This window comes from Streptomyces sp. NPDC001514, assembly GCF_053597075.1.
Map to the genome: position 1 here is coordinate 113400 of NZ_JBSFHO010000009.1, position 56338 is coordinate 169737.

General features: G+C 71.0%; 51 protein-coding genes and 3 pseudogenes (2 of these 54 only partly in view). 30 read left to right on the forward strand and 24 right to left on the reverse strand.

Going from position 1 to position 56338, the window contains the following annotated elements; translation table 11 throughout:
- Positions 1 to 58, reverse strand: the start of a protein-coding gene (locus ACWCXB_RS12650) for a hypothetical protein (protein ID WP_450721920.1). 758 nt of this gene lie to the left of the window's left edge; the window shows 58 of its 816 coding nt (coding positions 1-58); it begins with the start codon at positions 56 to 58; its stop codon lies off the left edge, out of view.
- A gap of 108 nt (positions 59 to 166) precedes the next feature.
- Between ACWCXB_RS12650 and ACWCXB_RS12655 the strand changes: the two are divergent.
- A pseudogene (locus ACWCXB_RS12655) lies at positions 167 to 480 on the forward strand (YciI family protein); the annotation flags it as partial.
- A gap of 104 nt (positions 481 to 584) precedes the next feature.
- Here ACWCXB_RS12655 and ACWCXB_RS12660 read toward each other — a convergent pair.
- Positions 585 to 824 (reverse strand): hypothetical protein, encoded by a 240-nt coding sequence (locus ACWCXB_RS12660; protein WP_450721922.1) that lies wholly within the window; start codon positions 822 to 824, stop codon positions 585 to 587.
- Positions 821 to 1162, reverse strand: coding sequence for a DUF6233 domain-containing protein (locus tag ACWCXB_RS12665; RefSeq protein WP_450721924.1), 342 nt, complete (start codon positions 1160 to 1162; stop codon positions 821 to 823). Before ACWCXB_RS12665 ends, ACWCXB_RS12660 begins: the two co-directional genes overlap by 4 nt.
- A 269-nt stretch (positions 1163 to 1431) precedes the next feature.
- Here ACWCXB_RS12665 and rlmN point away from each other — a divergent pair, with 269 nt between their 5' ends.
- From rlmN to ACWCXB_RS12685, 4 genes are all read left to right on the forward strand, one after another.
- On the forward strand, positions 1432 to 2538 hold the full coding sequence (gene rlmN, locus ACWCXB_RS12670) for a 23S rRNA (adenine(2503)-C(2))-methyltransferase RlmN (protein WP_450721926.1): 1107 nt from the start codon (positions 1432 to 1434) through the stop codon (positions 2536 to 2538).
- Positions 2539 to 2770: 232 nt separating this feature from the next.
- Entirely contained in the window at positions 2771 to 3871 is a 1101-nt protein-coding gene (locus tag ACWCXB_RS12675; RefSeq protein ID WP_450721928.1) for a thiamine ABC transporter substrate-binding protein, read from the forward strand.
- 74 nt (positions 3872 to 3945) lie between these two features.
- Positions 3946 to 5583 carry an ABC transporter permease gene (locus tag ACWCXB_RS12680; protein ID WP_450721930.1) on the forward strand — a complete coding sequence of 546 codons (1638 nt, stop codon included), beginning with the start codon at positions 3946 to 3948 and terminating at the stop codon, positions 5581 to 5583.
- Positions 5583 to 6656 (forward strand): ABC transporter ATP-binding protein, encoded by a 1074-nt coding sequence (locus tag ACWCXB_RS12685; protein ID WP_450721932.1) that lies wholly within the window; start codon positions 5583 to 5585, stop codon positions 6654 to 6656. The genes ACWCXB_RS12680 and ACWCXB_RS12685 overlap by 1 nt, the downstream gene beginning before the upstream one ends.
- Here the strand turns inward: ACWCXB_RS12685 and ACWCXB_RS12690 are convergent.
- From ACWCXB_RS12690 to ACWCXB_RS12715, 6 genes and pseudogenes are all read right to left on the reverse strand, one after another.
- A pseudogene (locus ACWCXB_RS12690) lies at positions 6643 to 7533 on the reverse strand (hypothetical protein); the annotation flags it as partial. The gene ACWCXB_RS12685 and the pseudogene ACWCXB_RS12690 overlap by 14 nt on opposite strands.
- 93 nt (positions 7534 to 7626) lie before the next feature.
- Positions 7627 to 8754, reverse strand: a complete 1128-nt coding sequence (locus ACWCXB_RS12695) for an LOG family protein (RefSeq protein ID WP_450721934.1) — start codon at positions 8752 to 8754, stop codon at positions 7627 to 7629.
- Positions 8755 to 8796: 42 nt separating this feature from the next.
- Positions 8797 to 9960, reverse strand: coding sequence for a hypothetical protein (locus ACWCXB_RS12700; RefSeq protein ID WP_450721936.1), 1164 nt, complete (start codon positions 9958 to 9960; stop codon positions 8797 to 8799).
- Positions 9942 to 10586: pseudogene (locus ACWCXB_RS12705) on the reverse strand (ABC transporter ATP-binding protein); the annotation flags it as partial. The pseudogene ACWCXB_RS12705 and the gene ACWCXB_RS12700, both read right to left, overlap by 19 nt.
- A 284-nt stretch (positions 10587 to 10870) precedes the next feature.
- A complete protein-coding gene (locus ACWCXB_RS12710) occupies positions 10871 to 12250 on the reverse strand; it encodes an aspartate aminotransferase family protein (protein ID WP_450721938.1) in 1380 nt (459 codons plus the stop codon).
- Positions 12235 to 12726 (reverse strand): Lrp/AsnC family transcriptional regulator, encoded by a 492-nt coding sequence (locus ACWCXB_RS12715; protein WP_385412296.1) that lies wholly within the window; start codon positions 12724 to 12726, stop codon positions 12235 to 12237. Before ACWCXB_RS12715 ends, ACWCXB_RS12710 begins: the two co-directional genes overlap by 16 nt.
- Positions 12727 to 12916: 190 nt before the next feature.
- On the opposite strand from ACWCXB_RS12715, the gene ACWCXB_RS12720 reads away from it, so the two are divergent.
- A complete protein-coding gene (locus ACWCXB_RS12720; protein ID WP_450721940.1) occupies positions 12917 to 14356 on the forward strand; it encodes a gamma-aminobutyraldehyde dehydrogenase in 1440 nt (479 codons plus the stop codon).
- A gap of 104 nt (positions 14357 to 14460) precedes the next feature.
- Here ACWCXB_RS12720 and ACWCXB_RS12725 read toward each other — a convergent pair whose 3' ends face one another.
- Both ACWCXB_RS12725 and ACWCXB_RS12730 read right to left on the reverse strand, forming a co-directional pair.
- Entirely contained in the window at positions 14461 to 15027 is a 567-nt protein-coding gene (locus ACWCXB_RS12725) for a TetR/AcrR family transcriptional regulator (protein ID WP_450721942.1), read from the reverse strand.
- Positions 15024 to 15386, reverse strand: a complete 363-nt coding sequence (locus ACWCXB_RS12730; RefSeq protein ID WP_450721944.1) for a DUF1304 domain-containing protein — start codon at positions 15384 to 15386, stop codon at positions 15024 to 15026. Before ACWCXB_RS12730 ends, ACWCXB_RS12725 begins: the two co-directional genes overlap by 4 nt.
- A gap of 131 nt (positions 15387 to 15517) precedes the next feature.
- Here ACWCXB_RS12730 and ACWCXB_RS12735 point away from each other — a divergent pair, with 131 nt between their 5' ends.
- Together ACWCXB_RS12735 and ACWCXB_RS12740 are read left to right on the forward strand one after the other, a co-directional pair.
- Positions 15518 to 16054: an HXXEE domain-containing protein gene (locus ACWCXB_RS12735; protein ID WP_450721946.1), complete on the forward strand. Its 537-nt coding sequence runs from the start codon at positions 15518 to 15520 to the stop codon at positions 16052 to 16054.
- 30 nt (positions 16055 to 16084) lie between these two features.
- The gene (locus ACWCXB_RS12740; RefSeq protein ID WP_450721948.1) at positions 16085 to 16666 is read left to right on the forward strand and encodes a hypothetical protein; all 582 of its coding nucleotides are present in this window, start codon (positions 16085 to 16087) and stop codon (positions 16664 to 16666) included.
- On the opposite strand, the gene ACWCXB_RS12745 is transcribed toward ACWCXB_RS12740, so the two are convergent.
- The 6 genes from ACWCXB_RS12745 to ACWCXB_RS12770 all read right to left on the reverse strand — a co-directional run bounded on the left by ACWCXB_RS12745 (position 16663) and on the right by ACWCXB_RS12770 (position 22361).
- Positions 16663 to 17847 (reverse strand): serine hydrolase domain-containing protein, encoded by a 1185-nt coding sequence (locus tag ACWCXB_RS12745; protein ID WP_450721950.1) that lies wholly within the window; start codon positions 17845 to 17847, stop codon positions 16663 to 16665. The two genes, ACWCXB_RS12740 and ACWCXB_RS12745, sit on opposite strands and share 4 nt — an antisense overlap.
- A 94-nt stretch (positions 17848 to 17941) precedes the next feature.
- Entirely contained in the window at positions 17942 to 18652 is a 711-nt protein-coding gene (locus tag ACWCXB_RS12750) for a response regulator (RefSeq protein ID WP_450721952.1), read from the reverse strand.
- On the reverse strand, positions 18649 to 19833 hold the full coding sequence (locus ACWCXB_RS12755) for a sensor histidine kinase (protein ID WP_450721954.1): 1185 nt from the start codon (positions 19831 to 19833) through the stop codon (positions 18649 to 18651). The genes ACWCXB_RS12750 and ACWCXB_RS12755 overlap by 4 nt, the downstream gene beginning before the upstream one ends.
- Positions 19833 to 20621, reverse strand: a complete 789-nt coding sequence (locus ACWCXB_RS12760) for an SAM-dependent methyltransferase (RefSeq protein ID WP_450721956.1) — start codon at positions 20619 to 20621, stop codon at positions 19833 to 19835. Before ACWCXB_RS12760 ends, ACWCXB_RS12755 begins: the two co-directional genes overlap by 1 nt.
- Entirely contained in the window at positions 20618 to 21325 is a 708-nt protein-coding gene (locus tag ACWCXB_RS12765; RefSeq protein ID WP_450721958.1) for a glycerophosphodiester phosphodiesterase, read from the reverse strand. The genes ACWCXB_RS12760 and ACWCXB_RS12765 overlap by 4 nt, the downstream gene beginning before the upstream one ends.
- A 10-nt stretch (positions 21326 to 21335) precedes the next feature.
- Positions 21336 to 22361, reverse strand: a complete 1026-nt coding sequence (locus ACWCXB_RS12770) for an adenosine deaminase (protein ID WP_450721960.1) — start codon at positions 22359 to 22361, stop codon at positions 21336 to 21338.
- A 108-nt stretch (positions 22362 to 22469) separates the two neighbouring features.
- On the opposite strand from ACWCXB_RS12770, the gene ACWCXB_RS12775 reads away from it, so the two are divergent.
- Entirely contained in the window at positions 22470 to 23222 is a 753-nt protein-coding gene (locus ACWCXB_RS12775; RefSeq protein ID WP_450721962.1) for a DUF4190 domain-containing protein, read from the forward strand.
- A gap of 66 nt (positions 23223 to 23288) precedes the next feature.
- Here ACWCXB_RS12775 and ACWCXB_RS12780 read toward each other — a convergent pair whose 3' ends face one another.
- Complete coding sequence (locus ACWCXB_RS12780; RefSeq protein WP_450721964.1) at positions 23289 to 23861, reverse strand: NADAR family protein; 573 nt, start codon at positions 23859 to 23861, stop codon at positions 23289 to 23291.
- A gap of 175 nt (positions 23862 to 24036) precedes the next feature.
- Between ACWCXB_RS12780 and ACWCXB_RS12785 the strand changes: the two genes are divergently transcribed.
- The 7 genes from ACWCXB_RS12785 to ACWCXB_RS12815 all read left to right on the forward strand — a co-directional run bounded on the left by ACWCXB_RS12785 (position 24037) and on the right by ACWCXB_RS12815 (position 33231).
- Complete coding sequence (locus ACWCXB_RS12785; protein ID WP_450721966.1) at positions 24037 to 25554, forward strand: gamma-aminobutyraldehyde dehydrogenase; 1518 nt, start codon at positions 24037 to 24039, stop codon at positions 25552 to 25554.
- Between the two features lie 70 nt (positions 25555 to 25624).
- The gene (locus ACWCXB_RS12790; protein WP_450721968.1) at positions 25625 to 26872 is read left to right on the forward strand and encodes a polyamine ABC transporter substrate-binding protein; all 1248 of its coding nucleotides are present in this window, start codon (positions 25625 to 25627) and stop codon (positions 26870 to 26872) included.
- 38 nt (positions 26873 to 26910) lie between these two features.
- Entirely contained in the window at positions 26911 to 28074 is a 1164-nt protein-coding gene (locus tag ACWCXB_RS12795; protein ID WP_450721970.1) for an ABC transporter ATP-binding protein, read from the forward strand.
- A complete protein-coding gene (locus ACWCXB_RS12800) occupies positions 28071 to 29000 on the forward strand; it encodes an ABC transporter permease (protein WP_450721972.1) in 930 nt (309 codons plus the stop codon). The genes ACWCXB_RS12795 and ACWCXB_RS12800 overlap by 4 nt, the downstream gene beginning before the upstream one ends.
- Entirely contained in the window at positions 29000 to 29797 is a 798-nt protein-coding gene (locus ACWCXB_RS12805; protein ID WP_450721974.1) for an ABC transporter permease, read from the forward strand. Before ACWCXB_RS12800 ends, ACWCXB_RS12805 begins: the two co-directional genes overlap by 1 nt.
- Before the next feature lie 20 nt (positions 29798 to 29817).
- Positions 29818 to 31233, forward strand: a complete 1416-nt coding sequence (locus ACWCXB_RS12810; protein ID WP_450721976.1) for an NAD(P)/FAD-dependent oxidoreductase — start codon at positions 29818 to 29820, stop codon at positions 31231 to 31233.
- Between the two features lie 201 nt (positions 31234 to 31434).
- A complete protein-coding gene (locus tag ACWCXB_RS12815) occupies positions 31435 to 33231 on the forward strand; it encodes a chitinase (protein WP_450721978.1) in 1797 nt (598 codons plus the stop codon).
- On the opposite strand, the gene ACWCXB_RS12820 is transcribed toward ACWCXB_RS12815, so the two are convergent.
- The 3 genes from ACWCXB_RS12820 to ACWCXB_RS12830 form a co-directional block, all read right to left on the reverse strand.
- Entirely contained in the window at positions 33170 to 33997 is an 828-nt protein-coding gene (locus tag ACWCXB_RS12820) for a phosphatase PAP2 family protein (RefSeq protein WP_450721980.1), read from the reverse strand. The genes ACWCXB_RS12815 and ACWCXB_RS12820 overlap by 62 nt on opposite strands.
- 124 nt (positions 33998 to 34121) lie before the next feature.
- The gene (gene gabT, locus ACWCXB_RS12825; RefSeq protein WP_450721982.1) at positions 34122 to 35456 is read right to left on the reverse strand and encodes a 4-aminobutyrate--2-oxoglutarate transaminase; all 1335 of its coding nucleotides are present in this window, start codon (positions 35454 to 35456) and stop codon (positions 34122 to 34124) included.
- A gap of 181 nt (positions 35457 to 35637) precedes the next feature.
- Positions 35638 to 35820, reverse strand: coding sequence for a hypothetical protein (locus ACWCXB_RS12830; RefSeq protein WP_450721984.1), 183 nt, complete (start codon positions 35818 to 35820; stop codon positions 35638 to 35640).
- A 51-nt stretch (positions 35821 to 35871) separates the two neighbouring features.
- On the opposite strand from ACWCXB_RS12830, the gene ACWCXB_RS12835 reads away from it, so the two are divergent.
- The 12 genes from ACWCXB_RS12835 to ACWCXB_RS12890 all read left to right on the forward strand — a co-directional run bounded on the left by ACWCXB_RS12835 (position 35872) and on the right by ACWCXB_RS12890 (position 52939).
- On the forward strand, positions 35872 to 37986 hold the full coding sequence (locus ACWCXB_RS12835; RefSeq protein ID WP_450721986.1) for an ATP-binding protein: 2115 nt from the start codon (positions 35872 to 35874) through the stop codon (positions 37984 to 37986).
- Positions 37987 to 38142: 156 nt separating this feature from the next.
- The gene (locus tag ACWCXB_RS12840) at positions 38143 to 39702 is read left to right on the forward strand and encodes a PucR family transcriptional regulator (protein WP_450721988.1); all 1560 of its coding nucleotides are present in this window, start codon (positions 38143 to 38145) and stop codon (positions 39700 to 39702) included.
- A 292-nt stretch (positions 39703 to 39994) separates the two neighbouring features.
- Complete coding sequence (locus ACWCXB_RS12845; RefSeq protein ID WP_450721990.1) at positions 39995 to 40987, forward strand: EamA family transporter; 993 nt, start codon at positions 39995 to 39997, stop codon at positions 40985 to 40987.
- Between the two features lie 130 nt (positions 40988 to 41117).
- Positions 41118 to 42563 (forward strand): aldehyde dehydrogenase family protein, encoded by a 1446-nt coding sequence (locus ACWCXB_RS12850; protein ID WP_450721992.1) that lies wholly within the window; start codon positions 41118 to 41120, stop codon positions 42561 to 42563.
- Between the two features lie 191 nt (positions 42564 to 42754).
- The gene (locus ACWCXB_RS12855; protein ID WP_450721994.1) at positions 42755 to 44701 is read left to right on the forward strand and encodes an acyl-CoA dehydrogenase family protein; all 1947 of its coding nucleotides are present in this window, start codon (positions 42755 to 42757) and stop codon (positions 44699 to 44701) included.
- A gap of 120 nt (positions 44702 to 44821) precedes the next feature.
- Positions 44822 to 45583, forward strand: coding sequence for a hypothetical protein (locus ACWCXB_RS12860; RefSeq protein WP_450721996.1), 762 nt, complete (start codon positions 44822 to 44824; stop codon positions 45581 to 45583).
- Between the two features lie 104 nt (positions 45584 to 45687).
- A complete protein-coding gene (gene dxr / locus ACWCXB_RS12865) occupies positions 45688 to 46947 on the forward strand; it encodes a 1-deoxy-D-xylulose-5-phosphate reductoisomerase (protein WP_450721998.1) in 1260 nt (419 codons plus the stop codon).
- Positions 46944 to 48245: a M50 family metallopeptidase gene (locus ACWCXB_RS12870; RefSeq protein WP_450722000.1), complete on the forward strand. Its 1302-nt coding sequence runs from the start codon at positions 46944 to 46946 to the stop codon at positions 48243 to 48245. The genes dxr and ACWCXB_RS12870 overlap by 4 nt, the downstream gene beginning before the upstream one ends.
- Positions 48246 to 48408: 163 nt before the next feature.
- Positions 48409 to 49563 (forward strand): flavodoxin-dependent (E)-4-hydroxy-3-methylbut-2-enyl-diphosphate synthase, encoded by a 1155-nt coding sequence (ispG, locus tag ACWCXB_RS12875; protein WP_450722002.1) that lies wholly within the window; start codon positions 48409 to 48411, stop codon positions 49561 to 49563.
- Between the two features lie 146 nt (positions 49564 to 49709).
- On the forward strand, positions 49710 to 50555 hold the full coding sequence (locus tag ACWCXB_RS12880; protein WP_450722004.1) for a GNAT family N-acetyltransferase: 846 nt from the start codon (positions 49710 to 49712) through the stop codon (positions 50553 to 50555).
- Between the two features lie 29 nt (positions 50556 to 50584).
- A complete protein-coding gene (locus ACWCXB_RS12885) occupies positions 50585 to 51175 on the forward strand; it encodes a GNAT family N-acetyltransferase (RefSeq protein WP_450722006.1) in 591 nt (196 codons plus the stop codon).
- 69 nt (positions 51176 to 51244) lie between these two features.
- A complete protein-coding gene (locus ACWCXB_RS12890; protein WP_450722008.1) occupies positions 51245 to 52939 on the forward strand; it encodes a proline--tRNA ligase in 1695 nt (564 codons plus the stop codon).
- Between the two features lie 364 nt (positions 52940 to 53303).
- On the opposite strand, the gene ACWCXB_RS12895 is transcribed toward ACWCXB_RS12890, so the two are convergent.
- From ACWCXB_RS12895 to ACWCXB_RS12905, 3 genes are read right to left on the reverse strand one after another with little or no spacing between them, the layout of a single operon-like run.
- A complete protein-coding gene (locus tag ACWCXB_RS12895) occupies positions 53304 to 54176 on the reverse strand; it encodes an aminoglycoside phosphotransferase family protein (RefSeq protein ID WP_450722010.1) in 873 nt (290 codons plus the stop codon).
- 17 nt (positions 54177 to 54193) lie between these two features.
- On the reverse strand, positions 54194 to 54619 hold the full coding sequence (locus tag ACWCXB_RS12900) for a ferritin-like domain-containing protein (RefSeq protein WP_450722012.1): 426 nt from the start codon (positions 54617 to 54619) through the stop codon (positions 54194 to 54196).
- Positions 54616 to 55173 (reverse strand): hypothetical protein, encoded by a 558-nt coding sequence (locus tag ACWCXB_RS12905; protein ID WP_450722014.1) that lies wholly within the window; start codon positions 55171 to 55173, stop codon positions 54616 to 54618. The genes ACWCXB_RS12900 and ACWCXB_RS12905 overlap by 4 nt, the downstream gene beginning before the upstream one ends.
- Positions 55174 to 55337: 164 nt before the next feature.
- Here ACWCXB_RS12905 and rimP point away from each other — a divergent pair, with 164 nt between their 5' ends.
- Both rimP and nusA read left to right on the forward strand, forming a co-directional pair.
- Positions 55338 to 55835 (forward strand): ribosome maturation factor RimP, encoded by a 498-nt coding sequence (gene rimP / locus ACWCXB_RS12910; protein WP_450722016.1) that lies wholly within the window; start codon positions 55338 to 55340, stop codon positions 55833 to 55835.
- 2 nt (positions 55836 to 55837) lie between these two features.
- On the forward strand, positions 55838 to 56338 hold the start of the coding sequence (gene nusA, locus ACWCXB_RS12915; protein ID WP_450722018.1) for a transcription termination factor NusA. 522 nt of this gene lie beyond the right edge of the window; 501 of the gene's 1023 nt are visible here — the first part of the coding sequence; its start codon is at positions 55838 to 55840; its stop codon lies beyond the right edge, outside the window.

Here is a 56338-nt window from a genome sequence, read left to right on the forward strand (position 1 = left end):
GACTCTCGAGCGCGCCGGCCAGGTATCTGCCCCCTGCGGAGTCTGCCACGGCGTTCATACGAGAGCCTCCCGGATCACGCACTACCGCTTTCCAGCCTGACGTCCTTCCAGCCTGACCTCCGGGGCCGGTGGGCGCGACGTGAGGGAGGCGCAGCCCGCGGCGCGTGTGCCGCGTTGCCTGACGATGATCCGCATCGACGGGAATGCCCCCTTCGACGACCCCGGCCCCGAGTTCGAGCAGCGCATGGGAGCGCTGCTCGAGGAGATCACCAAGGCCGGGGTCATGCTCGAGACGGCCGGGCTCGCCCCGACCTCCGAGGGCACCCGGGTCAACTGGTCCGGCGGCAAGCTCAGGTTCACGGACGGGCCCTTCACCGAGAGCAAGGAAGTCATCGGCGTCGGCGGTTACGCCCTCCTCCAGCCGAGGCCGAGGCAGTGGAGTGGACCAAGCGCTTCCTGCAGGTCCATCCGGACCACTGGCCTCCATCCACGCACAAGAGTGGCGTGCGACGAGGCGGACGACTCGCGCGTCCGCCGAAGGCCGTCTTCGCAACAGGCGGCTGGAAGCGCGCTCCGCGGCAGGGTCAGTCCGTGCCGTAGTCGTGGGGTCGCCCGCCCTGCCACGCCACCCAGTGCGGGTCGTCCAGCAGCTCCGCGTCCGGCAGGCCGGCGCGGCGCAGGAACTCGATCAGGTCGGCGTCGCTGTGGGCCAGGCCGGTGGGCTGGGTGCGGATCGTGACCCGGCGGCCGTTGGTTCCCGTGGCGCGGTGGACGACGATCGGAGCAGTGGCCGCGTCGTCAGGCTGCGGCGGTGTGTGGTTCACAGCACGCCGAGGTCGGTGTCGGGGCGGCAGTACGGGCACGCTGGGATGCCGTCCTCGGTGATGGCGCGGAGGGCCTGCTCGCGCGCGAGCGGCTTCGTGTGCTGTCCGGCCATGCCACAGTCGCCGGCGTGGACGGCGTCAGGCGTGGACTTACCGCCTGCTCGCCGCATCGCGAGTTTCCACCCAGGTTGAGGAGGGGCCGCCGTGCGCGCGGCACGTGCAGCCGCTACCTCCTGACGCTCCAGATCCGCGATGGTCTCGTCGGTGCGGCGCAGCTGCCAGGCCAGCCACTCGCGGACGCTGCGCAGGCGCTCCAGACGCGGCACTTTTTCGGACACGAGTTCGATTCTAGTGCCGACTGTGGCCCTGGTGACAGCGCCCTGCCTGCACAGGGAAGGGCGCTGCCTCCCAGTGGGGCCGCGAGGCGCGGCAGCGGATCGCGCCCGGATCGCTCGGTCGGCCCGCTGGCCAGCCACAACGCCCACCGCGCCGGGACGTCCTGGGCCGTCCGAGATCGCCCTGCAGTGACCGACAACGTCGAGTGACGACTGCCGCCGTCACCGACGGACGCAGGCCACCGGATTCCGTCTGCGACACTTGATGAACCATGCCCAAGCCCGGAGAACTCACTTTCGTCGCCCCCCGCGGAGCCAAGAAGCCCCCGCGGCACCTCGCCGACCTCACGCCCGCCGAGCGCAAGGAGGCCGTCGCCGCGATCGGCGAGAAGCCGTTCCGCGCCAAGCAGCTGTCGCAGCACTACTTCGCGCGGTACGCGCACGACCCCGCGCAGTGGACCGATATCCCGGCGGCCGCGCGCGAGCGGCTCGCCTCGGAGCTGCTGCCCGATCTGATGTCCGTCGTGCGGCACATCTCCTGCGACGAGGACACGACGCGCAAGACGCTGTGGCGACTGCACGACGGGACGCTCGTCGAGTCGGTCCTGATGCGCTACCCGGACCGGGTGACGATGTGCATCTCCTCGCAGGCCGGCTGCGGTATGAACTGTCCGTTCTGCGCCACGGGCCAGGCCGGACTCGACCGCAATCTGTCGACCGCCGAGATCGTGCACCAGATCGTGGACGGCATGCGGGCCCTGCGTGACGGAGAGGTCCCCGGCGGGCCCGCCCGGCTGAGCAACATCGTCTTCATGGGCATGGGGGAGCCGCTCGCCAACTACAAGCGGGTCGTCGGCGCCATTCGCCGGCTCACCGACTCCGAGCCGGACGGCCTCGGTATCTCGCAGCGCGGGATCACCGTCTCGACCGTGGGCCTGGTCCCGGCGATGCTGCGGTTCGCCGACGAGGGCTTCAAGTGCCGCCTCGCCGTCTCCCTGCACGCCCCGGACGACGAGCTGCGCGACACCCTCGTGCCGGTGAACACGCGCTGGAAGGTGCGGGAGGTGCTGGACGCCGCCTGGGAGTACGCGGAGAAGTCCGGTCGGCGGATCTCCATCGAGTACGCCCTGATCCGCGACATCAACGACCAGGCGTGGCGTGGTGACCTGCTCGGCCGACTGCTCAAGGGCAAGCGGGTGCACGTCAACCTCATCCCGCTCAACCCGACGCCGGGATCGAAGTGGACGGCCTCCCGCCCCGAGGACGAGAAGGCGTTCATCGAGGCGATCGCCGCCCACGGAGTGCCCGTGACCGTTCGGGACACACGCGGTCAGGAGATCGACGGAGCATGCGGACAGCTTGCGGCTTCCGAGCGATGACCCCCGTGTGACCCCGTGTAATCTGAGCTCGAACATTTGCATATTCCGACAGGGGAGCGCCACAGCGCTGAGAGTGCGGTGACCGTCAGACCGCAGACCCTCTGAACCTCGCCCCGGTCATTCGGGGTAGGAAGTTCGGACGTTACTCAAGCTGTTGCGCCCTGCCCGGATTCCGTACGCGGGATCCGGGCAGGGCCGCGTCTCTTCCTGGTCACACCCAGGAGGAATGTCAGTGAGCAACACCAAGAAGATCACGGTCGCGGCCGTGGCCGCCGCGCTCGGCGTCAGCACGCTCGCGGCCTGCGGCGGGGAGTCGACGGACGCATCGTCCGGCTCGGACTCCGGCAAGGCGTCGAAGACCGTGACGCTCGTCAGCCACGACTCCTTCAGCGCCACCCCGGCGGTGCTCGAGGAGTTCACCCGGCAGACCGGATACACGGTCAAGGTGCTGAAGAGCGGTGACGCCGTCGAGGCCCTCAACAAGGAGATACTCACCAAGGGCTCCCCGCAGGGCGACGTGTTCTTCGGCGTCGACAACACCACCCTCTCCCGGGCCCTCGACAACGACCTCTTCACGCCGTACCAGGCCAAGGGCCTGGACCGGGTCCCCGCTGCCGTCCAGCTCGACAAGGACAAGCACCGGGTCACGCCGATCGACACCGGCGACATCTGCGTCAACTACGACAAGGCGTACTTCGCCGACAAGAAGCTCGCCCCGCCGCAGACCCTCGACGACCTGACCAAGCCGGCCTACAAGAACCTCTTGGTGGTCGAGAACGCCGAGCGCTCGTCACCCGGTCTCGGCTTCCTCCTCGGCACGGCCGCCGCGTACGGCGACGGGGGCTGGCAGGACTACTGGAAGAAGCTGAAGGCGAACGGCGTCAAGGTCGTCGACAGTTGGGAACTCGCCTACAGCCAGGAGTTCTCGGGCTCCGCGGGCGGCAAGGAGGCCAAGGGCGACCGGCCGCTCGTCGTCTCGTACGCCTCCAGCCCGCCGGTCGAGGTGCTCTACGCGAAGCCGCAGCCCAAGGAAGCGCCGACCGGTGTCGCCACCGGCACCTGCTTCCGCCAGACCGAGGCCGCCGGCCTGCTGAAGGGTGCGAAGAACGAGGCGGGCGGCAAGGCTCTGCTGGACTTCCTGATCAGCAAGAAGTTCCAGGAGGACATGCCGCTCAACATGTTCGTGAACCCGGTGGTGAACGACGCCGAGGTGCCCGCGCTCTTCACCGAGTTCGGTGCCGCGGTCGACAAGCCGCAGACCATGGAGCCGGAGAAGATCGCCGACAACCGTGACCAGTGGATCCAGTCGTGGTCCTCGCTCGTCCTGAAGTAACCAGGCGTTCCGACTCGGACAGGCGTGCCGGAGCACGCAGGACACTCCGCGGGAACGCGGCGCGGCTCGCCCTGATGGGCGTGCCCGTCGCGTTCTTCGCGGTCTTCTTCGCCTATCCCGTGACCGCGATCGTCGGCCGCGGGCTCAAGGCGGAGGGGGGCGAGGGCGCCTGGCAGTTCGGCCGCATCGGCGAAGTGCTCGCGCGGCCGGACATTCTGGACGTCGTCTGGTTCACGGCGTGGCAGGCGCTCGCCTCCACCGGGCTCACGCTGGTGCTGGCGCTCCCCGGCGCTTATGTCTTCGCCCGCTTCGACTTCCCCGGGAAGCAGCTGCTGCGCGCGGTCGTCACCGTGCCGTTCGTGCTGCCGACCGTGGTTGTCGGCACCGCCTTCCTCGCGCTGCTCGGGCGCGGCGGACTGCTCGACGAGCTGTGGGGCGTACGCCTCGACACGACCGTCTGGGCGATCCTTCTCGCCCATGTCTTCTTCAACTACGCGGTCGTCGTACGGACCGTGGGAGGCCTGTGGTCGCAGCTCGACCCGCGCCAGGAGGAGGCGGCACGGGTCCTCGGCGCCGGAAGGTTCGCCGCCTGGCGGCGCGTCACCCTCCCCGCGCTGACCCCGGCCGTGGCCGCTGCCGCGCTGATGGTGTTCCTCTTCACCTTCACCTCCTTCGGCGTCGTGCAGATCCTGGGCGGACCCGCGTACTCCACCGTCGAAGTGGAGATCTACCGGCAGACCGCCGTCCGGCTCGACCTGTCGACGGCTGCCGTGCTGACGCTGGTTCAGTTCGCGGCGGTCATCGCGATCCTCGCCGTGCACGCGTGGACCGTACGCCGCCGCGAGACCGCCCTGAAGCTCGTCGATCCGGCGCTGACCGCGCACCGGCCGCGCGGGACGGCCCAGTGGGTGCTGCTCGCGGCCGTACTCGCCACCGTCGTCCTGCTGATCCTCGCGCCGCTCGCGGTACTGGTCGAGCGCTCGTTCGCCGGGGCTGCCGGGCCGCCCGGCGGTTACGGCTTCGCCTTCTACGAGGCCCTGCAGTCCGCGGAGGCGAGCGGCGGCACCTTCCTCGTACCGCCACTGGAGGCGGTGTGGAACTCCCTCCAGTACGCGCTCGCCGCCACCGCCATCGCCCTGCTGATCGGCGGACTCGCGGCCGCGGCCCTCACCCGCAAGGCGGGCCGGCTGGTGCGTGGTTTCGACGCGCTGCTGATGCTGCCGCTCGGCGTCTCCGCCGTCACCGTCGGCTTCGGCTTCCTCATCACGCTCGACGAGCCGCCGCTCGACCTGCGCACATCGTGGATCCTGGTGCCGCTTGCACAGGCCCTGGTCGGGGTGCCGTTCGTGGTGCGGACCATGCTGCCCGTCCTCCGGGCGGTCGACACGCGGCTGCGTGAGGCGGCGGCCGTGCTGGGCGCTTCGCCGCTGCGCGCGTGGCGCGAGGTCGATCTGCCGCTCGTACGTCGGGCGCTGCTCGTCGCCGCGGGCTTCGCCTTCGCCGTCTCGCTCGGCGAGTTCGGGGCGACCGTCTTCATCGCCCGGCCCGACAACCCCACCCTGCCGGTGGCCGTGGCGCGGCTGCTGGGCCGTCCAGGGGCGCTCAACTACGGGCAGGCGATGGCCCTTTCGGCCATCCTCATGCTGGTCTGCGCGGCGGCCCTGCTGCTGCTCGAACGTATCCGGCCCGACCGTTCCGCAGGGGAGTTCTGATGCTGACGCTGGACGACGCGACCGTACGGTTCGGGCGGCGGGCGGCGCTCGACGCCGTGGACCTGGAGGTCGCCGACCACGAGATCGTCTGCGTGCTGGGGCCCAGCGGCAGCGGCAAGTCGACGCTGCTGCGGGCCGTGGCCGGACTCCAGCCGCTGGCCGCCGGGCGGGTCCTGCTCGGCGGCGCCGACCAGGCAGGTGTCCCGGTGCACCGGCGCGGGGTGGGCCTGATGTTCCAGGACCATCAGCTCTTCCCGCAGCGCGACGTCGGCGGCAATGTCGCCTTCGGCCTGCGCATGCACGGCGTACCCAAGGCGGAACAGCGGCACAGGGTCGAGGAGTTGCTCGAACTCGTCGGACTGCCCGGCGCCGGAAAGCGGTCCGTCGCGGCGCTCTCCGGCGGCGAGCAGCAGCGCGTCGCCCTCGCCCGCGCGCTCGCGCCCCGTCCCCGGCTGCTGATGCTCGACGAGCCGCTGGGCCAGCTCGACCGGACGCTCAGGGAACGGCTCGTCGTCGAACTGCGCGGGCTCTTCCGGCAGCTGGGCACGACGGTGCTCGCCGTCACCCACGACCAGGGCGAGGCCTTCGCGCTCGCCGACCATGTCGTCGTCATGCGCGACGGCCGGATCGCCCAGAGCGGCACCCCGCGCGAGGTGTGGCAACGGCCCGCCTCCGAGTTCGTCGCCCGCTTCCTCGGTTTCGACAACGTGGTGCCCGCGACGGTGACCGGGGAGGCCGCCGACACTCCCTGGGGCAAGATCCCCGTCCCGCCCGGCTCCCCGCAGGGTGCGTGCCGGCTGTTGGTCCGTCCTGCGGCGGTACGGCTCGGGGCGGCGGGCGCCGGGCTGCGCTGCACGGTCGAGTCGCTCACCTTCCGCGGCCATCACGTGGCCGTACGGCTGCGCCCCTCGGGGGCCCCGGCGTTGGAGGCGGAGTGCGGGCTCAAGGACGCGCCCGATGTGGGGGCCGAGGTCGGTGCCGGTTTCGCCGCGGAGGATGTGGTGGTCCTGCGGCCGGACGGCGATGCCGCGAGTGATCCGGTATGTCCGCCGTCGAACGCCGGACGGGCTTGACCGTTGCGGCCGGGGCGGACTCCGCGGACCCGAACCAGGCCACCGCCACCGCACCCGACACCGCAAGCACGAACCCGGCGACCGCCGCCCAAGCGAACCCGGGCCGTGAGGCGTCGCCCAGCCACAGCACACCGATCGTGCCCGGCAGTACGGTCTCACCGACCACCAGCGCCGCCGTCGCGCCATTGACCGAGCCGAGCTGCAGGGCGACCGTGTGCAGGTACATTCCGCCGACACCGGCCACCACGATGGCGTAGAGCGCCGGGTCGGAGAGCAGGGCGCCCGCATCGAACGGGTCGAGGCCGTTCAGTACGCGCACGCCGACCCCGAGCGCCCCGAATCCGAGCCCGGACAGCAGACCGGCCAGGATCGCGGCGCCCGCCCCCAGGAGCCGTACGAGGACGGTGCCGCCCGCCATCAGCAGCAGCGAAACGGCCAGCAGCCACCAGTGCGTGGCGATCGGGGTGTCCCCGCTCCCTTCCGGGCCCGCGGCGGTCGCCAGCAGCACCAGGGCGGAACAGACCACGGCGATCGACGTCCACTCCGCGCGGTTCAGCCGGATCCCCAGCAGCTTGACGCTCAGGACCGCCGTGATCACGAGATTGGCGCTGATCACGGTCTGCGACAGGAACAGCGGCAGCAGCCGCGCGGCCAGCGCACCCAGCCCGAAACCCACGAAGTCCAGAATCGTGCCGACCACGAACTCCCAGGTCATCGCCGCCTTCGCGGTCGATGACAGGCTGGGCCCGCCGTGCTGGGTCAGGCCCGAAGAGGGCACCGCCCCGCGGGCGGCCCTCCGGGACCCCACGGCTTGCAGGACGGATCCCGTGCCGTAGCAGATCGATGCCGCGACGGCGGTCAGCAGGCCTATGAGCACCGAGGGGCTCCGTTCACATCCGGCGGGTCTTTCCGTACCACTGCCAGACGGGGGATCGGGGCCCGGAGTTGCCTCCCCCGGGAAGTTCTCGGATCAGGTCAGCGCTGCCAGCGCCTCCGGGACCTCGTCCACCGAATCGACCAGGGCGATACGGGACTCCATGGAGCGGCTCGCGGCCAGGGACCGGAGGAGGGGCCACGCCGGGAGCTTCTCGGTCCAGTGGGCGCGGTTCACCAGCACCATGGGGGTGGGTTCGCCGCGGGACTCGTAGTAGTTCGGGGTCGCGTTGTCGAAGATTTCCTGGACCGTGCCTGCCGCGCCCGGGAGGAAGACCACCCCGGCGTTGCAGCGGGCGAGGAGGCCGTCCTCGCGGGTGGCGTTGGCGAAGTACTTGGCGATGTGACCCGCGAACGGGTTCGGCGGCTCGTGACCGTAGAACCAGGTGGGGATGCCGATCGAGTCGCCGCCCTGCGGCCAGCGCGAGCGGACCTCGAACGCGGCGGCCGCCCAGTCGGTGATGGACGGGGTGAACGAGGGGGCCTTGGCGAGGAGTTCCAGCGCCTCGTCGAGCATCTCGTCGGCATGCGTCGAGGCGTACGCGCCCAGGTTCGCGGCCTCCATCGCGCCGGGACCGCCGCCCGTCGCCACGATCAGGCCGGTACGGGCCAGGGCCCGGCCGAGCCGAGCGGCGCCGGCGTAGGCGTCCGTGCCGCGGCCCATCGCGTGGCCGCCCATCACGCCCACCACCCGTGCGCCGACGAGGAGTTCGTCGAGGGCGTCCGAGATGGCGTCGTCGTGGATCGACCGCAGCATCGACGCGTAGATGTCGCGGTCGGCCTTGGTCTGCTGGAACCACTCGTACGCGAGGGCGTCGGGCGTGCTCTCGTAGCCGCCGTCGGCAAGACCGTCGAACAGTTCGTCAGGGGAGTACAGGAGCCCGCGATACGGATCGAACGGCAGGTCCGGTATGGGCGGGAAGACGAGCGCGCCATCAGAGCGGACCTTCGTGGCGGCGTCGGGCTCCATGGGGCAGCCGAAGAACATCGCACCGGTGGTGTCGACGGAGAGCAGGGCGAAGGTACGTGCCGTCAGGTCGACCGACTGGACGCGGTGCCCGGCGAGGGTGCCGCGCGCGACCACTTGGTCGAACTCCTCAAGGGTCTCGATCTCGCGGTCGTCGTCGAACGACGACCCCAGCCTGCGCCTGTGTCCGTGCACCATGCGCCCACGATAGGGCCCTGTCTGCCCGCCGCCGTGCCCGGGTCAGCGGCGCAGCGGCAGTGCCGCCAGCTCCGCCACCGCCCAGGTGAGCGGAACGAAGACCGCAAGCAGCACCACCGTCCGCAGCACCACGGACGCCCGAAGGAAGGACACCGGGGTGCCGAGGCCCAGCAGCCCCGCCCGTGTGGTCTCCCGGGCGTGCTTGGCCTCCAGTGCCGATGTGAGCAGGGTCGCCGCCGTACAGGCCAGGACCAGTGTGGCCCCGAGCCCGGTCAGTTCGCCGAAGGGACGCGGTCCTTTCCCGCCGCCGGAGAGCGCCGCGGCCGCGATCAGGGCGGACGCCACCGCGCAGACGACCCCGAGCGGCCGCCCGATACGGGCCGCGTCGTTCATCAGCGCCCGCCCCGCGAGCAGCCTTACCGCTCCCGGTCGTACCGCCTGCACCACGCGCCCGCACAGATGCACGATGCCCGGGCCCGCCATCGCGAGCCCCAGCGCGGTCAGCGTCCAGCCCAGCAGCACCCCGGCAGGGGGGTCCCCCGCGCCGCCGGGGACGCCGCCCGGGGCGCCTTCGCCCGCGTACGCCTCGACCGCGATGCCCGCCGCGGTGAGCGCGACGCCCCACGGGAGCCCGCCGGGCGCGGCTCCGGACCGCTGTCCGTCGCGCTCGTCGTCGAAGTCCTCGCCCGGCTTCGTACGGCGCGGGCGCAGCGCGACCGCCGCCGCCCCCGCCCCGGCCAGCGGTACGAGCGCGAGGAGGGTGAGCGCGGCGCCCAGAGGCAGGGGCCTGCCTGCGGAGAGCTGCTCGGCGGCCGCCCCGTCGATCGGCAGCCCGGTCAGATCGCCCCTCAGATGGAGGAAGACCAGCAGCGCCACCATGCTGCCGAGCGTGCACGACACGGCCGTCGACACCGCGGCGAGCGCGGTGAGCCGTACGGGTCCCAGCCCGATCGCGGAGAGCCCCGGTCGGGGCCGGGTGCTCGGGTCCGTACGCGCCACGGCGACCGCGAGGTGCACCGTCGCGGCGAGCGGCACCAGACACCACAGCAGCCGCAGCAGTGGTTCGGGGGTCGGCTCCGACTGCGCCGCCGCTTCCGCCAGCGTGGACAGCAGCAGGAAGCCGACGCCGGCCGATGCCGCGGCGACCATCAGCCGGCGCAGCAGGACCAGCGGGTCGGCGCCGCGGGTCAGACGGAGAGCGAGCACTCGGCCCGGCCTTCCGCGTCGGAACCGTCGGCGGAGTTGACGCGCCGTCCGTCGACCAGCGACACCGTGCGGTCGGCGAGCGTCGCCACCTCCGCGTCGTGACTGGCGATGATGAGGGTGATGCGGTGCGAGCGCGCCGCGGTGGTGAGCGTACGCAGTACCTGGGCGCGGTCGGCCTGGTGCAGCGCGGCGGTGGGCTCGTCGGCGAAGAGCACCGCGGGCGTGGTGACGAGCGCGCGGGCGAGGGCGATCCGCTGCCGCTGGGACTGGAGGAGCGCGCGGGGCCGTCTGCGTGCGCACGCGCCGATGTCGAGCCGCTCCAGCCACTCCATCGCGGTGGCCCTGGCGGCGCGGTGGGACGAGCCGCGCAGCAGCAGCGGCAGGGCGGCGTTCTCCCACGCGTTCAGCTCGGGGACCAGCTGCGGCTCGTGGCCGATCCAGCCGAAGCGGTCGCGGCGCAGTCGCTCGCGGGCCGCCGCCCTCATGGTGTGGACGGGGCTGCTGTTGAACCACACTTCGCCCTGCTCCGGGACGAGCTGGCCCGACAGGCAGCGCAGCAGCGTGCTCTTGCCACAGCCGCGCGGGCCGTTCACGGCGAGGATCTCGCCTTCGCGCACGCCGAGGGAGACTCCGCAGAGGGCCGGCGAGCCGCCCAGGGAGTGGTGCAGGGAGCGAGCCCAGAGCACATCGTTGTCCGGCGGGGCCACCACCATGGCGTACACCTCGGTTCAGATCCGTTGTTCCGTTCCCCCGTACGGGGGAACGAGGTCGGGGCCGATCGGTCACAGCACCGTAGGGACTCGGAACCGGGTGTGCGGACAGCACGCGGCCCGGATGCTCCCCTCTCACTCGAAGGGGTGCATCCGGGCCGCGAGAAGCCGACAGCCGGACGACTTACAGCCCGGACGACTTACAGCTTGGTCCAGGCCTCCGTGAGGACCGAGCGCAGGATCTGCTCGATCTCGTCGAAGGTCGACTGGTCGGAGATCAGCGGCGGGGCCAGCTGGACGACCGGGTCGCCGCGGTCGTCGGCGCGGCAGTACAGACCGGCGTCGAACAGCGCCTTGGAGAGGAAGCCGTACAGGACGCGCTCGGTCTCCTCCTCGTTGAAGGACTCCTTGGTGTTCTTGTCCTTCACCAGTTCGATGCCGTAGAAGAAGCCGTTGCCGCGGACGTCGCCGACGATCGGCAGGTCGTGCAGCTTCTGCAGCGTCGAGAGGAACGCGCCCTCGTTGTCGAGCACGTGCTGGTTGAGCTTCTCGCGCTCGAACAGGTCGAGGTTGGCGATGCCGACGGCCGCCGAGACCGGGTGGCCACCGAAGGTGTAGCCGTGCAGGAAGGTGTTGTCGCCCTTGTAGAACGGCTCGGCGAGCCGGTCGGAGACGATGCAGGCGCCGATCGGGGAGTAGCCGGAGGTCATGCCCTTGGCGCAGGTGATCATGTCCGGCACGTAGCCGAACTTGTCACAGGCGAACGTCTTGCCGAGGCGGCCGAAGGCACAGATGACCTCGTCCGAGACGAGCAGCACGTCGTACTGGTCGCAGATCTCTCGGACCCGCTGGAAGTACCCGGGCGGCGGCGGGAAGCAGCCACCGGCGTTCTGCACAGGCTCGAGGAAGACCGCGGCGACGGTGTCGGGGCCCTCGAAGAGGATCTGCTGCTCGATCTGGTCGGCGGCCCAGCGGCCGAAGGCCTCCGGGTCGTCGCCGTACAGCGGGGCGCGGTAGATGTTGGTGTTCGGCACCTTGTGCGCACCGGGCACCAGCGGCTCGAACGGGGCCTTCAGGCCCGGCAGGCCGGTGATGGACAGGGCGCCCTGGGGAGTGCCGTGGTAGGCGACCGCACGCGAGATGACCTTGTACTTGGTCGGCTTGCCCACGAGCTTGAAGTACTGCTTGGCGAGCTTCCAGGCGGTCTCGACCGCCTCGCCGCCACCGGTGGTGAAGAAGACCTTGTTCAGGTCGCCCGGGGCTTCGTTGGCGAGCCGCTCGGCCAGCTCCACCGCCTGCGGGTGGGCGTACGACCACACGGGGAAGAAGGCGAGCTCCTGCGCCTGCTTGGCAGCGACCTCGGCGAGCTCCTTGCGGCCGTGGCCGGCCTGGACCACGAACAGGCCTGCGAGGCCATCGAGGTAGCGCTTGCCCTTGTCGTCGTAGATGTAGGTGCCCTCACCACGCACGATGGTGGGGACAGGCGAGTTCTCGTACGACGACATGCGGGTGAAGTGCATCCACAGGTGGTCGTAGGCGGTCTTGGAGAGGTCCTTGCTCACGGCTATCGGGTTCCCCACATATAGGTCTGCTTCTTGAGCTTGAGGTAGACGAAGCTCTCGGTGGAGCGCACACCGGGGAGGGTGCGGATGCGCCGGTTGATCACTTCCAGCAGGTGGTCGTCGTCCTCGCAGACGATCTCCACCATGAGGTCGAACGAGCCCGCCGTCATGACGACGTACTCGCACTCGGGCATGGCAGTCAGTGCGTCGGCCACCGGGTCCAGGTCGCCCTCGACGTTGATCCCGACCATCGCCTGGCGCCGCAGCCCCACGGTGAGCGGGTCGGTGACGGCGACGATCTGCATCACGCCTTGGTCGAGCAGCTTCTGGACGCGCTGCCGGACGGCCGCTTCGGAAAGGCCGACGGCCTTGCCTATGGCGGCGTACGGACGGCGTCCGTCCTCCTGCAACTGCTCGATGATCGCCAGGGAGACGGCATCGATCGTCGGGGACGATCCGCTCCCGGTCCTGGAGTCTGTGCTTCGACTGGCCACGAGCACACTGTGCACCGGACTCGTCGATCTCGCAACCCGCGAGCGATGAAATTCGTTGTTCTCGTGGATAAATCTCACCGATTTCGAAGTCGAGGGGCGTCGGGCCTGTCGAAAGCGTCGCATGGCGGGCTAGCCTGGGCGACGTAGTGTTGGGGTGTCTCACCCATCGGACATCTGAGGAGGGGTGGCTGTGACCACCGAACTGCGTCGTCTGCGCAACTACATCGACGGAGAGTTCCGGGACGCCGCGGACGGGCGGACCATCGAGGTGGTCAACCCGGCCACGGGCGAGGTGTACGCGACCTCACCGCTCTCCGGTCAGGCGGACGTCGACGCCGCCATGGCCGCCGCCGCCGCGGCCTTCCCGGCCTGGCGCGACACCACGCCGTCGGAGCGCCAGCGGGTGCTGTTGAAGATCGCGGACGCCTTCGAGGAGCGGGCCGAGGAGCTGATCGCGGCCGAGTCGGAGAACACCGGCAAGCCGCTGGAGCTCACCCGCACCGAAGAGATCCCGCCCATGATCGACCAGATCCGCTTCTTCGCGGGCGCGGCGCGGATGCTCGAGGGCCGCTCGGCCGGTGAGTACATGGAGGGCATGACCTCCATCGTCCGCCGCGAGCCGGTCGGCGTCTGCGCGCAGGTCGCGCCGTGGAACTACCCGATGATGATGGCGGTGTGGAAGTTCGCGCCGGCCCTCGCCGCGGGCAACACGGTCGTGCTGAAGCCCTCGGACACCACCCCGGCGTCCACCGTCCTGATCGCCGAGATCATCGGCTCCGTCGTGCCCAAGGGCGTCTTCAACGTGCTGTGCGGCGACCGCGACACGGGCCGCATGATGGTCGAGCACTCGGTCCCGGCGATGGCGTCCATCACGGGTTCGGTACGCGCCGGCATGCAGGTCGCCGCGTCCGCGTCGAAGGACGTCAAGCGCGTCCACCTGGAGCTGGGCGGCAAGGCGCCGGTCGTCGTCTTCGAGGACTCCGACATCGCGAAGGCCGTCGAGGACATCTCGGTGGCGGGCTTCTTCAACGCGGGTCAGGACTGCACGGCGGCGACGCGCGTGCTCGTGCACGAGTCGATCCACGACGACTTCGTGGCGGCGCTCGCGAAGGCCGCGAAGGACACGAAGACCGGGCAGCCGGACGACGCGGACGTGCTGTACGGCCCGCTGAACAACGCCAACCAGCTGAAGCAGGTCTCCGGCTTCATCGACCGGCTGCCGGCGCACGCGAAGGTGGAGGCCGGCGGTCACCAGGTCGGTGACAAGGGCTACTTCTACGCTCCGACCGTCGTGTCCGGCCTCAAGCAGGACGACGAGATCATCCAGAACGAGGTCTTCGGCCCGGTCATCACCGTCCAGTCCTTCCGCGACGAGGAGCAGGCGCTCGAGTACGCGAACGGCGTGGAGTTCGCGCTCGCGTCGTCGGTGTGGACGAAGGACCACGCGCGGGCGATGAGGATGTCCAAGGCGCTGGACTTCGGATGTGTGTGGATCAACACGCACATCCCGCTGGTGGCCGAGATGCCGCACGGCGGCTTCAAGAAGTCGGGCTACGGCAAGGACCTGTCGGCGTACGGCTTCGACGACTACACGCGCATCAAGCACGTGATGACGTCCCTGGACGCGTAACGCCTCCGGCGGGAGCGGAAGTCGAAGGGCGGGCCCGGTTCTGGGGCCCGCCCTTCGGCGCGTTTGCGGCGGGGCGCTTGCGCCGGCCGACACTCCCGTCAGGGTTACGGCAACGCCGTCCTGTGCAGCGCGAGCAGGAGGCGCCAGACGAGGGCCGCCATCGCGTCCGGGGGCGCGGGGATGCGGTCGTGGAGCCAGTCCGCCAGGACGCCCGTGAACGTCGCCGCCACCGCCGAGGCGATCAGATCGGGTGCGGGGGCCCCCGCCAGTTCGCGTTCGTGGTGGCTGCGGGCGCGCAGTTCGCGGTGGAGGAGGTCGCCGAGCGGGCCGCCGCCACCTTCGCGGAGCAGGGTGCGATAGAGCGGGGCGTGGGGGGCGATTCCGGTGAAGAACGAGATCAGGGCTGCGGGCGGGGCCGCAGGGTCGGGCACCCCGCGCCATGCGTGCAGCGCCTCCACCGCGTCGCGGACGATCTCGGCGCAGGCGTCCACCGCGAGCGTGTCCAGATCCGGGTAGTGCAGATAGAACGTGGCGCGCCCGAGGCCCGCCCGGCGGACCAGGCCCGCGACGCTGACCTCCGCCAGAGGCCGCTCGGCGCACTCCTCCAGCAGCGCCTGCCGCAGTCGCTTCCGGGTGCGCTCCGCCCGGGGATCGCTCGCTGCCGGGCTCATCCCGCCACCAGCACCGCGGCCAGCGCCAGCGCGCCCGGCAGGGCCTGGGCCACGTAGATGCGCCGGTTCGCGGTGGCGCCGCCGTACAGCCCGGCGATCACCACGCACGCGAGGAAGAACACCCGGACCTGGTGGCCCGTCGGGTCCGCGGCGATCAGCCCCCACACCAGCCCGGCCGCCAGGAACCCGTTGTACAGCCCCTGGTTCGCGGCCAGCGGCGCCGTCGCCCGTGCCAGCTGCGCGTCGAACCCGGACAGCTTCCGCCCCGGCGCCCGCTCCCACAGGAACATCTCCAGCACCAGGATGTAGACGTGCAACGCGGCCACCAGGCCGACCAGGACGTTCGCCGTCGCGTTCATGATCGCCAATCATTTTATGGGCAGGTGTCCATGAAGTATAGACACACGTCCATGATCGGCCAGGGGTCCGACGTCGCCGAACATCGCGAAACGGTGGAACGGCTTCGTGGGCCTGTAGCAGACTCGCGATCATGCAGACCGTGAACCCACTTGTCACCTATGGGCTGTTCGCCGCCTGGGCGCTGCACGACGCCGAGGAGATCGCTTTCGGACCGCGCTGGATACGGGAGAATCTGCCCGCCCTCCGCAAGCGGTTCCCCGACGCTCCCGAGCGTGTGTGGCGTGCCCTTGAAGTCGTCGACGAGCGCGAGTTCGCCGTCGCGGTGGCAGCCATGGCCACGATCGTCGGTGCCGCAGCCGTGGCGGGCCATCGCTCCGGCGGCCGGTCCGGCTTCTATCAGGGTGCGCTCAGTGGATTCGGCCTCCATGGCCTCGTCCATCTCGCCCAGGCCGCCGCCTTCCGCGGCTACACCCCGGGCTCCGTCACCTCACCGCTCGTCGTCGTGCCCTTCACGCTCTGGGCGCGGGGACGGCTTAGCCGCGCGGGCGTGCTGCGCCCCACCCGGCCGCGTGACGTGCTGACGGGGCTGGCGCTGGCGGCAGGCGCCACCGTCGTCTCGCACGCCGTGGCTCGAAAGGTCACCCGGACCCGGACCCCCAGTTTTTGAACGCGTTCATGACGGGCGTACGCTGCGGGCATGAGCGAGCGAAGAGCGCTTCTGCGCCGCATACGCGTGTGGTTGGCCGTCTTCATCGTCTGCCTCGTCCTGAGCGGACTGACGGCCTTCCCCCTCGTCACCGAACTGCACCTCGTCCACGACGCCCTGACCTCCTGGGCCTCCCCGGTCGCCGACACCTTCCCCGCCCTGTCGGCGTGGATCGAGCGGGTGCGGACCGGCGCGGACGTCGCCGACGGGCAGTACCCCTTCCTGCTGTACGGCACCGACTGGCTGGCCTTCGCGCACCTCGTCATCGCCGTCGCCTTCTACGGCCCGTACCGCGACCCCGTACGCAACATCTGGGTGATCGAGTTCGGCATGATCGCCTGCGCCGGGATCATTCCGCTCGCGCTGATCTGCGGCCCGATCCGGGACATCCCCTTCTGGTGGTCGGTCATCGACATGTCGTTCGGGGTCTTCGGGGTGATCCCACTGCTGTACGTACGACGGCTGATCAAGCGGCTGGAGGCGCTGCCCGCGACCGAGCCGGCTGACCCGACCGGGCCGGACGGACCGACCGGGCCCGCCGAAGCCGCCGCCCGGCCCGCACGGTCCGCCTAGCCGAACGCCGCCATGATGACGTTCAGGCCCACCTTGTTGGTGTCCTGGCCCTTCGCGTCCGTGGCGTTGATGCTGTAGACGAGCGTGCGGGACAGATCACGGGTGGCCGCGACGGCGGTGTTGTAGCCCCAGCGGCCACCCGACTTGCCCCACACCTCGCGCCCGCCCAGCCTCTTCATGGACAGCCCGACGGAGTACGCAGCGGGCTCACCGGTCCTGACGTCGAGCACGTCCCTCCCGGGCAGCGTGAACATCTCCTCCAGCAGCGGGCCGCGCACGACCTGGCCCCGGAACAGGGCCTTGGTGAACCGCTCCAGATCTGCGGTCGTGGAGATGATGTCCCCCGCCGCCCAGCCGTCCGTCACGCCCCACACCGTCACATCGCGCAGCCCGGTCGTGCCGTCGTCCAGCCTCATCGTCTGGTAGCCGTGGTTGTGCGGGCCCCGGATGCGCGGGTCGGTGCCGGGGAAGTACGTGCCGCGCAGGCCGAGCGGCTCCAGGATCAGTCGGCCGACCTCGTTCTCGTACCGGGCGCCCGTCACCCGCTCGATCAGCAGTCCCGCGACCGTGTAGCCGATGTTGAGGTAGTGCTGCTTCGTGCCCGGCGCGAACTCCGGCTTCTTGCCGGTCGCGGAGCGCACCATCGCGCGCGGGTCGTGCACGTCGAAGCGGTGCGCGTACCACTCCTCGACGGTCGTGCCGGGCATGTCCGGGGCCGGAATGCCGTGCGTGTGGTTGAGCAACTGCCGGACGGTGACCTTCCCGTACGTCGCCGGGATCAGGTCCGGGAGGTAGGAGCGGGCCGGCCGGTCCAGGTCGACCCTGCCCTCCGCCGCGAGCCGCAGCACCACCGCGGCCGTGAAGACCTTCGTCACCGAACCGGCCCGGAAACGTGCATCCGGGTCCGCCGGGCGGCCGGACTTCAGGTCGTGCACACCGGAACTCCCGTGCCAGCTGCCACCGGTGCCCCCGACCCGTACGAGGGCGGCGGTCGCGTCCGCGGTCGGCAACCCGGCGATCGCGGCCTCGAGAGCGGCCTCGTCCGGCTTTCCGGCGTCGTCCGTGCCGCCGTCCGTGCACACGGGTGCGGGGGAGTGGGCCGCGGCCGGCACCACGGACGGGCCCGCCGCGACACCGAGGACGAGTGCGGCGGCGAGGAGGGTGCGGGTACGGCCGTTCATGGTCAACTCCTGTGATGTGAGCAGTCGTTCTGACGGCTCCATCCTGTTGACCGGGCGCCGGAGCGGATCGCCGGTGGGAGCGGTCCTGGTGGGCTCAGTTTCTCCCCGCCACGGGGGAGGCGGTCGGCGCCGGTCCTCCCCCGGCCGGGGGATCCCCCGCGGCGATCAGCCCGGTCTCGTACGCACAGATGACCGCCTGGACACGGTCGCGCAGCCCCAGCTTCGCGAGGACATGGCCCACATGTGTCTTGACCGTGTGCTCGCTGACGACGAGCGTGGCCGCGATCTCCGCGTTGGACAGGCCGCGTCCCAGCAGGAGCAGCGTCTCGCGCTCCCGGGCCGTGAGCACGTCGAGGCGCGGGTCGGGCCGGGGCGCGCGCGGCGCCGACTGCGTGTACTCCTCGATCAGCCGCCGTGCCACCGAGGGCGCGAGCAGCGAGTCGCCCGCCGCCACCACCCGCACCGCGTGCACCAGATCGTCCCGCCGCACGTCCTTGAGCAGAAAACCGCTCGCGCCCGCGTGCAGCGCCTCGTACACGTACTCGTCGGTGTCGAACGTCGTCAGCATGACGGTCCTGCACGCGGACTCGGCGCTGATCGTGCGGCAGGCCTCGATCCCGTCCATGCCGGGCATCCGGATGTCGAGCAGCGCCACATCGGGGGTGAGCCGGCGGACCGCGTCGACGGCCCGCGCCCCGTCGCCGGCCTCGGCGACGACCTCGATGTCCGGCTGTGCGTCGAGGATCATCGCGAAGCCGCTGCGGACGAGCTCCTGGTCGTCGGCCACCACCACGCGGATCGTCACCGCCCCACCTCCCCGAGCGGCAGCGTGACCGCGACCCGGAAGCCCCGGCCGTCCGGGCCCGGCCCGCACGCCGCCGTCCCGCCGTGCGCGGCGGCCCGCTCATGTACACCCACCAGCCCGTGGCCGCCGATCCCGCCCACCAGCCCGTGGCCGCCGTTCCCGACCGTCGGGCCGCGGCCGTCGTCCGTCACCAGGATCTCCACCTCGTCCTCTTCGTAGGTCAGTTGCACGGTGGCCGTGGCCGCCCGCGCGTGCTTGACCGTGTTCGTCAGCGCCTCCTGGACCACGCGGTACACGCTCGCCCCGAGGGTCGCCGGCAGTGGCCGGGCGGTGCCGGTCACCTCGTACGAGACGTCGAGACCGCTGCCGCGTACGCGCTCCAGCAGACCGGGCAGTTCGGCGGGGCCCGGCTGCGGCTCGCGCGGCGCGTCCGTACCGGGCCCGTCGCGCAGCACACCCAGCATCCGGCGCAGCTGCGTCATCGCGTCCCGACCCGTCTCGGAGATCGCGTCGAACGCTGCTTCGGCCCTCTCCGGGGCCGTACGCACCGCGACGGGGCCCGCTTCCGCCTGCACGATCATCAGGCTCACCGCGTGCGACAGGATGTCGTGCATCTCCCGGGCGATCCGGGCCCGTTCGCGGGCGGCCGCCTGCTCGGCCTCGATACGGTTCGCCCGCTCCAGCTGCGCCGCCCGGTCCTCCATGGCCGCGATGTACCGCCGGCGGGTGTCGGTGAGCCGCCCGAAGACGTACGCCGCGCCGAGCACGAACAGCGAGAACAGCAGCTCCCTGGCCGACCGGGTGTTGAGCCACACGGACGCGGCCACGATCACCGGCAGCAGCGCAAGCACGCCCAGCCGCTTGCGAGGCGGCGACAGGGCCCCGATCGTGTAGACGACCACCAGGCCGGTGTACGGGAGGGGCTGTCCCGGCCCGTCGACCGCGAACGTGTACAGCGCGCTCGTCGTCAGCACGGCCATCAGCACGGCGACCGGCGCGCGACGGCGCCAGAGCAGCGGCAGCACGGTCAGTGTGGTGAGACCGTACGCCTCCCAGGTCGCCGCCGGCAGCTGCGGGTCGCGCGGCACCACGAACGGCATGGTGACCGCCGCCTGCACCAGCAGGGTGAGCCCCACGTCCACCGCCCACGGCCGGGCGGCCCACGCCCCCCGTACGTCCACTACGGCTTGCGGCCCACCGCGCCGAACTGCGCCACCTCCGCGACCGGGTCCCCCTCGGCGCGCCAGCGCGCACAGGAGACGATGCCCGGCTCCAGGACCTCGAGCCCGTCGAGGAAGGCGGCGAACTCGGCACGGCTGCGCGCGGTGATCGGCGGGGTTGCGTTCTCGTTCCAGAAAGCCATCGCCTCGGTGTTGCCCTCGCCGCCCAGCTCCAGTGTCGGGTGCGTGAGCGCCAGATAACTGCCGGACGGTATGGCGCCCATGATGCGGCGCACGATCGACGTGGCCTCGTCCGTGTCGAGGACGAAGTTGAGGATGCCGAGCATTATCACGGCGACCGGCCGCGACAGATCGAGCGTCGGCTCGACGGACCGCAGGATGTCGTCGGGGCGGTGGGCGTCCGCGTCGATGTACTCGGTGCGGCCCTCCGGTGTGCTGGTCAGCAGCGCGCGGGCGTGCGTCAGCACGATCGGGTCGTTGTCGACGTACACGATCCGCGCGTCGGGCGCGATGCGCTGTGCGACCTCGTGGGTGTTGTCGACGGTCGGCAGCCCGGTGCCGATGTCCAGGAACTGCCGCACCCCCGCCTCACGGGCGAGGAAGGTGACGGCCCGGCCGAGGAACGCCCGGTCCGCGCGGGCGACCTGGCCGATGCTCGGGAACATCCCGGTCACCTGGTCACCGACCTGACGGTCGATCTGGTAGTTGTCCTTGCCGCCGAGCCAGTAGTTCCAGACCCGGGCGTTGTGGGCGATGTCGGTGCGGATCCTGGCGGCGTTCTCGGTCACGCGAAGTCTCCTTTTCCGGCACGGGACTTGAGGAGTACGGAGGCGAGAGTATCGACCCGGTTGGTCGTGATCGAGTCGACGCCGCTGCCCACGAGGCGGCGCATCGTACGGCGTGTGTCGGCGGTCCAGGCGGAGAGCAGCAGACCGTCCGCATGCACCCGGTCCGCGAGCTCCCGGCTCACCAGGCCGAAGCGGTAGTTGAGCCAGTGCGGGCGCAGCGCGGCCAGCAGGGCCGGCCGGGGCGGGGCGAGCGTCGTCCAGGTCAGGGCGATCTCCGCATGGGGGTCGGCGGCGCGGACCGCGAGCAGGCCGACCGGGCCGCCCGAGTAGTAGACCCGCTCGCCCGCACCGCATGCGCGGACCGTGTCGACGATGGTGCGCACCGCCGCGTCGTCGGCGCCGGGCAGATCGAGCATCAGCCGGTGGGCGCCCACCGCGACGATCGCCTCGCGCAGGGTCGGCACCCCGCCGGACGTCAGCTCGGTCAGCTGCGCATGGGTGAGCCGGGCGAGCGGACGATCGTGGCCCCAGAGCCGCTCGAGCGTCTCGTCGTGCAGCAGCACGGGCACGCCGTCGCGGGTCACCCGGACGTCGACCTCGACGGCGTCCGCGCCCCGGGCGATGGCGGAGTGCAGCGACGGCAGTGTGTTCTCGCGGGCGACGTAGGGATCGCCCCGGTGCGCTACGAGCGTGACGGTGCGCATGGGGCGGACCTCACTTCGCCAGCCATCGCTCGGTGTACGTGTCGATCTCGGTGGCGATCCGCGCCTTTCCGGCCGCGTCGAGGAACGACGCCTCGACCGCGTTCTTCGCGAGCGCGGCGACGCCGCGCTCGTCCAGCTCGAGCAGCCGGGCGGCGACCGCGTACTCGTTGTTGAGGTCGGTGCCGAACATCGGCGGGTCGTCACTGTTGATGGTCACCAGCACTCCGGCGGCGACCATCTCCTTGACGGGGTGCTCGTCGAGGTTCGCCACGGCCCGGGTGGCGATGTTGGAGGTGGGGCAGACCTCCAGCGGGATGCGGTGCTCGGCCAGGTGGGCCAGCAGCTTCGGGTCCTGCGGGGCGCTGGTGCCGTGGCCGATGCGCTCGGCACGCAGGTCGTTCAGCGCGTCCCAGACGGTCCCGGGCCCGGTGGTCTCACCGGCGTGCGGCACGGACCGCAGCCCGGCGGCGATGGCCCGGTCGAAGTACGGCTTGAACTGCGGCCGGGGTACGCCGATCTCGGGTCCGCCGAGGCCGAACGAGACCAGGCCCTCCGGGCGCAGGTCGACCGCGAGCCGCGCCGTCTCCTCGGCCGCGTCGAGCCCCGCCTCGCCGGGGATGTCGAAGCACCAGCGCAGGATGACGCCGAGCTCGGACTCGGCCGCCTTGCGGGCGTCCTCGATCGCCTCCATGAAGCCCCGCTCGGGGATGCCCCGGCGGGTCGAGCTGAACGGTGTGATGGTCAGCTCCGCGTAACGGATGTTCTGCCGGGCCATGTCGCGGGCGACCTCGAAGGTCAGCAGCCGGACGTCCTCGGGGGTGCGGACGAGATCGACGACCGAGAGGTAGACCTCGATGAAGTGCGCGAAGTCGGTGAAGGTGAAGTAGTCGGCGAGGGCCTCCGGGTCGGTGGGAACCTGGGAGTCCGGGTGCCGGGCGGCCAGTTCGGACACGATGCGCGGCGACGCCGAACCGACATGGTGGACATGCAGCTCGGCCTTGGGCAGCCCCGCGATGAAGGGGTGCAGATCGGTCATCGGGTCCTCCGTGTGCTGAGCCGTCCGGGTCAGGGATCATCGTAGGCGGGGTGGGTGCCGCGGGGCGCGCAGCCCGTAGCATGACAAATTCACGATGGGGGAGGGCCCATGCCAGACCAGAGCGACCAGCCGCCGGTTGGATACGAGCCGAACGACCCGTGGGCCCCGCCGGAGCGCCGGGCGCCCCAGGACAAGCAGGACAGGGTGGACCTCGGCAAGAAGACGCCGGACGCACAGCCGGGCCGCCCCGCCGTCCACGACCAGCCGACGGTGACGTCGATGCCCTCGGCCGGGGTGCCCGGCACGGGGCCGGGGACCGGGGACGCCGGAGCCGTACCCCCGCCGCCGATAGCCCCGGGCGGGCCCGCACAGCCCGCCCCCGGCCCGTACGGCTACCCGGCCGCGCCCGGCACCCCGGCCGGTGGCACCCCGGGCTACGGCTATCCGGCCGCGCCGGGCACACAGACCGGTGCACCCGGCTACGGCTACCCCGGATACCCGGGCTACTCCGGCTCCTGGACGATGGGCACCCAGCCGCAGAACGGCATGGGCACGGCCGCGATGGTGCTCGGCATCCTCGCCGTCTGTCTCTTCTGCATGTACGGCATCCCCAGCCTGATTCTGGGTGTGCTCGCCCTGATCTTCGGCATCCTCGGCCGCAAGCGGTACCAGCGGGGCGAGGCGAACAACAAGGGCCAGGCCCTCGCCGGGATCATCCTCGGCTCCGTCGGCATCGCCCTGGGACTCGCCATCATCGCGTTCTTCGCCTGGATCATCGTGAACGCCGACAAGTGGGAGGAAAGCGGCGTCGACGAGGACCCCTGGGCGACGACGCTGGTCGTCGACGCCGCCCCGCGCTGATGGGTGCCTGACAGGACGGGACCGTCCGGGCGGCCCCCCGCGCCGCCCGGCCGTCCGTCCCCGGGCTCAGGCCTCGGCCTGCGGGGCCCGCAGCCGCTCGCGCGCCTCCATCAGTGCGAAGCCGAGCAGATTGAGCCCCCGCCACCGCGCGGGGTCATGGGCCCGCTCGTCGTCCGCGGCGAGGCCGATTCCCCAGACGCGGTCCAGCGGGCTCGCCTCCACCAGCACCCGGTCCCCGGTCGCGAGCAGGAACTCCCGCAGGTCGGCGTGCTGGGCGAACTTGTGCACGCTGCCTTCGACCACGATCCCGAACCGCTCGCGCTCCCATATCTCGTCGCTGAAGCCACGCACGAGACGGCCCGTCTTCTTCGCCAGCGCCGGACTCGTCGCCGCGACGGCCTTGCGCTCCGCGTCCTCGTCACCGAAGAGGCGCGCCTTACCGGCCATCATCCAGTGCTCGGCGGTCGCGTACTCGATCCCGTCCACGGTGAACGGCGACTGCCACCACTGACTCAGGCAGCTCGCGCCGATGGCACCGTCGCGGCGCGGCGTATGTCCCCAGAAGTGCAGATACTTGATCCGTCTCCCGCCGGCGGCCTGCTCGATCAGAGCCTCTGCGGTGGTGCTGGTGATCCCCATGCAGGCGAGTCTGGCACCCGCCACTGACACTCCGTACGCGGATGACCGCTCTCGCGCGACACATGGTCGACCGATTCCGTCGCGTAACCAAAAGGCAACTACGGAATCACTTGTTGGCGAAGGTTGGCTCTGTCAGGATCGGCACTCACTTAGAGCTGGAACAACGGAGAGCGTCATGGGCAACCGCTTCCAGGCACAGGACCGCTTCAAGGCCGGCGCACAGTACGTCGGCGGGCAGCTGCGCCCGGGCACATCGGGACATAACCACACCGTCGTCGATCCTGCCACCGGAGAGCAGGTCCTCGAGTACGAGCTGGCGGGCACCGCCGACGTGGACGCCGCCGTCGCCGCCGCGCGCGAGGCGTTCCCCGGCTGGGCGGGAGCCACCCCCGGCGAGCGCTCCGACGCCCTCCACCGCTTCGCGTCCGTGCTCGCCGAGCAGGCCGAGGACTTCGCCCAGGCCGAGTCGCTGCAGTGCGGCAAGCCGATCAAGCTGACCCGCGAGTTCGACGTGCCGGGCACCGTGGACAACACCGCGTTCTTCGCCGGTGCCGCGCGTCATCTCCAAGGGCAGTCCGCGGGGGAGTACAGCGGCGACCACACCTCGTACGTACGCCGCGAGCCGATCGGCGTCGTCGGTTCCATCGCGCCCTGGAACTACCCGCTCCAGATGGCCGCCTGGAAGGTCCTCCCGGCCATCGCGGCGGGCAACACGATCGTCCTCAAGCCCGCCGAGCTCACCCCGCTGACCTCCCTGATGTTCGCCCGGGCCGCGGCCGAGGCCGGCATCCCCGACGGTGTCGTCAACGTCGTCACCGGCGCCGGCAAGGAGGCCGGCGAGCGTCTCGTCGGGCACCCGGACGTGGCCATGACGTCCTTCACCGGCTCGACCGCGGTCGGCAAGCGCGTCGCCGAGATCGCCACCGCCACCGTCAAGCGGCTCCACCTGGAGCTCGGCGGCAAGGCCCCCTTCGTGGTCTTCGACGACGCGGACCTGGAGGCCGCCGTGCACGGCGCGGTCGCCGGCTCACTGATCAACAGCGGCCAGGACTGCACCGCCGCGACCCGCGCCTACGTCCAGCGCCCGCTGTACGACGCGTTCGTCGCCGGGGTCGCCGATCTGATGGCGACCGTACGGCTCGGCGACCCCTTCGACCCGTCCACGGATCTCGGTCCGCTCGTCTCGCACACCCAGCGCGACCGGGTCGCGGGCTTCGTCGAGCGGGCCCGTTCGTACGCCACCGTCGTCACCGGCGGGCAGGCGCCCGGCGGGGACCTGGAGAAGGGCGCGTACTACCTGCCGACCCTGATCGCGGGCGCCGCCCAGGACAGCGAGGTCGTCCAGTCCGAGATCTTCGGCCCGGTCCTGGTCGTCCTGCCCTTCGACTCCGACGACGAGGGCATCGCCCTCGCCAACGACACCCCGTACGGTCTGGCCGCCTCCGCCTGGAGTCGTGACGTGTACCGCGCGGGCCGGGCCACCCGCGAGATCAAGGCGGGCTGCGTCTGGGTGAACGACCACATTCCGATCATCAGCGAGATGCCCCACGGCGGATACAAGGCCAGCGGCTTCGGAAAGGACATGTCGGCGTACTCCTTCGAGGAGTACACCCAGGTCAAGCACGTGATGTACGACAACACCGCGGTGATCAGGAAGGACTGGCACCGCACCATCTTCGGGGACCGACCGTAAGGACCTGCGGCTACTGCCGCGTGGCTCGCCGCCCGACCAGCGGCCTCATCCACCCGAAAGGGAACAGCGCATGGAGCACTACCAGTCCGACCGCCTCTCCGCGGCCCAGCTGGCCGCTGTGCAGCGCAGTATGACGAACGGCCGGGGCGCCCTCTCCCGCCGTTCGCTGCTGCGTGCGTCAGGCGTCGGCGCCCTCACCATCGGCGGTGCCGGGATGCTGAGCGCCTGTGGCATCCCGCCCGCCAAGCGGGAGGGCGACGCAGCGGTCTCCGACGACCACTCGGCCAAGGAGAAGCGCATAGCCTTCTCCAACTGGACCGAGTACATGGACATCAGTGAGGACGAGAAGAGCCGTCCCACCCTGGAGGCGTTCACCAAGCGCACCGGGATCACGGTCAAGTACACCGAGGACATCAACGACAACGTCGAGTTCTTCGGCAAGATCAAGCCGCAGCTCGCGGCCGGCCAGGACACCGGCCGAGACCTGATCTGCGTCACCGACTGGCTGGCCGCCCGGATGATCCGGCTCGGCTGGGCGCAGAAGCTCGACCCGTCGAACCTGCCGCACGCCTTCGCCAATCTGTCCTCGCAGTTCCGCAGCCCCGACTGGGACCCGGGCCGGGCCTACTCGTACCCCTGGACCGGTATCTCCACGGTCATCGCGTACAACTCCAAGGCGACCGGCGGCCGCAAGGTGGACTCGGTCACCCAGCTGCTGGACGACCCCACGCTCAAGGGCCGGGTCGGCTTCCTCACCGAGATGCGCGACTCGGTCGGCATGACGCTGATCGACATGGGCAAGGACCCCGGGAAGTTCACCGACGCCGACTACGACGCCGCGATCGGCCGTCTCCAGAAGGGCGTCGACAAGAAGCAGATCCGCCGCTTCACCGGCAACGACTACACCTCGGACCTGGACAAGGGCGACCTCGCCGCCTGTCTCGCCTGGGCCGGTGACGTCATCCAGCTCCAGGCCGACAACCCGGACATCAAGTTCGCGATCCCGTCGGCCGGTTACATCACCTCCAGCGACAACCTGCTGGTCCCGGCCAAGGCCCGGCACAAGACCAACGCCGAGAAGCTCATCGACTACTACTACGAGCTTCCGGTTGCCGCGCAGCTGGCCGCGTACATCAACTACGTCTGCCCGGTCGACGGGGTGAAGGACGAGCTCGCGAAGATCGACCCCGCCCTGGCCTCGAACACGCTGATCCTCCCGGACAAGGCCATGGCCGCCAAGTCCCACGCCTTCCGCTCGCTCAGCAGCAAGGAAGAGACGGCGTACGAAGAGAAGTTCGCCAAGCTCATCGGCGCCTGACCTCCCCCTGCCCACCGACACCACTGGGAACGCGACCCATGACTGATTCGAAGACTTCGAAGACCGAGGGCGGCGACGTCCGGCTCTCCGGGATCAGCAAGACCTACGGCTCCTTCACCGCCGTGCACCCGCTCGACCTGACCGTCCCGGCGGGCTCGTTCTTCGCCCTGCTCGGCGCCTCCGGCTGCGGCAAGACCACCACGCTCCGCATGATCGCCGGACTGGAGGACCCCACCACCGGCACCGTCTTCCTCGGCGACAAGGACGTCACCGCCCTGCCGCCGCACAAGCGCCCGGTCAACACCGTCTTCCAGAGCTATGCGCTCTTCCCGCACCTGAACATCACCGAGAACATCGCCTTCGGACTGCGCCGCCGCGGCATCAAGTCGGTCAAGAAGCAGGTCGACGACATGCTCGAGCTGGTCCAGCTCGGGGACTTCGCGCACCGCAAGCCGCACCAGCTCTCCGGCGGCCAGCAGCAGCGCGTCGCCGTCGCCCGCGCGCTCATCAACCACCCCCAGGTGCTCCTCCTCGACGAGCCGCTCGGCGCCCTCGACCTCAAGCTGCGCCGCCAGATGCAGCTGGAGCTCAAGCGCATCCAGACCGAGGTCGGCATCACCTTCGTCCATGTCACGCACGACCAGGAGGAGGCCATGACCATGGCCGACACGGTCGCGGTGATGAACGGCGGCCGGGTCGAGCAGCTGGGCGCGCCCGCCGAGCTCTACGAGAACCCGCAGACGACCTTCGTCGCCAACTTCCTCGGCACCTCCAACCTCATCGAGGCCGAGGTCGCCGAGACCGGCGGCAGCGACATCCTCGTCTCGGCCGCCGACGCCAAGCTGCGGCTGCCCGCCCAGCGCGTCGCCACCCAGCCCCGCAGCGGCGGGAAGCTGCTGGTCGGCGTCAGGCCCGAGAAGATATCGCTCGCGCACGCCGACGACGCGGGAGACATCGCCGACGGCCGCAACCGGATCACCGGAAGGATCGCCGACTCCAGCTTCATCGGCGTCTCCACGCAGTTCGTCATCGACAGCCCGGTCTGCCCCGAGCTGGAGGTGTACGTACAGAACATCGAGCGCGACTCCCGCCTCGTGCCCGGTGCCGAGGTCGTGCTGCATTGGAACCCCGAGCACACCTTCGGCCTCGACGCCGATCAGGACATCGACGCCGGTGTCGAGACGGTCGAGGAGAGCGCATGACCGTCACCGAAGCGCCGCCCCCGGTGGCCGCCACCGCTGAACCACCCGTCCACAAGCCCTCGGTCCGCCGCAAGCTGGTCCCGTACTGGCTGCTGCTGCCCGGCGTCCTGTGGCTGCTGGTCTTCTTCGTGCTGCCGATGGTCTACCAGGCCTCGACCTCGGTGCAGACCGGCTCGCTCGAAAAGGGCTTCGAGGTCACCTGGCACTTCCAGACCTACTGGGAGGCCTTCCAGGAGTACTACCCGCAGTTCCTGCGCTCGCTGCTGTACGCCGGCACCGCCACCGCGCTGTGTCTGCTGCTCGGCTACCCGCTCGCCTACCTCATCGCCTTCAAGGCGGGCCGCTGGCGCAATCTGCTGCTGATCCTGGTCATCGCGCCGTTCTTCACCAGCTTCCTGATCCGCACCCTCGCCTGGAAGACGATCCTGGCGGATGGCGGACCGGTCGTGGACACGCTGAACGCCCTGCACATCCTGGACGTCACCAGCCTGCTGGGCATGACCGAGGGGGACAGGGTGCTGGCCACCCCGCTCGCGGTCGTCTGCGGTCTGACGTACAACTTCCTGCCGTTCATGATCCTTCCGCTCTACACCTCGCTGGAGCGGATCGACACCCGGCTGCACGAGGCGGCGGGCGATCTCTACGCCACGCCCGCCACGACCTTCCGCAAGGTCACCTTCCCGCTGTCCATGCCGGGCGTGGTCTCCGGGACGCTGCTCACCTTCATCCCGGCGAGCGGCGACTACGTCAACGCCGAGCTGCTGGGCTCCACGGACACCCGCATGATCGGCAATGTCATCCAGTCGCAGTACCTGCGGATCCTGGACTACCCGACAGCGGCCGCGCTGTCCTTCATCCTGATGGCCGTCGTGCTGATCATGGTCACGGTCTACATCCGCCGCGCCGGAACGGAGGACCTGGTCTGATGCAGTGGCTCCGACGCAACCTCGTCGTCATCGCGGGCCTCGGCACGCTCGCCTACCTGATCGTGCCGAACGTCGTCGTGACGGTGTTCTCCTTCAACAACCCCAAGGGGCGGTTCAACTACACCTGGCAGGAGTTCTCGCTCGACGCCTGGAAGGACCCGTGCGGGGTCGCCGACCTGTGCGGCTCGCTCTCGCTGTCCCTCCAGATCGCCGCCTGGTCCACCCTCGGTGCGACCGTCCTCGGCACGATGATCGCCTTCGCGCTGGTCCGCTACCGCTTCCGGGCGCGTGGCACGATCAACTCGCTGATCTTCCTGCCGATGGCGATGCCCGAGATCGTGATGGCCGCCTCGCTGCTGGCGCTGTTCCTCAACATGGGTATCGAGCTGGGCTTCTGGACGATCCTGATCGCCCACATCATGTTCTGCCTCAGCTTCGTCGTCGCCGCCGTCAAGGCGCGCGTCCTGTCGATGGACCCGCGTCTGGAGGAGGCCGCGCGTGATCTCTACGCCGGTCCCGTGCAGACCTTCCTCCGGGTCACCCTGCCGATCGCGGCCCCGGGTATCGCGGCGGGCGCGCTGTTGTCCTTCGCGCTCTCCTTCGACGACTTCATCATCACCAACTTCAACTCGGGCAACACCGTCACCTTCCCCATGTTCGTGTGGGGCTCGGCCCAGCGCGGTACGCCCGTCCAGATCAACGTCATCGGTACGGCCATGTTCGCCATCGCCGTCATCGTCGTTGTCGCCGGCCAGGCGATCAGCAACCGGCGGAAGAAAACAGCAGTAGCGAAATAGGTCCTGAAGGAGTGGAAACCATGGCCCCAGCTGCCATGACCTTTGCCTCATCACTCTCCGACGCCCAGCCCGTCCCCTTCTGGCTGGAAGACCCCGGCAAGCCCGACCCCCTGCCCGCCCTCACCGGCGACGAGCGGACCGACCTCCTCGTCGTCGGCGGCGGCTACAGCGGACTGTGGACCGCGCTCCTCGCCAAGGAGCGCGACCCCGAGCGGGATGTCGTACTGATCGAAGGCCGCGAGGCGGGCTGGGCCGCCTCGGGCCGCAACGGCGGCTTCTGTGCCGCATCGCTCACCCATGGCCTCGGCAACGGGCTCGCCCGCTGGCCGCAGGAGATGGTGAAGCTGGAGGAGCTCGGCGCGCGGAACCTCGACGCCATCGAGGCCGCCGTCGGCACCTACGGCATCGACTGCGACTTCGAGCGCTCCGGCGAGATCGACGTGGCCACCGAACCGCACCAGCTCGAAGAGCTCCGCGAGACGTACGAGGAGGCCGAGCGCCTCGGCTTCGGCGACGGACTGGAGCTGCTGGACCAGGACGCCGTGCGGGCCGAGGTCAACTCGCCGACGTTCCTCGGCGGACTGTTCGACCGGCGCGGAGTGGCCATGCTGCACCCGGCGAAGCTCGCCTGGGGCCTCAAGCAGGCCTGTCTCGACCTCGGCGTGCGGGTGTACGAGAACACCCGCGCCCTCGACCTCTCGGCCTCCGGCGCGGGGATGGCCGTTCGCACCTCGTACGGCCGGGTCTTCGCCCGGCGCGTTGCGCTCGGCACGAACGTCTTCCCGTCGCTGGTCAAGCGGGTCCGCCCGTTCACCGTCCCGGTGTACGACTATGCGCTGATGACCGAGCCCCTGTCGCCCGCCCAGCTGGACTCGATCGGCTGGAAGAACCGTCAGGGACTCGGGGACAGCGCCAACCAGTTCCACTACTTCCGGATCACCGCCGACCGCCGCATCCTGTGGGGCGGCTACGACGCGATCTATCCGTACGGCGGCAAGGTCACCGCCGAGATGGACCACCGGCCCGAGACGTATCTGAAGCTGGCCGGCCAGTTCTTCACGTGCTTCCCGCAGCTGGAGGGGCTGCGCTTCAGCCATGCCTGGGGCGGCGCGATCGACACCTGCTCGCGCTTCTCCGCCTTCTTCGGTACGGCCCACGGCGGGAAGGTGGCGTACGCCGCCGGATACACCGGACTCGGCGTCGGCGCCACGCGCTTCGGCGCGGAGGTGATGCTCGACCTCCTCGCGGGCGAGCGCACCGAGCGCACCGAGCTGGAGATGGTGCGCACGAAGCCGATGCCGTTCCCGCCGGAGCCGGTCGCCTGGGCCGGGATCGGCATCACCAAGTGGTCGCTGGCCCGCGCGGACGCCAACGGCGGGCGGCGGAATCTGTGGCTGAAGGTGATGGACCGCCTCGGCCTCGGCTTCGACAGCTGACACCCGCTTTTGACGGATCGCCGCTTGTGCGCCCCTGGCGTACAGGCGGCGATCCTTTTCGTGTCCCGCGCAGCGGCCGCGATCGCCGAGCAGGGCGAGGTGTGAGCGCACCGGTGCGGTGTCGGAGGTCTTGACAACCTGATTGGTCTGGACCATCTTTTGCCGGGCTCCACCTCGAATCCCCCACCCCCGGAGGCAGTTGTGGCCCGCACCAGACCCCTCGCCGTCGTCGTGGCGGCCCTCCTCGCCGCGAGCGGACTCGTCGCGTCCGCCCACACCGCACAGGCGGCAGACGCCGAGCTGGCGCGCAACGGCGGCTTCGAGTCCGGCCTGGACGGCTGGAGTTGTACGGCGGGCAGTGGTGCGGTCGTCTCGTCCCCCGTGCACAGCGGCAGCAAGGCGCTGCAGGCGACCCCGGCCGGCAGCGACAACGCCAAGTGCTCGCAGACCGTCACCGTGCAGCCCAACTCCTCGTACACGCTCAGCGGTTGGGTGCGGGGCAGCTACGTCTACCTCGGGGCGTCCGGCACCGGCACCAGCGACGTGTCGACCTGGACCCAGTCGGCCCCCGACTGGCAGAAGCTGACGACGACGTTCACCACCGGTGCCAGTACGACCTCCGTGACGATCTACTCGCACGGCTGGTACGGCACCGGCGCCTACCAGGCCGACGACCTTTCCCTCTTCGGCCCGGGCGGCGCCCCGGTCGGGATCCCGGCGGCGCCGACCGGGCTCACCGCCGGCACCCCCACCTCCTCCACCGTGCCGCTCTCCTGGTCACCCGTCCCCGGAGCAACCGGCTACAACGTCTACCGCAGCGGCACCAAGATCCTCTCGGTGACCGGGACCTCGGCCACCGTGACGGGACTGGCCGCCTCCACCTCGTACAGCTTCCAGGTCACCGCCACCAACAGCGCGGGTGAGTCGCCGAAGTCCACGGCCGTCACCGCGACGACGACGCCGGGCGGCGGCCCCGGGCCCGGCCTGCCCGCACACGCCCTGGTCGGCTATCTCCACGCGAGCTTCGCCAACGGCTCCGGCTACACGCGCATGGCCGACGTGCCCGACTCCTGGGACATCATCAACCTCGCCTTCGGCGAACCGACCTCGGTGACCTCCGGCGACATCCGCTTCACCCTCTGCCCGGCGAGCGAGTGCCCGAACGTCGAGTCCGTCGCCGACTTCAAGGCCGCCATCAAGGCCAAGCAGGCCGCGGGCAAGAAGGTCCTGATCTCCATCGGCGGCCAGAACGGCCAGGTCCAGCTCGCCACCACCGCCGCCCGCGACACCTTCGTCTCGTCCGTATCGAAGATCATCGACGACTACGGACTCGACGGCCTCGACATCGACTTCGAGGGCCACTCACTGTCCCTGAACGCGGGCGACACCGACTTCCGCAACCCCACCACCCCGGTGGTCGTCAACCTGATCTCGGCGCTCAAGACCCTCAAGGCCAAGTACGGCGACGACTTCGTGCTGACCATGGCACCGGAGACGTTCTTCGTGCAGCTCGGCTACCAGTACTACGGCTCCGGGCCGTTCGGCGGCCAGGACCCCCGCTGCGGGGCGTACCTCCCGGTCATCCACGCCCTGCGGGACGACCTCACCCTGCTCCACGTCCAGCACTACAACTCGGGCCCGATCATGGGGCTCGACGACCAGTACCACAACATGGGGAACGCCGACTTCCACGTCTCCATGACCGACATGCTCCTCACCGGTTTCCCGGTCGCCAAGGACCAGTCGAGGTTCTTCCCTGCCCTGCGCCCGGATCAGGTGGCGATCGGCCTGCCCGCCACGACGAATGCGGGCAACGGCCATACGCCGCCCGTCGAGGTCAACAAGGCGCTGGACTGTCTGACGAAGCACACCAACTGCGGCTCTTACCAGACCCATGGGACATGGCCGGGGCTGCGCGGGCTGATGACCTGGTCGGTCAACTGGGACCGGTTCGGAGGCTGGGAGTTCTCCCGGAACTTCGACGCGTACTCCTGGTGACCAGCAGCAGCACCCCGCACAGACACCAACTGCCCAGCACGTCCAGGGGCCAGTGGTAACCACGCAGGACGAGGCCGATGCCCGTCGCCACCGTGAGCATGACGGCGACGGGCATCAGCCATCTGCCGATGAGCAGCGCCGCACCGACGTACGCCACCATCGCCGTGGCCGCGTGCCCCGACGGGTAGTAGCCGGTCTCGGCGGTCAGCGGCCCCGGACGGTCGGTGAGTGCTTTGAGCGGGGCGACGAGAGCCGGCACGAGGGCCATGGCGAGGACGACGGCCAGGGCATGGTGGCGCCGCCGCCTGTACAGCGCGTACGTGACCGCCGCGGCGAGCACCGGCAGCGCGACCGGCATGCTGCCGAGGTCGGCGAGGAATTCGGTGAGCCCGGCGGGGCCGTCGCCCACGACCGCACGGTCCACGCGCTCGTCCAGGGCGCGCAGCGGACCGTGCGCGGCGACCTGCCAGGTGATCAGCGCGAAGAGGACGGCGCAGAGCGCCGGGGAGAGCAGGGAGACCAGCGAAACCTGGGAAGCCCGGGAAAGAGCCGGCCGCCCCGGAACAGGGGGGGTGGTTCCGAGGCGGCCGCCTGGATCGGTTTGCCGCGCGCCCCGGGGGGTTTGGGGCGGGCGGCCATCCGATCGGTGAGGAGTTCCGGACCCAGAGGCTCCGGTGGTGTGCGCGAGGGCACGGCCAGGTCGGGGCTGGGGATGCTCCGGCCTGGAATCGCTCGCAGTCCCCTGCGGGCGGGGTGTTTCTCTCATCTGCAGAAACCGTACGTCAGCAGGAGGGGGGACCAACAGCCGGAACTCCATCCCGCCATCGGCCCCCCACACCTTCTTCACAGGGAGCGCGCGATTACTGGGGGTCACCCCCCAGCCGCCGGGGTCACACCGTGGCGAACGCGGCCTCCAGGATGTCCAGACCCTCGTTCAGCAGGTCCTCGCCGATCACCAGCGGCGGCAGGAAGCGGAGCACGTTGCCGTACGTACCGCAGGTCAGGACGAGCAGGCCCTCGGCGTGGCAGGCCTTGGCGAGCGCGCCGGCGGCCTCGGGGTTCGGCTCCTTGGTGGCCGGGTCCTTCACCAGCTCGATCGCGATCATGGCGCCGCGGCCGCGGATGTCGCCGATGATCTCGTACTTCTCCTGCATGGTGGCGAGGCGGCCCTTCATGACCTCCTCGATGCGCTTGGCCTTGCCGTTGAGGTCCTGCTCCCGCATCGTCTCGATGGCGCCGAGCGCACCGGCGCAGGCCACCGGGTTTCCGCCGTAGGTGCCGCCCAGGCCGCCCGCGTGCGGGGCGTCCATGATCTCGGCGCGGCCGGTGACGGCGGCGAGCGGCAGACCGCCCGCGATGCCCTTGGCCGTGGTGATCAGGTCCGGGACGACGCCCTCGTCCTCGCAGGCGAACCACTGGCCGGTGCGGCAGAAGCCGGACTGGATCTCGTCGGCGACGAAGACGATGCCGTTGTCCTTGGCGAACTGGGCGATCGCCGGGAGGAAGCCCTTGGCCGGCTCGATGAAGCCGCCCTCACCGAGGACCGGCTCGATGATGATCGCGGCGACGTTGTCGGGGCCGACCTGCTTGGTGATCTGGTCGATGGCCTGGGCGGCGGCCTCCGGGCCGCAGTTCTCCGGGCCGGTCGGCCAGCGGTAGCCGTACGCCACCGGGACGCGGTAGACCTCGGGGGCGAACGGGCCGAAGCCGTGCTTGTACGGCATGTTCTTGGCGGTCAGCGCCATCGTGAGGTTCGTGCGGCCGTGGTAGCCGTGGTCGAAGACAACGACGGCCTGGCGCTTGGTGTACGAACGCGCGATCTTGACGGCGTTCTCGACGGCCTCGGCGCCGGAGTTGAACAGCGCGGACTTCTTGGCGTGGTCGCCCGGGGTGAGCTCGGCGAGGGCCTCACAGACCTCTACATAGCCCTCGTACGGCGTGACCATGAAACAGGTGTGGGTGAAGTCCTGCAGCTGGGCGGACGCGCGGCGCACGACGGCCTCGGCGGAGGCGCCCACGGAGGTCACGGCGATGCCGGAGCCGAAGTCGATGAGGCGGTTGCCGTCGACGTCCTCGATGATGCCGCCACCGGCGCGGGTGGTGAACACCGGCAGCACGGAACCCACGCCGCCCGCGACCGCGGAGAGACGACGGGCCTGCAGCTCCTGCGACTTCGGGCCGGGGATGGCGGTGACGACGCGGCGCTCCTGCGGGATTGCGGTCATGAGGGCTCCTGGGGGTGTTTCGGACGCACTTCTGCTTTCTTCGCAGGCTAGGTCCGGGTCCGGGGGTCGGGCATGCTCCGTTCGGGAGTGGTGGGGGCGTGTCGTTGTCCGTCACGGACATAGAGCGGTTCGCCTCGGGATTCCCTCCGGAAGTGTCGGGGGCTCTTTCCAGGATCACCGTTCACTCGGGGTTTGCGACCGGGGCGAGGACCATTCCACCGACGACGAGTGCCGGCGCGACGAGGCGTCCGGCGTCGGCCGGGTCCTTCGGCACCGCACCCTCGGCCTCACGCCGGAGCGGATCACCGCCGCCCTGCAGCGGCTCGCCCGTGGCGTACTCGCTGAACTCCCCGCCGCAGGGCACTAGATTGACGGTGGCACAGACGCGGTCCTGGCTGGTCAGGGGGCAGGGTTCATGGACACCGAAGGCACGTACGACGCACGCGGTACGCGGGCGGGCAGCGCCGGGAGCGCGCACGCGGCCCCGCAATCCGTCCCGCGCCCCGCCGGGCCCCCGCCGATGCCGCCCGCCGTCCCCCCGGCCCCCTCGCACGCCCCCGCCCCGTCCACCGGCGCGTCCGTCGCCGACTGGCTGCGTACGCCCCGGCCCCAGGCCGACCCGGGCTTCTGGCGCCTCGGCCACCGGCCGCGCCCGGAGCAGGAGCCCGAGCTCATCCCCGCCCGGCGGCTCTTCACGGGCGCCCTCATCGCCCTGCTCTCCGGCTGGCTGCTCTGGTCCCTCCTGTGGAACGGCTACCTCGGCCGCTACTGGCTCTGGCCGCTGCTCGTCCTCACCCCCGACTCCTGGCGCGCGGACCCGCCGGTCTGGGCCACGGCCAGCTATGTGTACTACGCCCTCGTCGGCGGTGGCCTGCTCGTCTTCTTCGCCCGTATCGGCCACGTACCGGAGATCTGGCGCCGGTACGCCCACAGGAAGGACGCCCCCGCCCCGCCGCCCCCGCCCAAGGAGGACCCCGCCGACTGGCCCGAGCTGCGCGCCGCCGGGCTCGACGAGGCGGCGCGCACCCTCGCCGAGGCGACGAGGAAGGGCACGCTCGGCGATGTCGACTACGCCCGGATCCGCCGCGCCTGGCAGGGCGTCCGGACCCGGCCCGAGCGGCTGCCCGCCTTCACCGACGCCGTCCGCGCCGACGGCCCCGCCGCGTGTGCCCACCCCTCGGGCGTACGGGACCTGCCCGTCCGCACGGCCGCCCATGACCTCGCCACCGGGCAGGTGCGGATCGGCACCGCCGCCGACCACCCCCGCAATCCGTACGCCCGCCGCACCACCGGAGTCGCCCTCGAACCCGCGCTGCTCGGGACCTCGCTGCTGGCCGTCGGGCCCTCCGGGTCCGGGAAGACCGTGCGGCTCGTGCGGCCCGTCGTCGAGGCCATGTGTCTGCAGGCGCTCGCCAACCGGGCCGCCGTCGTCGCCGTCACCGCCCACGGCACGGCGCTCGCCCCCGACGACGCCTTCGACCTCGTCATCGCCCCCGGGCGGCCCGAGTCCACGCACGACCTCGATCTCTACGGCGGCGCCGACGACCCCGACGAGGCCGCCCGCATCCTCGCCGAGGCGCTCGTCGGCGACCTGGCGGTCGACAGCCGCCGGGCCGCCACCGCGCTCGCCCAGCTCATCGGGCCGTACCGGAGCGTCCACGGCCACTTCCCCGCCGTGCCGGAGCTGCGCGACCTCGTCGGCGGCGCGCCCGCGGCACTGGGCGAGCTGCGCACGGCCCTGGAGGCGGCCGGTGAGGCCTCCCAGCTGCGCGAACTCGACGCCCGCGGGCGCCAGTCGGAGCGCGCGGACGATGTCGGTGTGCTGCTCGCCGAGCGGATCGCGTTCCTCGACCGGCCCGCGTTCGCGCCGTTCTTCCGTACGAAAGAGCCCGGCCGGCAGTTCTCGCTGCGGGCCATTGAGCACCCGCTGCGGGTGCGCGTCGACCTGCCCGAGCGCGGTCACGCCGAGGCGTCCCGGATCATCGCCCGGCTCGTCCTCGCCCAGTTCACCGAGGCCGCGCTCGCCCGCACCGACCGCTCGCTCTTCGCCTGCCTGGTCCTCGACGACGCCACCTGCACCGTCACGGCGGACTCGGTGCGGGCCGTGCAGAGGCTGCGCTCCGCGAACGCCGGGGTCGTCCTGTCGCTACGGACACTGGAGGACGTGCCCGAGGCGCTGCGCGGGCCGCTGCTGGGCGCGGTCGGCTGCCGGATGGCGTTCGCCGGGCTCGCGCCATGGGACGGCGGGCGCTTCGCCGAGACCTGGGGCACAGAGTGGGTGCAGACCCGGGACGTCACCAACCGGCAGATCATCTCGGACGAGCCGCTGACCAAGGCGCTGCACTTCATGCGGCGCCTGGTGACCGGAAAGGCCGCCACCGCGGAAGCGGTGACGGTCCGTGAGGTCGAGCGGGAGCGCTGGTCGGCGTCCGAGCTGGCGCACTCCGTGCCCGCCGGGCATGCGGTGCTGTCCCTCACGTCGGTGCGCGGCGAACACACCCCGCCACTGCTGGTGGATCTGCGAAGCTGACCCGGCCGGCCGGACGTGAACCGGCAGGCGGGATCTGGCCGGCTGACCGGACCTGACCCGGCTATCCGTACGCGGTGGCAGAATCGAGGTGTGCCGTTCATACGGGACGGCGAAAAAGCCAGAAGCACTCACCCTCTGCCGAAAGCCCGCGGTCCCATGCCGGTCACCCTCGCCCAGCTTGTCCAGCACTCCGCGCTCAAACTGACCGTGCGCGCCGGGGAGGACCGACTCGGGACCCCCGTGCGCTGGGCGCACGTCAGCGAGCTCGCCGACCCCGTGCCGTACATGGAGGGCGGCGAGCTGCTCCTCGTCACCGCGATGACGCTGGATGCCGCGGACCACGAGGCGATGCGCCGCTATGTGCGGCGACTGGACGGCGCCGGAGTGGTCGGGCTCGGCTTCGCCGTCGGCGTCAACTACGACGACATCCCGGAGGCGCTGCTGGACGCGGCCGAGGAGGAGGACTTCCCGCTCCTCGAAGTGCCGCGCCGTACCCCCTTCCTCGCCATCAGCAAGGCCGTGTCGGCCGCCATCGCCGCCGACCAGTACCGGGCCGTGACCGCGGGCTTCGAAGCCCAGCGCGAGCTGACCCGCGCCGCACTCGCCGAGGGCCCGGCCGCGCTGCTCGCCAAGCTCGCCGCGCATGTCGACGGCTGGGCCGCGCTCTACGACGCTTCCGGTGCCGTCGTCGCGGCCGCTCCCGACTGGGCCACCCGGCGCGCGGCCCGGCTCACCGCCGACGTCGAGCGACTGCGTGAGCGGCCCGCGCCCGCCAGCGCCGTCGTGGGCGGGACGGAGGACCGGGTCGAGCTGCAGTCGCTCGGTACCGGGCGGCGGGTGCGCGGCGCGCTCGCCGTCGGCACGGGCGCCCCGCTGGGGACGGCCGAGCGGTACGCCGTGCATTCCGCGGTCGCCCTGCTGACGCTGACGACGGAACGCTCCCGCTCGCTGCAGGCCGCCGAGCAGCGCCTTGGCGCGGCGGTGCTGAGGATGATGCTGTCCGGGCAGCCGGACCACGCCCGGGCGGTCGCCGGGGATCTGTACGGCGAGCTCCTCGACGCCCCCTTCCGGCTGCTGATCGCCGAGCTGGCGGGCGAGCCGGACCCGGCCGCCGAGCACCCCGTGCACGCGCTCGCCGAGTCGCTGGAGTCCGCGGCGTCCCGGTCGGGGGAGGCGATGCTGACCGTTCCCGAGGGCGACGACCGGCTCGTCGTCCTGGCGGTCGACGGTGGAGCGGTCGTGGCCGCCTGCGAGTCGTACCCGGAACGGGAGGCCGAAGAGGCGGGCATCGTCATCGGCATGTCCGCCCCGACCGGCCCGATCGCCGTCGCGTCGGCGTACAAGCAGGCCGAGCAGGCCCTCTCCGTCGCCCGCCGCCGCGGCCGCGCCCTCGTCGAGCACGAGGAGCTCGCCGCCGGCTCCGTCCTGCCGCTCCTCGCCGACGACGCCGTGCGGGCCTTCGCCGACGGCATGCTCCGCGCCCTGTACGAACACGACGCGACCGGCCGCGGCGACCTCGTCGCCTCCCTGCGCGCCTGGCTGTCCCGCCACGGTCAGTGGGATGCGGCGGCCGCCGACCTGGGCGTCCACCGCCACACCCTCCGCTACCGCATGCGCCGCGTCGAGGAGATCCTCGGCCGCTCCCTGGACGACCCGGACGTCCGCATGGAGCTCTGGCTGGCCCTGAAGGCGACGGCGGGTCCGACCCCCGAGTGACCCTTCGGGCTCCGGCCTGCCCCATGCCCGGCCCTGCGGGCGCTCTCCGGTACCGCAGGTGGCCCGGGTGTCCTGGCGCGACGGACGGGCTGGAAACGCGCCGCCCCGGAGACGGGAGCCGCACATCGACCTAGCCGGGAGGGGCGGGGAGGGAAAAATTTTCACCTCTGCTGCCCGAAGTCGGGCAGAAATTCTGGCTTTTGATTGCTGAACGACTAGGGTCCTGCCTCGTGATCTCCAGCGACGGGGAGGCACCCGCCGCCCGTCCGCGAGACGAGGACGAGAAGGACCGATGACGCAACCTGCTCCCTGCACCGGTACCCCCGCGGCCGAAGCACCCCGCACCACCGCCGCGGCATCCACCGCTTCCACCGCACCCGGGCGCCGGATATCCGGAGCCGTCTGGGGCGCGCTCGCCATCGTGTACGTCGTCTGGGGATCGACGTACCTCGGCATCCGCGTCGTCGTCGAGACGATGCCGCCGTTCCTGTCCGCCGGGGCCCGCTTCATCACCGCCGGACTGATCCTCGCCGCGATCATCGCCTGGCGGCAGGGGCCCGCCGCGCTGAAGGCCACCCGCGCCCAGCTCGCCTCCGCCGCGGTCGTCGGTCTGCTGCTCCTCCTCGGCGGCAACGGACTCGTCGTCCTCGCCGAGACGGCCGTGCCCTCCGGGCTCACCGCCCTCCTCATCGCCGTCGTCCCCGCCTGGGTCGTCGTGCTCCGCAGGGCCTTCGGCGAGCGCCCCGGCATCGGCGCGTACAGCGGCGTCCTGCTCGGGCTCGCGGGCCTCGCCGTGCTGACCCTCCCCGGGCTGAGCGGCGACGTACGCCTCTGGGGCGTCCTCACCGTGATCGGGGCGACCGTCATGTGGTCGGTCGGCTCCTTCTCCTCCGCCCGCATCCCCATGCCCGCCAACCCCTTCGCGGCGAGCGCGTACGAAATGGTCGCGGGCGGCATCGGCTGTCTGCTGGTCGGCCTCGGCCGGGGCGAGCAGCACGGCTTCGTGCTCAGCGAGGTGTCCGGCCGCTCCTGGACCGCCCTCGCGTATCTCGTCGTCTTCGGCTCGCTCATCGCGTTCACGGCGTACGCGTGGCTTTTGCACTCCGCGCCGCTCTCGCTCGTCGCCACGTACGCCTACGTCAACCCGGTCGTGGCCGTACTCCTCGGCGCACTGATCCTGAACGAGCAGCTGACCTGGCCGATCGCTCTCGGTGGCGCCGTCGTCGTGGCAGGTGTGTGCCTGATCGTCAGCACGGAACGCCGCGGCCGGGAAAGCCGTCGCTGACCTGCGCACTCGCCAAAGCGGCCAGGCCGCCCCACCGACCACTCCAACGCGGACAAACCACGATTCCGGTCCACCCCCCTACCGTGTGGAGGAGAGAACCCCACTACTTCGGAAGGGCCGGGACTCGCATATGACTTCCACCCACGCCTTCTGGCTCGCCGGCCGCCAGGCCACCGGCGAGACGACCTTCGACGTCACGTCCCCCTGGGACGGCCGCGTCGTCGGCACCGTGTCCGTGCCGACCGAGGCCCAGGTCGAGGAGGCCGTGGCCGCCGCGCACGCCGTCGTGGACGAGTTCGCGGCGACCCCCGCCCACGTTCGTGCCGCCGCTCTCGACCACGTGTCCAGGCGTCTGGTCGAGCGCACCGAGGAGATCGCCCAGCTGATCTCCGCCGAGAACGGCAAGCCCATCAAGTGGGCCCGCGGTGAGGTCGGCCGCGCCGTCTCCGTCTTCCGCTTCGCCGCCGAGGAGGCCCGCCGCTTCAACGGCGGCGAGGCCCAGCGCCTCGACACCGACGCCGGCGGCCAGGGCCGCCTCGCGCTCACCCGCCGCTTCCCCAAGGGCGTCGTCCTCGGCATCGCGCCGTTCAACTTCCCGCTGAACCTGTGCGCCCACAAGATCGCCCCGGCCATCGCGGTCGGCGCGCCGATCATCCTCAAGCCGGCGCCCGCGACCCCGCTCTCCGGCCTGATCATCGGTGAGCTGCTGGCCGAGACCGAGCTGCCCGCCGGCTCCTGGTCCGTCCTGCCGGTCCTGAACGAGTCCATGCCCGCCCTGGTCAAGGACGAGCGCCTGCCGGTCATCTCCTTCACCGGCTCGGACAAGGTCGGCTACGCCATCCAGGAGTCCGTGCCGCACAAGCACTGCACCCTGGAGCTCGGCGGCAACGCCGCGGCCGTCGTCCTCGCCGACTGGTCCTCCGAGGAGGACCTCGACTGGGCCGCGACCCGGATCGCCACCTTCTCCAACTACCAGGGCGGCCAGTCCTGCATCTCCGTGCAGCGCGTCATCGCCGACGCGTCGGTCTACGACCGGCTCGTCCCGAAGATCGTCGCCGCCGTCGAGCAGCAGGGCACGGGCGACCCCTCCGACGACGCGACCGACGTCGGCCCGCTCGTCAGCGAGGACGCGGCCAAGCGCGTCGAGTCCTGGGTCGACGAGGCCGTCTCCGGCGGCGCGAAGCTGCTCGCCGGCGGCAAGCGCGACGGCGCGACCTACGCCCCGACCGTGCTCGCCGACCTGCCGGGCGACGCCACGCTGGCCTGCGAGGAGGTCTTCGGCCCGGTCCTGACCCTGCACCGGGTCGACGGCGAGGCCGAGGCCTTCGCCGAGGTGAACAACTCCAAGTTCGGCCTGCAGACCGGCGTCTTCACGCGCGACCTGCAGACCGCGTTCCGCGCCCACCGCGCACTCGAGGTCGGCGGCGTGATCGTCGGCGACGTCCCCTCCTACCGCGCCGACCAGATGCCGTACGGCGGCGTCAAGCAGTCCGGCGTGGGCCGCGAGGGCGTCAGGTACGCGATGGACGACTACACGTACGAGCGGGTCCTCGTCCTCACCGGACTGGCCCTGTAGTACCGCCCGAGCCGACGGCCGGAGCCCACTGTGCGGGGGCTTCGGCCGTCTTCGTGTCTCTGCGTGCACGCATACACCCGGCTGCGCCGCAGGACTGGTGGGGTGGTCGGTATTCGGGTAGATACGGACGAGTAGCACCGTACGGTAATTCCGTGCGGCCGCCCCCGACGCTGCGGCGAGGTGAGTCCCTCATGTCCGCCCCATCCACACCGCAATCCGCGCCCAAGGTCTCCGAACGGGAAGCCCGTCAGGTCGCCGAGGCAGCCCGCGAGCAGGGCTGGCGCAAGCCCAGTTTCGCCAAGGAACTGTTCCTGGGCCGCTTCCGGCTCGACCTGATCCACCCCCATCCGATGCCGTCCCCCGAGGACGTCCAGCGCGGCGAGCAGTTCCTCGCCAAGCTGCGCGACTTCTGCGAGACACGGATCGACAGCGCCCGCATCGAGCGCGAGGCCCGGATCCCGGACGAGGTGATCAGCGGGCTGAAGGAACTCGGCGCCCTCGGTATGAAGATCGATCCGAAGTACGGCGGTCTCGGGCTCACCCAGGTGTACTACAACAAGGCCCTGGCTCTCGTCGGCTCCGCCAGCCCGGCCGTGGGTGCGCTGCTCTCCGCGCACCAGTCCATCGGCGTACCGCAGCCGCTGAAGCTCTTCGGCACGCCGGAGCAGAAGGACACGTTCCTGCCCCGATGCGCCCGTACGGACATCACGGCGTTCCTGCTCACCGAGCCGGACGTGGGCTCCGACCCGGCGCGACTCGCGACCACGGCGGTGCCCGACGGGGACGACTACGTCCTCGACGGGGTCAAGCTCTGGACCACCAACGGTGTGGTCGCCGACCTCCTCGTCGTCATGGCCCGCGTGCCCCGGTCCGACGGCCACAAAGGCGGCATCACCGCCTTCGTCGTCGAGGCAGCGTCCCCGGGCATCACGGTCGAGAACCGGAACGCCTTCATGGGTCTGCGCGGTCTCGAGAACGGTGTGACCCGCTTCCACCAGGTCCGCGTCCCGGCGGCGAACCGTATCGGCCCCGAAGGCGCGGGCCTCAAGATCGCCCTGACCACGCTCAACACCGGGCGGCTGTCGTTGCCCGCGATGTGCGTGGGCGCGGGCAAGTGGTCGCTCAAGATCGCACGCGAGTGGTCCGCCGTGCGTGAGCAGTGGGGCAAGCCCGTCGCCAAGCACGAGGCCGTCGGTTCGAAGATCTCCTTCATCGCGGCCACCACCTTCGCCCTGGAGGCGATCGTCGACCTGTCGTCCCAGATGGCCGACGAGGACCGCAACGACATCCGCATCGAAGCGGCACTCGCCAAGCTGTACGGCTCCGAGATGGCCTGGCTGATCGCCGACGAACTGATCCAGATCCGCGGCGGCCGCGGCTTCGAGACCGCGGAGTCACTGGCCGCGCGCGGCGAACGCGCGGTGCCGGCCGAGCAGATGCTGCGCGACATGCGGATCAACCGGATCTTCGAGGGCTCGACCGAGATCATGCATCTGCTGATCGCCCGCGAGGCGGTCGACGCGCATCTCGCGGTCGCCGGCGACATCATCGACCCGGACAAGTCCCTCGGCGACAAGGCGAAGGCGGGCGCGCAGGCGACCGCGTTCTATGCCCGCTGGCTGCCGAAACTCGTGGCGGGGCCGGGGCAACTGCCGGGCTCGTACGCCGAGTTCCACCGGCCCGGCCACACCGACCTCTCCACGCACCTTCGGTACGTGGAGCGCTCGGCACGCAAGCTCGCCCGCTCCACGTTCTACGCGATGTCCCGCTGGCAGGGCCGGATGGAGACCAAGCAGGGCTTCCTCGGCAGGGTCGTCGACATCGGTGCCGAACTCTTCGCGATGAGCGCGGCGTGCGTACGCGCGGAGCACCTGCGGATCACCGGCGACCACGGTCGCGAGGCGTACCAGCTCGCGGACGCGTTCTGCCGCCAGTCGCGGATCCGCGTCGACGAACTCTTCGGCCGGCTCTGGACGAACACGGACGACCTCGACCGCAGGGTGGTCAAGGGCGTCCTCGCCGGCACCTATACCTGGCTGGAACAGGGCGTCATCGACCCCAGCGGCGAGGGCCCCTGGATCGCGGACGCCACCCCCGGCCCGGCACAACGGGAGAACGTCCACCGCCCCATCCGGTGACGCGAGTCGTGCCCACCCTCCCCCATGCCCGAAGGGCTGTGGGGGAGGGTGGGCACAACACCCCGCCACCTGCTGCCGATACGGTGGGCCTTGCCACATCAACCGAGGAACGGGGCAAGGATGTTCGGGGCGGGAAACCAGCTGATCCGGCGCGCCGCCGCCGTCGCGCTCGTCGGTGCCGTGCTCACCGGCACGGCCGGCTGCGGCGGGGACGCGAAGGACGGAAAGCCCGGCGGGGACGACAAGCCGTCGGCGAGCGCCGGAAGCGGCTCGGTCGCCCCCGGCGCCCTCACCCAGCAGCAGCTCACCGCTCTCGCCTTCACCGACGGCGAGAAGGTCGGCAAGTACACCGCGTCCGAGTTCACCCTCGGCGCGCCGCTCGGCGAGGAGTACACCGCCGACCCGGCCACCTGCCAGCCGCTGGTCAGCCTCGCCAAGGGCGCCACCGCGTTCGCTCCCGCAGCGGAGGTGCACCGCCAGGTCGACGTCCCCGACGAGATGATCGGCACCACCGTCGCCGTACAGCTGCGCAGCTACAGCCCCAAGGACGCGGCCGGTGTCATGAAGGCCCTCGACACGGCCGGCAAGGAGTGCGCCGCCGGGTTCACCGAGATACGCGCCATTGCGAAGGCGAAGTATCTGAAGGTTGAGCCGGCCAAGGCCCCGGCCGTCGGCGACGAGGCGAAGGCGTACCGCTTCACGATCCTCGACGTGAAGGGGAAGCTGAAGCTGTACGAGTACCTCACCGTCGTCCGCTCCGGCTCCACCACGCTCTCCTTCCGCGCGGAGATCACCGACACCAAGGACATCGGGGGAGTCCCGGAGGAAGTGATCACGGCCCAGTGGGAGAAGTTCTCCGCGGGGGCCGCGAAGGGCGCGTAGGAGGCCCTTCCCCGACACGCCCCGCCCGGAGGCACCTCTCCAGGGACGCCGCGTCCGGGGACACCCTGTCCGGGCCCACAGCGGATGCGGCCACAATGGGGGGCATGAGCGACAGCCCATCCCCCCTCGCCGACCCGCACATCGCCTTCGATCCGGCCGAAGGCCGCCGGGACATCGTCGTCCTCGGCTCCACCGGGTCCATCGGTACGCAGGCCATCGACCTGGTCCTGCGCAACCCCGACCGCTTCCGCGTCACCGCGCTCTCCGCCGCGGGCGGCAGGGTCGAGCTGCTCGCCGAGCAGGCGCACAGACTCCGGGTGCGCACGGTCGCCGTCGCGCGCGAGGACGCCGTACCCGCGCTCCGCGAGGCCCTCCGGGCGCGGTACGGGGCGGGCGAGCCGCTGCCCGAGATCCTCGCCGGACCCGACGCGGCGGCCGAGCTCGCCGCATCCGACTGCCACACCGTGCTCAACGGCATCACCGGCTCCATCGGCCTCGCGCCCACCCTCGCCGCCCTCGAAGCCGGCCGCACCCTCGCTCTCGCCAACAAGGAGTCGCTGATCGTCGGCGGCCCCCTGGTCAAGGCGCTGGCGAAGCCCGGCCAGATCATCCCCGTCGACTCCGAGCACGCCGCGCTCTTCCAGGCCCTGGCCGCCGGCACCCGCGCCGACGTCCGCAAGCTCGTCGTCACCGCGTCCGGCGGCCCCTTCCGCGGCCGTACGAGGGCCGAGCTCGCCGACGTCACCCCCGAGGACGCCCTCGCGCACCCCACCTGGGCCATGGGGCCGGTGATCACGGTCAACAGCGCGACGCTCGTCAACAAGGGCCTGGAGGTCATCGAGGCGCACCTCCTCTACGACATCCCGTTCGACCGCATCGAGGTCGTCGTCCACCCCCAGTCCTATGTCCACTCGATGGTGGAGTTCACGGACGGCTCGACCCTCGCCCAGGCCACCCCGCCGGACATGCGCGGCCCGATCGCCATCGGCATCGGCTGGCCCCAGCGGGTGCCCGACGCGGCGCCCGCCTTCGACTGGTCGAAGGCCTCCACCTGGGAGTTCTTCCCCCTCGACACCGAGGCCTTCCCGTCCGTTGGACTCGCCCGGCACGTGGGGGAACTGGGCGGTACGGCCCCGGCGGTGTTCAATGCCGCGAACGAGGAATGCGTCGACGCGTTTCTCGCGGGACGGCTGCCGTTCAACGGAATCATGGATACGGTCACGGCAGTCGTCGGTGAGCACCAGGGCGTACGGGGAACCTCGCTGACGGTCCCGGACGTCCTGGAAGCGGAGACCTGGGCGCGTGCCCGCGCCCGGGAACTGGCGGCACAGACAGCGATGGCAACAGCGGAGGCTCGCGCATGACGATTCTGTTGACGGTCCTCGGCATAGTGCTCTTCGCCGTGGGACTGCTCTTCTCCATCGCCTGGCACGAGCTCGGCCATCTCTCCACGGCCAAGCTCTTCGGCATCCGCGTGCCCCAGTACATGGTCGGCTTCGGCCCCACGATCTGGTCGCGGCACAAGGGCGAGACGGAGTACGGGATCAAGGCGATCCCGGCCGGCGGCTACATCCGCATGATCGGGATGTTCCCGCCGGGCGAGGACGGCCGTATCGAGGCCCGCTCCACCTCGCCCTGGCGCGGAATGATCGAGGACGCCCGCTCGGCGGCCTTCGAGGAGCTGAAGCCCGGCGACGAGACCCGGCTCTTCTACACGCGCAAGCCCTGGAAGCGCGTCATCGTGATGTTCGCGGGCCCGTTCATGAACCTGGTGCTCGCCGTCGCGATCTTCCTCGGCGTGATGATGACGTTCGGTACGCCGATGCAGACCACCGAGGTGGCAGGCGTCCAGAAGTGCGTCATCGAGCAGAGCGAGAAGCGCGACAAGTGCGCGAAGGGCGACCCCGTGGGTCCCGCCCATGCCGCCGGTCTCCAGGTGGGCGACCGGATCGTCGCCTTCAACGGGGTGCCGGTCAAGGACTGGGCCGACCTGTCCAACCGGATCCGCGCCACCATCGGCCCGGCCACCGTCACGGTCGAGCGCGGCGGCGAGGAGAAGGTCCTGCACGCCACTCTGGCGGAGAACCTGGTGGTCAGGAAGGACGCGGACGGGGAGGTCGTGCCCGACGACTTCGTCAAGGCCGGCTACTTCGGCTTCGCCGCCAAGACCGAGATCGTGCCGCAGTCCCTCGGCCAGTCCGCCGACCGCATGGGCGACATGATCGAGAAGGGCGCCGAGTCGATCGTCGCGATCCCCGCCAAGGTCCCCGACCTGTGGGACGCGGCCTTCGGTGACGGCGAGCGCAAGGACGACTCCCCGGTCGGCGTCGTGGGCGCGGCCCGTATCAGCGGTGAGGTGCTCAACCTGGACGCCCCCACCGAGAACATCATCGCGACGTTCCTGATGCTGCTCGCGGGCTTCAACCTCTCCCTCTTCCTGTTCAACATGCTGCCGCTGCTGCCGCTCGACGGCGGGCACATCGCGGGGGCGCTGTGGGAGTCCGTACGGCGCCATGTCGCCAGGGTGTTCCGGCGGCCCGACCCCGGACCGTTCGACGTCGCGAAGCTGATGCCGGTCGCCTATGTGGTGGCGGGGATCTTCATCTGCTTCACGCTGCTCGTGCTGGTCGCGGACATCGTCAACCCGGTGAAAATCTCCTAGCAACGAGCTGTTCGGAGTGGCCGGCCATGGTTGAAGCCGGCCACTCACTCTTTGGGAGCCACGACCGGCGCGGTGTGCTCGGGCCGAGGCACGTGGCGTAATCTCAAAGGCTGGAGCCCGCCGACATCGGGACCTCGATCCACACCTTGGGGTTGCACAGCAGATGACCGCGATTTCTCTCGGTATCCCGTCCGTTCCGACCAAGCTCGCCGACCGCCGGGTCAGCCGCAAGATCCAGGTCGGCTCGGTCGCCGTCGGCGGAGACGCTCCCGTGTCCGTGCAGTCGATGACGACGACACGGACCTCCGACATCGGCGCGACGCTGCAGCAGATCGCCGAGCTGACGGCGTCCGGCTGCCAGATCGTCCGCGTCGCCTGCCCCACGCAGGACGACGCCGACGCGCTCGCCACGATCGCGAAGAAGTCGCAGATCCCGGTGATCGCGGACATCCACTTCCAGCCGAAGTACGTGTTCGCCGCCATCGACGCCGGCTGTGCGGCGGTCCGGGTCAACCCGGGCAACATCAAGCAGTTCGACGACAAGGTCAAGGAGATCGCGCGCGCCGCCAAGGGCGCGGGCACCCCGATCCGTATCGGCGTCAACGCGGGCTCGCTCGACGCCCGGCTGCTGAAGAAGTACGGCAAGGCCACCCCCGAGGCGCTCGTCGAGTCCGCGCTGTGGGAGGCGTCGCTCTTCGAGGAGCACGACTTCCGCGACATCAAGATCTCGGTCAAGCACAACGACCCGGTCGTCATGGTGAACGCCTACCGCCAGCTGGCTGCCCAGTGCGACTACCCGCTGCACCTCGGCGTCACCGAGGCCGGCCCGGCGTTCCAGGGCACCATCAAGTCCGCCGTCGCCTTCGGCGCGCTGTTGAGCGAGGGCATCGGCGACACCATCCGCGTCTCGCTGTCCGCGCCGCCGGCCGAGGAGGTCAAGGTCGGCATCCAGATCCTGGAGTCGCTGAACCTCCGCCAGCGCCGTCTTGAGATCGTCTCCTGCCCGTCCTGCGGCCGCGCCCAGGTCGACGTCTACAAGCTCGCGGACCAGGTCACCGCGGGCCTGGAGGGCATGGAGGTCCCGCTGCGCGTCGCCGTCATGGGCTGCGTCGTCAACGGTCCGGGCGAGGCCCGTGAGGCCGACCTCGGCGTCGCCTCCGGCAACGGCAAGGGCCAGATCTTCGTGAAGGGCGAGGTCATCAAGACCGTGCCCGAGTCGAAGATCGTCGAGACCCTCATCGAAGAGGCGATGAAGATCGCCGAGCAGATGGAGAAGGACGGCATCGCCTCCGGCGAGCCCCAGGTCTCCATCAGCTGACCCGCCGCGTTTCCCGGAAGGGACCGGACCCCACCAGGGGTCCGGTCCCTTCCGCGCATGCGGTGCCGCACAGCATCTCCGGGTACAGTGCGGAAGTCAGCAGCCCAGGCCCGGACCGGTGCCGAAGGAGTGTTGGAGCGGCCCCCTTGTTGATGCAGACGACCACCCGGGTCCTCGACCCCGGAGACCTCGGCGCCGCGCTCGCCGTACTGGAGAGCGAGCCCGTCGCCAATGCCTTCGTCACGTCCCGCGTCCAGGTCGCCGGGCTCGACCCCTGGCGCCTCGGCGGCGAGATGTGGGGCTGGTACGAGGACGGCCGGCTCCGCTCGCTCTGCTACTCCGGCGCCAACCTCGTGCCGATCTGCGCCACCCCCGAGGCCGTACGGGCCTTCGCCGACCGCGCCCGCAGGGCCGGCCGCCGCTGCTCCTCCATCGTCGGACCCGCCGAGTCCACACGTCTGCTGTGGCGGCTCCTCGAGCCCAGCTGGGGACCGGCCCGCGAGGTCCGCGCCCACCAGCCCCTCATGGTCACCGAGTCCATTCCGGCGGACATCTCCCCCGATCCGTACGTCCGCCGCATCCGCAAGGACGAGATCGAGGTGATCATGCCCGCGTGCGTGGCCATGTTCACCGAGGAGGTCGGGGTCTCCCCGCTCGCCGGCGACGGCGGACTGCTCTACCAGGCGCGCGTCGCCGAGCTCGTCGGCTCCGGGCGCGCCTTCGCCCGTATCGACGACGGCAAGGTCGTCTTCAAGGCCGAGATCGGCGCGGCCACCCCGCAGGCCTGCCAGATCCAGGGCGTATGGGTCGACCCCGAGTTCCGCGGCCGCGGGTTCTCCGAGACCGGTATGGCCGCGGTCCTGCGGTACGCACTCGGCGATGTGGCGCCTGTCGCCAGTCTGTACGTCAACGACTACAACACCGCCGCTCGTGCGGCGTACCGCCGCGTGGGGTTCCGCGAGGTGGGCGCCTTCATGAGCGTGCTGTTCTGACCAGTTCAGGGCCAAGTAGGGTGCCCGGCATGGAACACGATGTCGTCGTCGGACCCGTCAACCTCGCGGCACGCGTGGACGACGCGCTCGCCGTGCAGGCCCTCGCCTTCGGGCTCAGCGAGGACGAGATCGCGATCCGCCGCCATATCGTGCTCCGCCATCTGCTCTACCCCGGCGCCTGCGCTCTCGGCGCGACGACCCCCGAGGGCCGGCTCGTCGGCTTCGTGTACGGCATGCCCAACGACCGCACCCACTGGTGGTCCACCGTCGTCGAGCCGTACCTGCGCCGCCGCGGCGTCGACGACTGGCTCGACGACTCCTTCGTCATCACCGAGCTCCACGTCCACCCCGCGTACCAGGGGCGAGGCATCGGCCGCACTCTGATCACCACCATCACGGACGGCGCCGACCAGCCCCGCTCCATCCTCTCCGCGATCGACGTCGAGAGCCCGGCCCGAGGTCTCTACCGCGCCCTCGGCTACCAGGACCTGGCCCGCCAGGTGCTCTTCCCGAGTGCACCGAAGCCGTACGCAGTGATGGGAGCCCCGTTGCCCCTGCGGCGTGGGCGAGAGGAGCCCGGCTGGGGTTCGGGGGTCCGGGGGTCGTCCTCCGGGAACTGATTTCCGCCCTCCGGGACCACCCGGCTAACCTCCTGCACATCACCCTTTCTTGTACGCAGGAGATAACCCATGGCAGCCCAGGTCCAGCGCATGTCCCGTCTGATGGTCAAGACATTGCGCGACGACCCGGCGGACGCGGAGACGCTCAGCCACAAGCTCCTGGTCCGCGCAGGCTACGTACGCCGCAACGCCGCCGGAATCTGGAGCTGGCTGCCGCTGGGCATGCGCGTCCTGGAGAACGTCGCGCGTGTGGTGCGCGAGGAGATGGACGCCATCGGCGCCCAGGAGGTGCTGCTGCCCGCCCTGCTGCCGAAGGAGCCGTACGAGGCGACCGGGCGCTGGGACGAATACGGCGCCGAGCTCTTCCGGCTCCAGGACCGCAAGGGCGCGGACTACCTCCTCGGCCCCACCCACGAGGAGATCTTCACCCAGTTGGTGAAGGACCAGTGCACGTCCTACAAGGACCTGCCCGTGATCCTCTACCAGATCCAGACGAAGTACCGCGACGAGGCGCGTCCGCGCTCGGGCATCCTGCGCGGCCGCGAGTTCCAGATGAAGGACTCGTACTCCTTCGACACGACGGACGAGGGTCTGGCGGAGTCCTACGCGCTGCACCGCGAGGCCTACATCAAGATCTTCCAGCGGCTGGGCCTGGAGCACCGCATCGTCTCCGCCGTCTCCGGCGCGATGGGCGGCTCGGCGTCCGAGGAGTTCCTCGCGCCGGCCCCCGCGGGCGAGGACACCTTCGTGTACTGCCCCTCCTGCGACTACGCCGCCAACACCGAGGCGGTCACCTTCGCGCTGAAGCCGGTCGAGGCCGAGCACGGGCCGGTCGAGGAGCTGGACACCCCCGACACCCCGACCATCGAGACGCTCGCCGAGCACCTCGGCGTCCCCGCCTCCGCGACGCTGAAGAACCTGCTGGTGAAGGTCGACGGCGAGATCGTCGCGGTCGGCGTCCCGGGGGACCGCGAGGTCGACCTCGGCAAGCTCACCGACCACCTCGCGCCGGCCGCGGTGGAGCTGGTCACCGCTGAGGACTTCGAGGGGCGCCCGGACCTGGTCCGCGGATACGTCGGCCCGCAGGGCCTGGAGAAGGTCCGCTACATCGCCGACCCGCGCATCGCGCCGGGCACGGCGTGGATCACCGGTGCGAACAAGCCGGACACGCACGCGAAGAACGTCGTCTGCGGCCGTGACTTCGAGGTCGACGACTACCTCGACGTCGTCGTGGTCGAGGACGGCGACCCGTGCCCGTCCTGCGGCACCGGGCTGAAGCTGGACCGCGCGATCGAGATCGGTCACATCTTCCAGCTCGGCCGCAAGTACGCGGACGCCTTCCAGCTCGACGTGCTCGGCCAGAACGGTAAGCCCGTCCGGGTGACCATGGGCTCGTACGGCATCGGCGTCTCGCGAGCGGTCGCGGCGCTGGCGGAGCAGCACGCGGACGAGCAGGGCCTGTGCTGGCCGCGCGAGATCGCTCCGGCGGACGTGCACGTCGTCGCCGCTGGCAAGGCCCTCCAGACCGAGCTGGCGCTCGACGTCGCCGAGCAGCTGGGTGCCGCGGGCGCGCGGGTGCTGGTGGACGACCGGGCGGGCGTCTCCCCGGGCGTGAAGTTCACCGACGCGGAGCTCATCGGCGTTCCGACGATCCTGGTCGCCGGCCGCCGCTCGGCCGAGGGCGTCGTCGAGCTCAAGGACCGCCGCACGGGTGAGCGCGAGGAGCTCCCGGTGGCGGAGGCCATCGCCCGCGTCCTGGGCTGACTCCGGCGGGGGCCCGTGCCGGGGCCCGTGCCGGCTGCGCGTGCGGTGTTGCCCGGTGCCGCGGGTGGCCCGGGGTGTCCGTCCTCAAGCGCCGGACGGGCTTGGTGCGGCTGCTGTGGGTGGGTGGTGGTGCGGGGCCCCTCCGGGCTCGCCTCCTCGGAAATCGGTGGGTACGGCGTCGTCCGGTACCACCGCCCGATTTCCTGCGGGGGCGACCCTGCACGGCCCCGCCCCGGGTCGCCCGCCGACTGCAGCCCGGTGGGTGACCGGCCATGGTTTGTGGGCAATCGTTCCGCTGGGGGACCCCTAGGACTTCGTCCTGGGGGGAGGAACGGGTGGGCACAAACCACCGGCCGGCAGGCGGTCACAGCCAGGAAGCGAACTCCAGCGTCACCTCGGCCTCGCGGGCGCGGCCTTCGGCCAGGGCACGCGCCGCCGATTCGACCGCGCGGAAGAGCGTCCAGCCCCGCAGCCGCTCCGGGTCCACGTCCAGTGAGTCCGCGAGGCGGTTCACGCGGCGGCGGGCCGCCGACGGGCCCGAGGCCGAGGCGATGAGGTCCTCGACGCGGTCGCGGACCAGACGGGCCAGGTCGTACGCGCGCTCGCCGACGACCGGCTCCGGGCCGACCGCCAGCCACGGCACACGGTCGCCGCCCAGCACCTTGCTCTGGCGGAAGTTGCCGTGCAGCAGGACCTCTCCCGAGGCGCCCGCGAGCAGTTCCTCACGCGCCCCCAGCGCCGCGGCCACCAGCGCCGCCGGCACCTCGTCGGCGTGCTCGGACAGCGCGGCGCTCTGCCGCCCCGTGCGGTCCGCGACCGTCTCGAAGGCATGGTCCGCCGGGGGTTCCACCCACAGCCGCTGCAGCGTGCCCGCCGCCTCCAGCAGCGCCTTCGACTCCGGCAGCGACCGCACCGACACCTCCGGATGCAGCCGCTCCAGCACCAGCGCCCCCTCGGACGCATCCAGCAGCCGCACCGCACCGAAACCGTTCCAGTGCGCCAGCGCGGCCCGCTCCGTCTCGGCCCCGGCCGAGGGCGGGACGAGCTTCAGCGCCGCCGGTGTGCCGTCCGGGCGCCGTACGAGGACGACCAGGCTGCTCCGCCCGCCGGGCACCGCCACCCTTTCGATGTCCAGTCCGTGCCGGGCGACGGCCTCCTCCAGGAGCTTGGGCAGCTGTCCGAGCCAGTCACTGTCGCCGAGCGCCCGCACCAGACGTTGGGGCGGTTCGAAACCCATATGTGCGTTGTTCCCTTTCACTGCCTGGTCGCCCGCTCGGCGAGCCCCGGAAAGGCTACGCCGCTGCCGCGCCACCGCACGGCCCGTACCGCGGCCTCGCGCAGCGCACCCGCGGCCTCCCGCCGCAGCGGGCCGTCGGCGGCGCGTACGAGATCGGAGTAGACGCCCGCGACCCGGTCCTCCAGCACCGCGGCGAGCCGCACGGCCGCGGCTGCGTCCGGCACCGCGAACGGCAGCGCGTACGCGGCGTTCGCCACCACGGGCACGCCGCCCAGATCACGCACGGTCCGCTCCAGGGTGTCGCGCCGGGCCCGGTGCGCCGCGTACGCCTCCGTCGCCTCGGCCCGCCGGGCGTCGCCCGCCCGGGCGCCGACGACCCCGTACCCGTACACGGCGGCGTGCTCCGCCGCGAGCGCGGCCTGTGCCGCGGCCAGGGTGCTCACTTGGGGGCCCCTTTCGTCAGCAGGTACGTGTGTACGGCACCGGCCGCTGCGACCGAGGCGAGCAGCCGGGCGTACTCGGGTGACGCGTGAACGAGGGCGACGGTGTGCGCGTCGGCGGTGCTGCGTTCGGCCGCCATGAGTTCCCGTACGGCCGTACCGGCATCGGCCGGTACGGCCGGCGCAGCGGTGGTCGCGGAAGCGGAAGGGCTCGGAGCGGCGCTCGCCGCGGCCGACGGGCCTGCCGCGGGCTCCGTCGGCGCCAGCGCCTCCACATGCCGCGCCACCTCGTCCCGCAGCGGCGTCAACCGCGCCGCCAACCCCGGATGGGCGATCAGGACCGCGTCGTACCGCGCGAGCAGCGCACGGCTCGCCGCGGTGCTGCGCCGCCGCAGCGCCGTCTCCGCCGAGATCGGTTCCGGCGCCGTGCCCTGCCGCCCGGCGGGCGCCTCCGACGAGCAACCGGCCAGCGTGGCGGAGGCCGCCATCGCGCTCGCCGCCACCGCACCTGTCGTCGCCATGAGCGCCCGTCTGCGCGTCGTCCCGGTGCGCTCCACGCGTCTCTCCTCGGGCCCGGTACCTGTCCTCGGTGTGATCACCGCAGGCGAGCGTACCTGCGGGTCAGCCCTGGGTGGACGGCAACACCCCCCGGGACCGGATACCCTTTGTGCTGACACGCGACGAAACCCACAACAGCACACGCGGCCGAGGAGTCACCCGGATGAGCACCACCCAGAGCGAGAGGCTGCGCGGACTGCTCGAACCGCTCGTCAGCGCCGCGGATCTGGATCTGGAAGAGATCGAGCTGTCCCGGGCAGGCCGCCGCCGTGTGCTGCGCGTCGTCGTGGATTCCGAAGAGGGCGTCGATCTGGACGCCTGCGCCGAGCTGAGCCGTGTCATCTCCGACAAGCTCGACGAGACCGACGCCATGGGCGAGGACGAGTATCAGCTCGAAGTGACGTCGCCGGGCGCCGAGCGCCCGCTCAAGGAGCACCGCCACTACGTACGCGCGAAGGGCCGGCTTGCCAGGTTCCAGCTGCACGAGGGCGGAGAACTTGTCGCGCGGATCCTCGGCCTCGACGACGACGGCCTCGAGCTGGAGGTGCCGGGCGTGAAGGGCCGTAAGCCCACCGCCCGCCGGATCGCCTTCGACGAGATCGCCAAGGCACGCGTGGAGATCGAGTTCAGCCGCAAGGACAAGAAGGAAGAGGAGGCGTAGCCGTGGACATCGACGTGAAGCTCCTGAGGGGCTTGGCACAGGAGAAGGAGATTCCCTTCGACCTGCTGGTCGACGCGATCGAGTCGGCCCTCCTCATCGCGTACCACCGCACCCCGGACAGCCGCCGCCACGCACGGGTCGAGCTGAATCGCCAGACGGGGCATGTGACGGTATGGGCGAAGGAGGACCCGTCCGAGCTCGAGGAGGGCCAGGAGCCCCACGAGTTCGACGACACCCCGCACGACTTCGGCCGCATCGCCGCCTCCACGGCCCGCCAGGTCATCCAGCAGCGGCTGCGGGACGCCGAGAACGACGTGACCTTCGGCGAGTACGCCCGCCGCGAGGGCGATGTCGTCGCCGGCCAGGTCCAGCAGGGCAAGGACCCCAAGAACGTCCTGGTCAGGCTGGACGACAAGCTGGAGGCGATCCTGCCGGTGCAGGAGCAGGTGCCCGGCGAGGAGTACACGCACGGCCTGCGCCTGCGGACGTACGTCGTGCGGGTG

What these genes read in the sequence shown, in the direction of transcription:
- ACWCXB_RS12850 (WP_450721992.1), top strand. Translation starts at nt 41,118, where the DNA reads ATGACTTCCACCCACGCCTTCTGGCTCGCCGGCCGCCAGGCCACCGGC.
- ACWCXB_RS12840 (WP_450721988.1), top strand. Translation starts at nt 38,143, where the DNA reads ATGCCGGTCACCCTCGCCCAGCTTGTCCAGCACTCCGCGCTCAAACTG.
- ACWCXB_RS12695 (WP_450721934.1), bottom strand. Translation starts at nt 8,754, where the DNA reads ATGGTGCACGGACACAGGCGCAGGCTGGGGTCGTCGTTCGACGACGAC.
- ACWCXB_RS12740 (WP_450721948.1), top strand. Translation starts at nt 16,085, where the DNA reads ATGAGCGAGCGAAGAGCGCTTCTGCGCCGCATACGCGTGTGGTTGGCC.
- ACWCXB_RS12685 (WP_450721932.1), top strand. Translation starts at nt 5,583, where the DNA reads ATGCTGACGCTGGACGACGCGACCGTACGGTTCGGGCGGCGGGCGGCG.
- dxr (WP_450721998.1), top strand. Translation starts at nt 45,688, where the DNA reads ATGAGCGACAGCCCATCCCCCCTCGCCGACCCGCACATCGCCTTCGAT.
- rimP (WP_450722016.1), top strand. Translation starts at nt 55,338, where the DNA reads ATGAGCACCACCCAGAGCGAGAGGCTGCGCGGACTGCTCGAACCGCTC.
- rlmN (WP_450721926.1), top strand. Translation starts at nt 1,432, where the DNA reads ATGCCCAAGCCCGGAGAACTCACTTTCGTCGCCCCCCGCGGAGCCAAG.
- ACWCXB_RS12730 (WP_450721944.1), bottom strand. Translation starts at nt 15,386, where the DNA reads ATGAACGCGACGGCGAACGTCCTGGTCGGCCTGGTGGCCGCGTTGCAC.
- ACWCXB_RS12810 (WP_450721976.1), top strand. Translation starts at nt 29,818, where the DNA reads ATGGCCCCAGCTGCCATGACCTTTGCCTCATCACTCTCCGACGCCCAG.
- ACWCXB_RS12855 (WP_450721994.1), top strand. Translation starts at nt 42,755, where the DNA reads ATGTCCGCCCCATCCACACCGCAATCCGCGCCCAAGGTCTCCGAACGG.
- ACWCXB_RS12870 (WP_450722000.1), top strand. Translation starts at nt 46,944, where the DNA reads ATGACGATTCTGTTGACGGTCCTCGGCATAGTGCTCTTCGCCGTGGGA.
- ACWCXB_RS12890 (WP_450722008.1), top strand. Translation starts at nt 51,245, where the DNA reads ATGGCAGCCCAGGTCCAGCGCATGTCCCGTCTGATGGTCAAGACATTG.
- ACWCXB_RS12775 (WP_450721962.1), top strand. Translation starts at nt 22,470, where the DNA reads ATGCCAGACCAGAGCGACCAGCCGCCGGTTGGATACGAGCCGAACGAC.
- gabT (WP_450721982.1), bottom strand. Translation starts at nt 35,456, where the DNA reads ATGACCGCAATCCCGCAGGAGCGCCGCGTCGTCACCGCCATCCCCGGC.
- ACWCXB_RS12805 (WP_450721974.1), top strand. Translation starts at nt 29,000, where the DNA reads ATGCAGTGGCTCCGACGCAACCTCGTCGTCATCGCGGGCCTCGGCACG.
- ACWCXB_RS12800 (WP_450721972.1), top strand. Translation starts at nt 28,071, where the DNA reads ATGACCGTCACCGAAGCGCCGCCCCCGGTGGCCGCCACCGCTGAACCA.
- ACWCXB_RS12895 (WP_450722010.1), bottom strand. Translation starts at nt 54,176, where the DNA reads ATGGGTTTCGAACCGCCCCAACGTCTGGTGCGGGCGCTCGGCGACAGT.
- ACWCXB_RS12735 (WP_450721946.1), top strand. Translation starts at nt 15,518, where the DNA reads ATGCAGACCGTGAACCCACTTGTCACCTATGGGCTGTTCGCCGCCTGG.
- ispG (WP_450722002.1), top strand. Translation starts at nt 48,409, where the DNA reads ATGACCGCGATTTCTCTCGGTATCCCGTCCGTTCCGACCAAGCTCGCC.
- ACWCXB_RS12845 (WP_450721990.1), top strand. Translation starts at nt 39,995, where the DNA reads ATGACGCAACCTGCTCCCTGCACCGGTACCCCCGCGGCCGAAGCACCC.
- ACWCXB_RS12745 (WP_450721950.1), bottom strand. Translation starts at nt 17,847, where the DNA reads ATGAACGGCCGTACCCGCACCCTCCTCGCCGCCGCACTCGTCCTCGGT.
- ACWCXB_RS12680 (WP_450721930.1), top strand. Translation starts at nt 3,946, where the DNA reads ATGGGCGTGCCCGTCGCGTTCTTCGCGGTCTTCTTCGCCTATCCCGTG.
- ACWCXB_RS12860 (WP_450721996.1), top strand. Translation starts at nt 44,822, where the DNA reads ATGTTCGGGGCGGGAAACCAGCTGATCCGGCGCGCCGCCGCCGTCGCG.
- ACWCXB_RS12770 (WP_450721960.1), bottom strand. Translation starts at nt 22,361, where the DNA reads ATGACCGATCTGCACCCCTTCATCGCGGGGCTGCCCAAGGCCGAGCTG.
- ACWCXB_RS12780 (WP_450721964.1), bottom strand. Translation starts at nt 23,861, where the DNA reads ATGGGGATCACCAGCACCACCGCAGAGGCTCTGATCGAGCAGGCCGCC.
- ACWCXB_RS12790 (WP_450721968.1), top strand. Translation starts at nt 25,625, where the DNA reads ATGGAGCACTACCAGTCCGACCGCCTCTCCGCGGCCCAGCTGGCCGCT.
- ACWCXB_RS12820 (WP_450721980.1), bottom strand. Translation starts at nt 33,997, where the DNA reads ATGAGAGAAACACCCCGCCCGCAGGGGACTGCGAGCGATTCCAGGCCG.
- ACWCXB_RS12885 (WP_450722006.1), top strand. Translation starts at nt 50,585, where the DNA reads ATGGAACACGATGTCGTCGTCGGACCCGTCAACCTCGCGGCACGCGTG.
- ACWCXB_RS12725 (WP_450721942.1), bottom strand. Translation starts at nt 15,027, where the DNA reads ATGAGCCCGGCAGCGAGCGATCCCCGGGCGGAGCGCACCCGGAAGCGA.
- ACWCXB_RS12835 (WP_450721986.1), top strand. Translation starts at nt 35,872, where the DNA reads ATGGACACCGAAGGCACGTACGACGCACGCGGTACGCGGGCGGGCAGC.
- ACWCXB_RS12785 (WP_450721966.1), top strand. Translation starts at nt 24,037, where the DNA reads ATGGGCAACCGCTTCCAGGCACAGGACCGCTTCAAGGCCGGCGCACAG.
- ACWCXB_RS12765 (WP_450721958.1), bottom strand. Translation starts at nt 21,325, where the DNA reads ATGCGCACCGTCACGCTCGTAGCGCACCGGGGCGATCCCTACGTCGCC.
- ACWCXB_RS12795 (WP_450721970.1), top strand. Translation starts at nt 26,911, where the DNA reads ATGACTGATTCGAAGACTTCGAAGACCGAGGGCGGCGACGTCCGGCTC.